Raw genomic sequence first — 56,508 nt, forward strand, 5'->3', positions numbered from 1 at the left:
CAAATCCGTTACTGGCTTTGGCTATGTCGAACTGGTCGGAAACTGGTCATAACAGTTCCCATATCAAAAGCCTTTGCAGCGCAGTTCCAAATTGCGCTGCAATCCTTTGCTTGTTTGAAGACCGCTTCGCACATGCAGCACCTGCATCTGTGCCGATTTCTGCCTCTCACGTGATCTGTACCCCAACTCCCCTCGTTCAGGAAGGCACTCGTGCTCGGAAAGGGGCAGGAGAAAGATCTACAGGAGAGGATAGATTGGTGATTGGCTTTTCGGTTGTTATCACAGATATGAACCGGTCAAGTCAGGCTCCGCTTTTTCAGCAACAACAAACGCCCAACTCTCTTATTCTCGAATGCTCAAGTTAAGGTTAGGTACTTAGCTGATAGGTTCTTCAGCCCTTGGAGACAGGAGATCTGCTCCTTCACTTTTTTCTGCTGTGGGCGAGAACCACTGAACGGTCAACATGCCAGATATAACAAGACATACTCCCACCAGACGACCAAAGCTGATTTCTTTGACCGGCAGGTTCAAAAGACCGAACTTATCCATGAGCAATGAGACACATATCTGACCGGCAATGACCGCAACAATGAAGCTCGTGGCTCCTATACGAGGAACCAAAAGCAGGGCTGAGGTTACAAAAATTGTTCCGGCGACCCCACCAAGCCAAGCCCAGAATGGGACTTCTCCAAGATGCGGAATTGTTGGAGCTGGAGCGTGCGCTAGAATAAGAACTGGGATAGCTACTATCAAGCTTACAACAAGTGAAACAAAGGTTGCCCAAAGTGGGTGGCCCAGTGCACGACCAAGTTCTGCATTGGCCCCTGCTTGCAAAGACACCAAAGCGCCTGCGACCAGAGCGACCAACGCAAGCAAGAAGGATGGAAATTGAAACGGCATATATAACTCCGATTGGCGATCCAGAAACTGGATATCTATGTCATGAGGTTGATTTTTATAAACGTGCTAGCTGGTTTTCTGCCTCGCCCTGACCAATGCCTTTTCCAAAACGGCAAGCAGGCGATCAACATCTTCTTCTGTCGTGGCCCAATTCGACACGCTAATTCTGAAGCCCGAGCGTCCCTGCCACGCTGCGGCACCAAACCAGGCTTCGCCAGAATTCTGTACTTCATGGATGATAGCAGAACAAAGCGCCTCATCCTCAGGAAGTGTCACAAAAACCTGATTGAAATGAACATCATGCGGCACTTGAAAACCAATGCGCTCAACGCCGAATTTCACTTTCTTGGCTAGAGCGTGAAATCGATCAATCATGTCAACAAGGCCATTCTGACCAAGGGAGAGAAGAGCGGCATATGTTTCAGCTCCACGCGCCGAACGGCTAAATTCCATAGCCAAGTCGGACGGCCCCGGCTCTGAAGGAGGCAGATAGGAAGCTCCGATGGCCATGGACTCTCTCATGGTGTCCGGGTGGCGACATAGTGCAATCCCGGAATCATAGGGAGCATTCAGTGTCTTGTGTGCATCAACGACCCAACTGTCAGCGCGCTCCAGCCCATCCAGGTTATGGCCCATTTGCTTGGAAACGCGCGTCCAGAGACCGAAAGCGCCGTCGATGTGAAGCCAAGCTCCAGCAGGCTCAAACAAATCGGCAATTTCAGCGACCGGATCCATGGCGCCCGAACAGACATTGCCTGCTTGTGCCAAAACCATCGTGCGGTCATCCAATATGGGTATTGCCGATGGGATCATTCGCCCCTGATCATCAACAGGGACAAATTCAATCTTGTCGGAGCCTAGACCGATCATCCGCAGCGACTTGAGGACCGTTGCATGGATCTCTGCACTGGCCACGATTCGAATATCGGGGGCACCGATCAGTCCTCGTTCCCGCCTGTGTCCCAAACGTTCCAGCAGAACGTCCCGTGCCGTTATGAGCAAAGAAGCATTCGCAATCGTCGCCCCAGTTGTAAAGGCACCCTGTGTTTCTTTAGGCAGGCGCAAAAGCTCCTTAACCCAGCGGACAGCAACCGTTTCCATTTGGACAACGGACGGGCCGGTTGGCTTGTCTGCAATCTGATCCCACCCAGTCAGCATAGCTCTCGCGGCGCTGGGAGCAGGCAGGGCCCCTCCCACAACATAACCAAAATACCGTCCCGCAGCGCTCGCCATTGTCCCCTCAGACCCGATGATCTCCATCAGGTCAAGTATGCTTTTAACGGGCTGGCCAGTAGTAGGCAGATCGAAGTCAAGCGCGTGAAGGCCTGTTGTTTTGGCCTGAACATGTCTGCTGGATAGCTGACGAAGATATTTCGCGCCTCGGCTTGCTCCTTCTTGCAAAGCAAGGGCCTGACGTTCTAATGATGTTAAAGATACGGTCATACGTCACCAACCTATATAGAAAGTTATCTATATTGATAATCGACAATATTAATGACGAGTCAAGTGCCAAAATGTTTGCGGCTCTTTCCAGCCCGGTCAGACTTCGCATTCTCCTGTGGCTTCTTGAGCCGAGAGCTCATTTTCCAGAGCAGCAGGACGGAGACCTGGTTGACGATGGGGTTTGCGTTGGCTTTATCACCGAAAAAATCGGACTGACCCAGCCAACCGTCAGTGCGCATATGAAAAAACTGGCGGAAGCGGAGCTTGTTACGAGCAAGCGCATTGGTAACTGGATTTTCTATCGCCCTCAGCGGAAAAAGCTGAAGATACTTGGCAACTGGCTGCTTTGTGCTGCGGATAACAGCTCAGTCGAAAACTCTACCAAGTAAGCGGCGCCTGAGATTTAAAACCATTTGGCAATGCCATTTTTAGCTTTGACTAGCGCAAGTTAGAAACGGTTTCCCAACAATTGCAAAAGGTTAGATTGACTTACTGGCGCACCGACGCTCTAGCGTGTGATATCCTCAATGTGGATGCTGTTCGGCAGCGCGTTGTTGAGAGTGAAATGAGGTCAAGAGATGAAGTCGATTGCCGAGATCACAGATATTGCCGCCGACCGTCATGGAGGCTTGCAGACGGTCCAGAGCCGACTGTTCCACCCCAAAGAGCCCAGCGACCTGGCCTTGATATCAAATGACCGATGGCTTGCTGGCATGACACGCTGCATATTTCGCGCAGGGCTGGACTGGTCCTTGATCGATGGCAAGTGGCAGGCCTATGAAGCCGCATTCCACGACTTCGATCTCAGTTTTTGCCGCTCGCTGACAGATAAGCCCCTCACAACAATTGGCAATAGAACTGATATTGTCGGCAACAAAGTCAAGCTCCACTCTATTCCCCAAAATGCGGCTTTCCTGACCGGATTGGAGCAAGAGTACCCATCGTTGGGGGCTTATTTTTCGGCTTTCGGATCTGAAAACTTCTCAAAACTCCTGATGCTCTTGAAAAAGAACGGCAGTCGTTTGGGCTATCCAACCGCCTGTTATTTTCTGCGCTTCATGGGCGTTGACGGCTTCGTGCTTGGCAAGGATGTTATCGCGAGGCTCATCGCGGAACATGTGATTGAGACATCCCCCACTTCACCAAAGGCGCTGCAAAAAGTGCAAGATGCCTTCTCGGCATGGCGAGATGAGCGCGGCTATGCGTTTAGCGAAATCAGCGGCATCCTTGCTCTGTCGATTGATGCGTGACCCCACGGCCCTATCGCAATAGACTGCATGAAGAGGGTTCGGGTTCGGGTTCTGGTTAGGTTGCACGCACAACAGGCGAACGGCTTGACATTACCGAACCTGTACAATATTTTCAAAATTGAACATATCGTACAGATCGTATCTCTTGATGCTTCAGCTTAGCCTTCTTGCCCCCATTTGCCGCTCGTTCGTGCGCCTTCTCCCCGGACAGGTAGAGGTCGTGCTACATGACCTTACAGCCAACCGCATCGCTCTTATCGAGAACAGTTTTTCCCCTCGACAAGCAGGAGATGAGAGCCTCAGCGACATCGCAGACTTCCAGTCTGAATTACGGGACGATGATACGATTGGGCCTTATACGAAATCCAACTCCGACGGGACCCGCTTGCGGTCGGTCTCTGCGCTTTTGCGCAATGATGAGGGCCATCCAGTCGCCCTTCTCTGCATAAATATGCGGGTGGACGCCTTGGAAATGGCGCGCGATGTGTTGGCCGCCTTCACCCAAACCGAACCCGCCCCAACCTCGGATTTACTGCGCAATGACTGGCGCGAAGTTGCCAATGCCATTATCTCGGCGACGCTCACGGAGCTGAAACTCTCATTCAATCAGCTCAAGAAGCAAGATCGGGACCTCATTGTCGAGCGCTTGATCGGCGCTGACATATTCTCGGCCCGCGGTGCCGTCGATTATGTCGCCGAAGCCCTTGGCGTCTCCCGCACCACCCTCTACTCCCACATTAAAAAGAACAAGCTGCCTCTCGATTAACCAGAGCAGCACTAGGAGCCAGCCATGACATTGTCCCGTTCCATGCGTGATTTCAGTTTGGAAGTTTTTTTCTCTGAATGGGAATTCAAGGCGAAGTACCACATGACAGCATCAGACATGGAGAGCCTGTCTGTTGCAGATCTGCTGGCGATGGCCAGCCCGGAAGACCGTGAGGCCTACCAGTCTCTCTGGTTGGGCTATACCCAGACATGGGGCGCGCCGGAGCTGCGAGACGAGATCGCCAACACCTACGAGCGCATGACTGCAGAGAATATCCTTTGTCTGGCCGGTGCCGGTGAAGGCCTCTATATGGTGGCCAAGACATTATTGGGGAAAGACGATCACGCCATTGTCCCGACACCCAATTATCAAAGCGCCGAGACCGTGCCGCTTTCCATTTGCAAGGTTACTGGTCTGCCTTTGCAGCAAGGGACTATGAAAGGCGGATGGGCCCTCGATCTGGATGCTTTGCGTGACGCGATCCGGCCGAACACCAAGCTGCTCTCGCTCAATTTTCCTCACAACCCGACAGGCCTCATTATCCCCCGTGCCGACCTTGAGGCGATCATTGCAATCTGCCGAGAACATGATATCTGGATTCTGAGCGACGAGGTTTATCGTGGTGTGGAACTGGATCCGGAAGATCGTTTGCCACAAGTTTGCGATCTCTATGAAAAAGGTATTTCACTCAATGTGATGTCAAAAGCCTACGGCCTGCCGGGTTTGCGGATTGGCTGGATCGCTTGCCAGGACAAGGCGCAATTGGAAAAAGTCGAGCGCTATAAGCATTATCTTTCCATCTGCAATTCGGCTCCCTCAGAACAACTGGCGCTGATTGCCCTCAAGGCAAGAGACCAGATCCTGACGCGCAATCGTCAGCTTGTTGCAAGAAACGTCACCGATCTGGAACAGCTCTTTGCCGACTATCCGGGCCTCATCGAGTGGACCCGCCCTCTGGGGGGCTGTGTGGCATTCCCACGCTTCACAGGGCCAGAGGGAGGGGAAGCCTTCTGCCGCATATTGCTGGATGAGAGTGGCGTCCTGCTATTGCCCAGCTCTATCTACGCTTCAGATCTGGGCGAGACGCCAGCAGACCACTTCCGCATCGGATTTGGCCGGGATCAGGTTGTCAAAGATGGCATCATCGCCATGCGCGGCTTCTTTGAAACCCATTATGCTGATTTCCGGGCTTAGCTCCCGATACGGTCAGAGAAGAGCCGCAGGTACATTCCTTGCGGACTTCGCGGTCTATCACGCTTGATGCTGAGTATCTTCGACATCAAGATCGTGCCAGCGCTTGAGTGCTGCGGCATATCTTGGCATGACGTCAGGCATGATTGTCTCACCCTCTTGGGGGCGTTTCACTCCGAAGACGTAATTGGGAAAGTTGAGCGGCTTCTGTATTTCCCAGATTGTGTCGTGCTCCTCGGGTGGCAAAATACGAGCCGGATTACCTACCGCGATCCAGCCAAGAGGAACCACCGTCCCTCTTTCAAGTTTCGTTCTGAGATGAACAATAGCATTGACACGCACTTCGCATTGCGCCTCAATTTTTGCCCCGTTGAACACCGTACAACCGGTCGCCAGAAAGACGTCATCGGAAATCGAGCAGCCAGTCAGATAGGCGCGCGGACCGACCAGACCATTCCGCCCGATCCGGACCGGGTTGTCGCGTACACCCCTGATCACGGCTGTGTCCATAATGACGGTATTTTCCTCAATAATGACCGCACCACTTTCAGCGGTGATGACCGCCCCGAACCCTACTGAGCAGTTGGCGCCTAGCGTGACATCGCCGCAAATCGTGGCATTGGGCGCAATCCGACAGGAAGGATCAATCACGGGTGATTTGCCGTTATGCTTCAGAATCATGCGACTTCTCCATTTTTTCTTTCCGGCGAATTTCTGACCCAACGGGACAGGCCTCTCCCCGGCAAATTCCATGGTCACAATGGCGGCACATGTGGCGCGCATGTGTTTCGTCCTCGACGAGATTGATCAAGAGGGAAGAAACAATCCGATCGAGTGCCTGACGATCATCATCGGACAGAGGACTAAGGATTTTGGCAATCCGGTCGAGGCGAAATTTGCCGAGTGCAGCAGCAATCTGCTCTCCCTCTTTTGACAGCGAAAGCAAGCGTTCTCGCCCTGACATGTCCTGCTGTTGAATCAGCTTTTCACTTTTCAATCTCTGGACGAGGCGTGTCGTTGCCGACTGCGTCAGCCCAAGAATCTGAGCAAGGGACGTGACCGAGATCGGCTGACGATGGAACAAGGTAACCAAAGCAGCGTCGCTCGAAGATGAATATTGCGGCGATGTTAGGACATCTGACAAGGCCGTAACAAGTGCACCGACTTTATTCGCGACAAGATTTATATGCATGCAGAATACATATATCATCTCACCAATCATAGCAAGCTCTTTATGCAATTAGACCAGATACTGAACCAGATCAGAATTCATGATGAAGAGCGGAGAGTATCAGAGGTTAGCCAATACTGTAACTACCGAGCTTGAACCTGCAGGCCACAAGTCCGACGAAGAAACGCCAATCAGAGGCGGCGGTACCCACACATCGACATTGCGAGCACCAAAACAATTCCCCGCACATAGTTGGATGTAGAAATTTATCCACACAAAATCGACCACACGTAGATGAGGCTTTTTTGCACGAAATATTTCTGGTGAGTTTTTGGTGAGTTTTTTGTTTTTCACCCGAAGGGGAAAGACCTAACCTATTGAAAAGGTTGGTCGGAGTGAGAGGATTCGAACCTCCGGCCCCTGCCTCCCGAAGGCAGTGCTCTACCAGGCTGAGCTACACTCCGTTGGTGGCGGTAGAAGTATGACATAGAAATGAAATAATCAAGGTCGACACCGGCTGTTGATGCGGTTTTTAGCAAGATCTTCACCGACTTTTGTGTCAGGTGCGCATTGTCCACATTCACGAACGGGCATAGACCGTGATCTATGCGGTTTTGTTGCAATCAGCTTGCAACAAAACGCACTTCTCTCCCTCTCCCAGCCCTTGGTAACAACAGGATTGGTTTGCAGGGAACATCAAGGTTGGACAGACAGACTCAATGAACGAACAAGCTTAAGCCATGCTGTTCGGACAAGAAGGGTGGAAAGATATAGGATGCCCCTGTCGGCCTTTGGCAGGACTGGCAGCAGCATAGCAAAAATAAGGGCGCGACCAACCGGTCGAAGGACGCTTACTTTTTCATTTTCTCCATCACTTTATAAACTGCGTTTGCCATCAAGAATGTGATGAGAACCACAATAAGCCCGTACACGACAGTCATAATGCTCCTCCTTGCATATCACTGATTTCGGTTATGAGTGTCTCACTTAAGGGGCTCCCCAACAAGTCGACTTGTGTCGACCCCATAAAAATACCCGGCAGGGTTTCCTCCTGCCGGGCGGCGTAATTCACGCAAAAGCGTACCGTATTGGCTTACTCGACTTCGGTGATACGACCGGGAAGTTCAACTTCGAAGTCTGGATGGTCGGCAATATAGTTTGCAACCACATCTTCAAGGTTCGGCCCATAGTCGTAGGCGTTTTTACCGTTGGTTTTGAAGACTTTATAGCCATCGCCGCCAGCACGCATATAGTTGTTGGAGACAACACCATAAACGGCATCATCTTCGATTGGTGTCCAGGCACCGTCTTTCATGACTTCAACCGATACCAGACGTTCGCCAGCAGGCTTGCTGCGAGACCAGCTATATTTAAGACCGGCGACCTGTGGGAAGCGTCCGGCTGTTTCTTCAACCTGAGAAAGACCGTTTTCCAGAGCGGCTTTTACGTCAGCTCCGGTGAGTTCAAAGGTTGCCAGCGTGTTCTGGAAGGGCAGAACGGTCAGCACATCACCCATGGTGACTTCGCCGCCCTTGATGGATGCACGCAGACCACCACCATTCTGAATGGCAATGGAAACGCCCTGATCCTTCACGCGCTCGAGCATGGCATCAGCCACGAGCACGCCCATGGCGCATTCCTTTTGACGGCAGCTCTCGCGCGCCCCGTCAATGTCAGCGCCCAGAGAGCCAATGACTTTTGCCTTCAGATCAGCGATCGGAGCGGCCAGTTCCTTGACGCGCGCCAGAACAGCTTCATCCGGCGTGACTGATGCATCCAGAAGGATCGGTTCGCCTTCTGCAGAAACAACATTGCCATCATCGTCGAAGGTTACAGTCAGATCGCCCAGATATTTGGTGTAGGCATAGGCGGTAACGACCGGAATATCCTTGCCGTCCGGGTTCTTCACCATGACAGGATAAGGCCCTTCGGCTCTATCATTGGTGTTGGATAGCAGAGAATGGGAATGACCACCGACGATCACGTCGACACCGGCCACTTTGGAGGCCAGATCCATGTCTTTGACGAGACCTTCGTGAGTGAGCGCGATGATCTTGTTGACGCCCTGATCGGTCAGTTCCTGAACGGCCTGCTTGAGATAGTCTTCAGAGGAAGAGAAGATAACCTTATCGCCTGGAGAAGAGGTTTCTGCCGTGTCTTCAGCCAGAACGGATACGATACCAATTTTTTCGCCGCCGATTTCCTTGACGACATAGCCCTTGATCTTGCCCTGAAGCAGAGGTTCGCTGGACACATCAATGTTGCCGGAAATGATCGGGAAATCCACTTTGGCGAGGAAATCTGCGAGACCTTTCGGGCCATCATCAAACTCATGGTTGCCCACGGCCATCACGTCATAGCCGATGGCGTTGGCAAATTCAGCAGCTGCTTCCCCTTTATAGGTGGAGTAGAAAAGCGAGCCCTGGAACTCGTCACCAGCATGCAACAGAAGGGAATTGGCCCCCTCTTTGGCAAATTCGCCGCGAAGTTTTTCCACTTCGCTTTTAACACGCGCAACACCACCAAAGCACTTGCCTTCTTCTTCGCCCTTGGCATCGCAAGTGTTGTCATATTTGGTGATGGATTCGATGCGGGAATGCACATCGTTGAGATGAAGAATGTTCAGCGTGTAGTCTGCATGGGCAGCGCCAGCAAAGCCGGCGGAAAGTGCCAGAGCAGCAACACCGGTGAGTAGACTTTTCATATGAGAGAAACCTCCAAAATATGATTGATCTCCCCGATTCCACTTCGCCCGTTTCAAAGAGTCGAAATGTCCGCCCTGTTGCGATTTTCATGTGAGCCAAAACAGGAGCGGCTGCTTGCATTCGGGGAGCTTTCGTCAGGGCCTTCACTCCGGCAAACCGGAACCCTTAAAAGCGCGGGCAACATTAACCAGCCTTGGCAACTGTTTCATGACAAATTTGACCTGACTAGAGCGGAAAGAGTGATCCCCACAAATATGTCGAAAAATGCGGACAAGCCTTGGATATCTGTCCCCGAATTTGCCGGAGAACTGAGCAACTGCGCATATTTCCCTCACACTTTAGGCCAATAGCAGGTCAATTTTCCGAGATCACAAAAAACCCGACGAGATTTTTCCCGTCGGGTTGCCATGGATCAATTAAGTGATTCACCTAGGATTGATCTCTATTTTCAGAGTGAGTGCTCACCAACCTTGATGACCATCTTGCCGAAGTTGCGGCCTTCCAATAGGTCGAGAAATGCAGTCGGCGCCTGTTCCAGCCCATCGACCAAATGTTCACGATATTTGATCTTGCCTTCCTTGATCCAACGGGTCATATCGGCGGCAAAGTCCGGATAGAGATGGCCGAAATCCTGAAACACAATAAAGCCACGCACGGTGACGCGGCGCGTGAGAAATTGCGCCATCAGGGCGCCTGACATATCCGGCCCTTCCGGAGTGCTCGTGCTGTTATATTGAGCGATAACGCCACAAAGAGGTATGCGCGCACCGGTGTTCAAGAGAGGCACCACAGCCTTGAACACATCACCACCGACATTCTCGAAATAGACATCAATACCGTCCCGACAAGCGGCGGCGAGCTGCTCGGCGAAGTCATCGGCGTTGCGGTCGATACAGGCATCAAAGCCCAGTTCTTTCACCGCGTAGTCGCATTTTTCCTTGCCACCAGCGATACCGACAGCGCGCGCACCCTTGATCTTGGCGATCTGGCCCACATTGGCCCCCACCCCACCGGTAGCAGCTGCGACCACAACGGTTTCGCCCGGCTTCGGATCACCAATCTGCAGCAGGCCGGTATAGGCGGTCATGCCCGGCATGCCCAATGCACCCAGAGCCCAAGAGGGCGCTTCCGGGTTCGTGCCCATGTTGGTGACCATGGTGCCATCAGAAAGGGCATAGTCCTGCCAACCGCTGTATGAGAGTACCCAATCGCCTTCGGCAAAGCCATCCAGATTGGATTTGACCACACGGGCAACCGTGCCACCAACCATGGGGTCTCCGACTTCAACGGGATCAGCATAGGATTTGGCAGCACTCATGCGTCCGCGCATATAGGGGTCTAGCGAAAGATAGACCGTGCGCAAGAGCATCTGGCCTTCTCCCGGCTCGGGAATGGCGTTTGATACCAGCTTCAGGGTATTTTCGTCCGGCGCTCCAACGGGACGTTCATTAAGGATGAATTGGCGGTTTGTTGTTGCTGTCTGTGTCATTTGTCTCTCTCCTGTGCGCACCACACCATTTAGTAATAGACCGGTCGTCTTGTTTTATATTTCCAGGTGTCGTGCGTGTCGTCTCTATATAGGTACGGATAAGTTTTGTTGCTTTTGGTTCAGGCGGCAGGCAGCAGGGTTTCACTGTTGGTTCTGGCCTGAACAAGCGGGCTCGCCGAATGCTGCAATTTCGCCATGAGGCTGGCGCCAAGCCACATTTGGTAGAGCATGGAGGCCGTAAGGTCTGGCTGAATGTTTGCCGACAGGGAACCATCTTTGATGCCCCCTTTTATCTGCTCTGCCAAACGGTTGACGATGGACGCAGCACCATCGGCCAGAATTATCCGCATGTCTTCTGACATATCAGATACTTCCGCCCCGAGCTTGACGATAAGACAGGTATTCTGGGCATTGACGGGGCACTGATTGACCACCCACTGGTCCCAATAGTCCATCAGCTTTTCCCTGCCGGATCGCTTCTCGTTGGACCAGAGCGCATCAAGGCGTTCATGGTAATAGGCGATATATTGCTCAAGCAGTTTGCAGCCGAAATCTTCCTTGCTGGCGAAATAATAGTAAAAAGACCCTTTGGGAACCTCGGCTTCCTTCAGCAGCAACCCAAGGCCGAGCGCGTTGAACCCCAGCTCAGATATGAGCTGCCGGCCAACGGTCAGAATATGCTCGCGTGTTTTTTCTGTTTTTTTCGTCATAGGCAGCATATAGGAATAATTAGACCGATCGTCTAGTACCTAATTGCAAAACTTGCAAAATAGTTTTAATCCCATGCTCTGCACCCATGTCTTGGACCGATGCGAAGTGCCTGGCATCACTCTTCAGGCAAGGCCTCGACATAGTACCAGCGACCAGCCTTTTTGCGGAAAAGGCTAAGCTCCCGATGGGTGTGCAGCTGACCGCCAGCCAGATAGCGCGCCTCGAACAGCACAGTGCCGCGTCTGTCCTTTGCGTCACCAGCTTCCGTTGCCAGGATCGTCAGACCGCTCCAGTGGTTCTCGGCGGCCCATTTGGCTGTAGCAAAGGGATCGAAGCCGGGCTGATATTTCGGCCAGAGCGTGTCTTTGAGATAGGGTATCTTTTCAAGCGCAAAGGCGGAATAGCGCGAACGCATCAAGGCTTCGGCCCGCTCGGGCAACGCCGTGCCATCATGGAAGGGTTGACAGCATTCTGCATAGTCCTTGCCACTACCACAGGGGCACAATGAGGACTTCCCATGAACATCATTATTGATCGGTGACATTGTCCATTCCTTGCTGATGAAGCCTTTCGCTCAGGCCTCCCCGTGATGGGCTTAGTCGTTTTTATGACGTCCCATATCGCTTCAGCAATAGCCTTATGGCTTCAAACTTGTTAAAGCAAGGCGATCTGATTGATTGATGCGCCAGCTTAAGACGATGAGGAGCCCCCATGTCCATGCCAAGCCTGTTCTACATCGGCAGCTATGAGATGATTGTCGTACAGGTTTTACTGTTGGCTGGCGTCATCGGTGCCATCACAGCCAAAGCCAAGGGCCGTTCGGGTCTCATCTGGTTTGTGCTAAGCGTGGTTAGCTGCGGCGCGGGCATATTGGTCGTGCTGTTCATGCCCGTCAAGAAGCCACAGCAAAACAAAGCGCCCGGCACCAAGCATGATGCGGACGCTTCCAGATAGGCAGCTAAAGCAGATCCTGTGATGAAACGAAATCGCTCAGTCTACGTCGAGCGGTTCGGTCCCTGCAGCCTGCCCTTCTGCTGACAGACGGATTTTCTCCACCTTTTCCTCGGCCTTTTTGAGCAAAGCATCGCAATGGCGCTTCAGCGCTTCGCCGCGCTCATATTCCTCAATGGATTTTTCCAAAGGCACATCGCCCCGTTCCAGTCTCTGAACGATCTGTTCCAGTTCGGCAAGGGCTGCTTCAAAGGTGAGCTCGGACAGGTCTGACATGGCGAATTGATTTCCTCTGGCAAGGCTAGAAATTGGTCAGGTGAAGGCGACCATTGAGTCGCTCATTCCCTTTTACATGGAAATGTCTCAATGCAAAAGCCTTCAGACATTCAGGAGATTAAAGTCGAACGGGCTTGTCACATGATTGTCCCGTGATCGCCCTTTGCGCTTTTGCAATGGAGCAAAAGGAAAGGGTCCAATGCCTGGCACCATTGGACCCTCCCTTCGAGTGGACCGGAAGCTCCGGGATCGGGCGCGGAGTCACCCGTGCATAAGCCGGTCCACATGAACGGCGACCGAACGGGCAAGCGCCGTCAGGTCGTATCCCCCTTCCAGCAAAGACACCAGACGGTTGTCGCAACATTTATCTGCAACATCCATCAATTTGCCGGTCATCCACGAAAAGTCCGCCTCTGTACAGGTCAGATCGCCCAATGGATCACGGATATGGGCGTCGAACCCCGCGGAGACAATCACCAGATCGGGGTTAAAATCATAAAGCGCGGGCAAAAGGCGCGACTCAAAGGCGTCCCGCATCTGCTCTGCCCCCTGCCCTGCACCAAGGGGCGCATTGACGATATTGCCAAGATCATCCTTGCCGGTTTCCGTCCAAGCTCCGGTGCCCGGATAGAGCGGCATCTGGTGGGTCGAGCAATACATCACACTGGGGTCATCCCAGAAAATATCCTGTGTGCCGTTGCCATGATGCAAGTCGAAATCGACAATGGCGACATGCTCGGCTCCATAATGCTCCTGGGCGTAGCGCGCCGCGATGGCTGCATTGTTGAAAAAGCAAAAGCCCATGGAGCGGTTCTGCTCGGCATGATGGCCCGGAGGGCGAATGCCGCAGAAGGCATTATTCACCTTGCCTTGCATGACCTCGTCGATGGCCTGAGTGGAAGCGCCAACAGCATAGAGCGCCGCAGTCATGGTTTCAGGCGATACCGTCGTGTCTCCATCGAGTGAAATCAGTCCCTCTTTGGGGGAATTTTCCTCAAGATGATCAATGACGCTTTGCGGATGGCACCGAAGAATATCCTCGAGGCGCCCGAGCTGGGCCTCTTCACGCGGCATATAGATGAATTTCTCATGCTCCAGAGCAATATTGACCGCACGCATCCGATCCGGACGTTCCGGATGGCCCTCAGGCGTCTTGTGCTTCATGAAGGTAGGGTGCGTGATGTAAATGGTCGACACTCTCTGGTTTGCTCCCGAGCAAAATACGGATATCCGTACAATCCGCTATATTCATCTCTATGCATCCAACGTTTGCGCCCCTCCCGTCAATGCAACAATGGAGGCAGAAGGGGCGGTTATCCGCTGCACACTTCGTTGAGTTTTCAAAGAAATCGGATGAATCGATGCCGCTGGCCGCTTGCGATTGCAGTGAGCCGGTAGATTTGCTAATGGGCAATCACTCGGTCTTGCGGCATGGTGAGCAGTCTCTCATGTTGGAAACCAGATTGGATCTTTCAAAGGTTGGTGCCATGTCTGCCGTGAAGCTTGTTGAACATAGTCTTGTCCATTGCCTTGACTTCAAGGGACGCGCCGGACGGGCCGAATTCTGGCTCTGGATCGGGTTTTCCCTGCTCATGACGGCGGGATTCTATTTCATCGGCCTTAATGCGCCACTGCTCTCGGAAATCTGGAAGGCGTGGTTTGCCCTGACCTTTATTTTCGGAATTTCTCTCACGGTGCGTCGCCTGCATGATATGGACCTGTCGGGCAAGTGGTTCCTTATTGTGCCAGCAGGCATTCTGCTGACCTTCGCGATAGCCACATTTGCTCCCGCGCTCATGGCGCAAATGCTGTGGATTCCCGTGGCGCTGGTGATGGTGCTCTATTTTGTGGTCGGCTTTGTTCCCGGCCCGGCTGGCGAGAATCGCTTCGGCCATGCCTTCCCACCCCGAGAGCTGCATTTCGATTGAGACGAAACGCCTTTCTTTTACCAAGCCTTACAAGGCTGTATCCCTTTTCAACCGGCGGATTCCGCTATCCGTGCGGGCGTTAACCATGTGTTGCAAAATGCGAAATTTACGATTGATTAACCATACCCTCTCTCGTAGGCTCTCCTAACGCAATCGGGCCGATGCTGGGCACGATGCCGAAGAAGGAGCAGGCAATGTTTTCACTCTATGGCAAGCTATTCTCAATTCTTCGGGCGTCATTTTCCTATTCCGGCCGAACTGCGCGGATGGAATTCTGGTTTTTCTTCACCTTTTTCACATTGATGTTTTTCGCCGCACTAGGGGCCGATGTAACCTATATCCGGCAGCAGGAGCCAAGCGGTCTTGCGCTGTTTCTTTATCAGCTGATGGGCAACAGAGAGCCATTCGTGCCGCTCTATCTGTTGCTCTTTTCTCCAGCAATGGTAGCCATCACCGTCCGGCGCTTGCATGACAGGGGCCACAGATGGTGGTGGACTCTGGTTTATCTTATCCCCTTTTTTGGTCTCTTCCCGATGGTGGCTATGCTGGCGCGCAAAAGTCAGGAAGGCTTCAACCGCTTTGGTGCCAATCCACTGGATATGGCTGCGCTTGCCAAACGAGACGCACAAGCCACGCGCTCCTCTTATGATAGCGCACCGGCTCATTCGCCCTCTCCGGCAGAGTGAGCAGATCGTCACTTAATCCTCTTTTAACGCTGTAAAATGAGAGATTTGGTCTGGCTATCAAATTCACATGCGGCTTAACTGCCAGTTAAGGCCCGCAATCAATAGTGGTGACATTGCCATCATAGATTGTGGATTTTGACATGGGCTACTTTGCAGCAATTTCATCCTGTTTCAGACACTATTTCAGTTTCAATGGACGCGCACCACGCTCCGAATATTGGTATTGGAATCTAACCACAATCCTGATCAATATTCTGCTTGGCGCAGGCCCTCTTTTAGCCGGAAGAGCGACATTTTCCGAAACTGTGACACGCCTTCCTCTGTTAGCTCTGTTTTGGCTCGTAACATTGCTTCCGAATTTTTCGGTCTTGGTACGCAGGTTGCACGATGTGAACAAAAGCGGCTTCTGGTGGTTCGGCACGTTCATACCCTTCATCAATTTTTACGTGCTCTTCTTATTGTTCTTCAAACGAGGGAGCCGTGGGCCGAATAAATTTGGCGATGACCCGAATGGGGGCGACGCAAGCCCTGACCTGATCGTCCAGATGGGGTCGAGCAAGAGCCCGCCGAGGAAACGCTTTTTCAATGAAGAGTTTGCTTACGCGCACCCCGAGGGCAGGACCACACCAAAAGCTGCCAATGAACGCCCCAGAGCGCGCGTTCCGATCATCGCAGGAAAGCAGGCCAATGGCTTTGGTCGACGCGGTGCGGGTAATCATACAGGCTTCAGGAGCAACTAGGCGAAACAGCGCCCCTATCTCGCAGAGAATGAAAGAAAGCTGCTTGCAAGTGGCATGGGCATTTGAGTGACCATCACGAAAAACCCCGCGATACCGAGTAGGTCGCGGGGTTTTTAGTCTTCAAGTTTGGCAGCTGTCGATTAGCTGACGGAAATATCCAGCCCCAGATCGAAGTTTGGCGCTGAATGGGTGATGTAGCCAGCAGAAATATAATCCACGCCGGTTTTGGCAATCGCCGCAATCGTTGCAGGGCTGACACCGCCGGAGGCTTCGGAGATGATGCCGGTGCCCTCAAGCAGGGCCAGCGCTTCGGCCAGCTTCTCCGGGCCCATATTGTCCAGCATGATGACGTCCGGCTTGCAGGCGATGGCTTCCTTGAGCTGCTCGATGGTGTCCACCTCCACTTCGACACGCACCAAATGGCCAGCAAAATCACGCGACCGGCGAATGGCTTCGGTGATCGAGCCTGCCACTGCAATATGGTTGTCCTTGATCAGAATTGCATCATCAAGCCCGAAGCGGTGGTTGGAGCCGCCACCGCACTTGACTGCATATTTTTCAAAAGCCCGCAGGCCCGGCAGCGTCTTGCGGGTGCCCGTCACTTTTGCCTTGGTGCCCTTGATCAGCTTGACCATCTTGTGGGTCGCCGTGGCGACACCGGACATGTGGCACATAAAGTTGAGAGCGATCCGTTCGGCAGACAGCACCAGGCGTGCTGGGCCGTAGATTTCCGCGACCACATCCCCTGCCTTCACTTCTGTACCGTCGGCGATCATGGGTGTGAAAGAAACCGCCTCTCCATGCCATACGCCAATCTGACGGAAAGCGCTTTCCGCCATTGGAATGCCTGAGATGACCCCCTCGTCGCGCGCAGCGATCACGGCCTTGGCGTGCGCATCGGCAGGAATGGTCGCAAGCGTGGTGATGTCACCAGCACGGCCCAGATCTTCCTTCAGGGCAGCAAGCACAGCATCATCAATGATGGGTTGGGGCAGAAACAGTTTGTCTGCGGGCAAGATGTTTGTGTCGCTCATCAATGCGGTTTCCTTCGAATGTCTTGCGAATTCTCGTCTTGTCTGTTGGTGGTGACGCCTGGCTGCGAACTTGACGCCTTCAGTTAGCAAAAAGCGATGCCATGCGCCCTGTCTTAAATCAATCGGGCTCGGCTGCGCTCAGAATCCTTGCCATTTCGGCTTCAGCTTGCTTGAGGGTAATGAAGGTCCTGTGACGCCAGTCTTCTTGCTGATGCGGATAATCCTTGCGGAAATGGCCGCCCCGGCTTTCCTTGCGCAAATAGGCCGCCACGGTGATCAGCTTGCTTGTGGTCAGTTGATTGCGGAAGCTGTCCGTCACGCTCTTCTGTTCCAGTTCTGCGATGATCTGCAAGGCCGTTTTGAGGCCCGCGCCATCACGTTCCACGCCAACATAGCGGCTCATGGTAGCGCGCAGTCTTGCGATATCCTCTTGGGGCTGATGCAGCGCAGGCAGGGTTCGCTCGTTGCGGATGGGCTGCCAAAGCTCATGTTTGGGCGAACTGAGCTGCTGGTTGATATCCTGCGCGACGAGGGAGGCAAAAACCACGGCTTCGAGCAGTGAGTTGGAGGCCAGACGATTGGCTCCGTGGGCTCCGGTGGCCGTCACCTCGCCTGCGGCCCAAAGCCCATCAAGGGTCGTGCGTCCTTGTGCGTCCGTCAGGATGCCCCCCATGTGATAATGGGCTGCCGGTGCGACCGGCAGTGGTTCGGTTGCGGGATCAATCCCAGCCTCTTGCGCATGACCATAAACGGTGGGGAACTCCTCAGAAAAGCTGTCTCCGATTGCCTCACGGCAGTCAAGGAAGGCCCCCTTTCCCTCTTCGACCTGCCGATGGATGGCACGGGCTACGATGTCACGCGGGGCCAATTCGGCCAGCTCATGTTCGCCCAGCATGAAGCGTTCACCGGCCTTGTTGATCAGCTTGGCGCCATGGCCGCGCAAAGCTTCGGTCGCAAGAGGCGCAGGGTCCTTGCCGACATCAAGTGCCGTGGGGTGGAACTGCACAAATTCAGGGTCAGAGATCGTCGCGCCCGCCGCCGCCGCCATGGCGATGCCATCGCCATTGGATTCGGTCGGGTTGGTGGTCACCCGGTAGAGGTTGCCCGAGCCTCCGGACGCCAGCACCACGGCGCGTGCAGGAAAAAAGAGCGTATGGGTGTCGGTGTCTGCGCCTTGCCCGCATCTTCGGGCGATGATGCCTTTTACATAGCGCCCCTCCATATGCAGTTTTTCAGCCTGATAACCGGAAACGATGCGGATGGACGGCATGTCGATGACGCGCCGGATCAAGGCTTCCATGATGGCAAACCCTGCCTTGTCGCCAGAAACCCGCACAACGCGGCTGGCGGAATGGGCTGCCTCGCGGCTCAGGCGCAGCTTGCCTTCCAGATCCTTGTCGAAAGGCACGCCCACTTCCAGCAAGTCAAGAATACGCTGTGGCCCCTGATTGGTCATCAGGCGGGCGATCTTTTCATCAACGATGCCTGCACCCGCCTTGATCGTGTCTCTTAAATGCGAGGTGGTGCTGTCGCCCTCCGAGACCGCCGCCGCTATGCCGCCTTGCGCCCAAACAGAGGACGCGCCCTCGCCAATGGGGGCAGCAGAAATAAGCGTTACAGGGCGTGGTGCCAGCTTGTAAGCACAAAACAACCCTGCCAGCCCTCCGCCAACGATGATGATTTCATCATGGCGTTGCCAGCTTTCGGGGCGAAAATCGTCGGATGCGGAAATGTTCATGGATTTGACTTTGATCTGGTTCCGCCATTTCTAGCGCAACCCTTGAGGCCTGCCTTTGCCGGAGCGTAGGCTGGGGGGAATAAAGAAAAGTCCGGGCCAATCGCAACAGATCGACCCGGACCTTCAAGACATCAGGACTTCAGATTGATCATCCGTTCGACGGCCCTTCGGGCTTTGTCGGCAACGAGGGGATCAACCGTGACCTCTTCCTGCATATAGAGCAGACTGTCGAGGATTTTTGGCAGCGTAATCTTCTTCATGTGTGGGCAGAGATTGCAGGGCCGCACGAAATTCACGTCAGGTGTTTCGCTGGCCACATTGTCGGCCATTGAGCATTCGGTGATCATCATCACCTTCTCCGGACTATTGGTCTTGACCCAATCGATCATACCCTTGGTCGAGCCGGAGAAATCAGCCTCGGCCACCACTTCAGGCGGGCATTCAGGGTGAGCGATCACCTGCACATCCGGCATGGAGCGGCGATAGGAGCGGATCTCGTCGGCGGTGAAGCGCTCATGCACTTCGCAGGAGCCGGCAAAGGTCAGCACCTCCACATCAGTCTGGGCGGCGACATTCTTGGCCAGATACTGGTCTGGCACCAACAACACCCGATCAACACCGAGGCTTTCGACAATCTCGACCGCATTGGACGAGGTGCAGCAGATATCGCACTCGGCCTTCACGTCCGCCGAGGTGTTCACATAGGTGATGATCGGCACTCCGGGATATTGATCCCTCAGGGCGCGCACATCGGCGGCAGTAATGGACGAAGCGAGCGAGCATCCGGCCGAACTATCGGGAATGAGTACCGTCTTGTCAGGACATAGAATCTTGGAGGTCTCCGCCATGAAATGCACGCCGCACTGGATGATCAGATCGGCATCCGAGCGGGCTGCTTCGATGGCGAGCTGAAGGCTATCGCCCCGGATATCAGCCACGCCATGAAAAATTTCCGGCGTTTGATAGTTATGCGCCAGAATAACCGCGCCGCGCTCTTTCTTCAATTTGTTGATCGCCGAGATATAGGGCGCGTGGAATGGCCACTCGATGGAAGGAATGACATGCTTGACCAGCTCATAGAGTGGCGCGGTCTCTGCCGCCACCTCATCGCTATAGACAAGCGGCGGCATGGGCAGGATTCCCCGCTCCTGTGCAGCCTTGCTCGGGGCACGTTTTGCAAAATCGGTTGCAGTCTGAGCTGTCATCATCATCCGAGTCTGGCCTCCTTCAAATTGCGCGGTGCTGTCTGGCCTTCCTACTGGCATCTTGGCGTAGGACAAAGCCAACCTTGCGATCCGGACCTTTGGTCTTGAGGCCCGACATCGTTTCTTCTGACCAAACTTATGCTCACATTGAGCATAATAAGAGCCATAAATAAACCAGCGCACCGCTGGTCCCCTGCCCTGAGGCAGCATTTTCTTGCCGATCACTATAGGAGGAACCTGTCGATTTTTCCAGACCCTCAGCGTCTACAGGGGATAAGTTTTGCTCCTATGGAGTAAAAGCAATTCATTTTCGAAAGGTTCTTCGGATGAGGAATGCAATAGAAGGGCTTCTTGAAACGAATAGCGGCACGGGAAATTGAGCAAGGATTACAATGTGTAACTGCCTACTTTATGGAACCGCTCCAAAAAGAAGATCCGGGCTCGTGCGGAACCCGGATCTGCTTTAGAAAAAGGAAAGTGAACATCAACTGGTGATGGCAAAATTTGTAAGAAACCAGTGAATAGAAACGAAAAAGAACCCGGTTCTGAAAGCTTTGAAACATGAACTTGCAGGGCCTTACTGGCGCTACAAGACACACGTTAGCGGACTTATGTGACAGTTCATTGACACATATGCAAAAGATTGAACATGAGGAAAGACGCCCAAGAAAGACATAATTACGCTATCAGAAAGCGAGCTTGGCGAGATTATACAGAGACGCCCGTAGAGAAGCCGACGATTTGCCAGCTGCCATCCGGCACCTTGCAAGCCTGACCTTCGATATTCTCGACGCCCGTTACCCGATGCATGGAACTTTTGAAGGAGCGGCATTCCTCGTTCATCATGTCAGGCAGTTTCTTGACCTGAGTAATCCGCCCTTTGGAGCCGGTTTCAGGATTGATCCAGTCTGCGTTGACCTGTTCGGCCTGCATGGCGACTTTGTCGAAGGAGGACATACGGTTCAGCATGACTTGCCAGTCTGAAGGGTCGATGCCAGCGAGCAAGCGGTCTGTCACGCCAATCGAGCCGGTTTTGATGTCGTCGACCTGATCGGAGGAGCCCATAAAACTGACAGAAGCGCAAGCACCGAGGGAACAACAGGCAGCCAGCACGCAAAGCTTTACGGCACCGCGGGCGGCGCTGTAAATTGATGCAGAGACTCTATGGCCAAACATGTCGGGTTCCTTTACACTCTAGACCGAGCCCGCATCGTCATGCAGGACCCGCCTTTGAAGTCATAGTTTATTTTCAGCCAGGAAGGTTAATGAGTGGTAACTTTACTGAGGCAAACAAGCCTCTGGACCTCTTTTCTCGTTGGTTAGCGGAAGCTGAAGCCAGTGAGCCGAACGATCCCAACGCCATGGCCGTAGCCACGGTGGATGAAAGTGGCATGCCAAACGTGCGCATGGTGCTGTTAAAGGACTATTCGGAAAAGGGATTCGTTTTTTATACAAACTTCGAAAGTGCCAAAGGACGTGAGCTGCTGGCCAGCCAGAAAGTGGCCCTTCTTTTCCATTGGAAGAGCCTACGTCGTCAGGTGCGCATTCGGGGGGCGGTTGAAGTGGTCAGCAAGGAAGAAGCGGACGCCTATTACGATTCCCGCGCACGCGGCAGCCGCATAGGGGCTTGGGCATCCAAACAATCCCGGCCTCTGGAAAGTCGCTTTGCGCTTGAAAAGGCCGTTGCTGAATATACCGCAAAGTTCAATATCGGACGCATTCCGCGCCCTGACTATTGGTCCGGTTTTCGGGTCGTGCCCGAAGAAATCGAATTCTGGCATGACCGGAATTTCAGACTGCACGATCGCGTCGTGTTCAAACCAAGCGGCGATGGTTGGGAGAAAACACGGCTTTACCCATAAGCCAGGCACTCCCGAAGAATGAAAGAAACAATGTAGCCGGGCGTTCCACGTCCGGCTTCTTCTTGCCTTGAGATTTTTCTTAAAAAAGACAATCCATGACGCTATCTTCCATCTACGCGCCTATGCTGCAGGGCTTTTTGCTGGGTGCTTCTCTCATCATCGCCATCGGGGCTCAGAATGCCTTTGTCTTGAGGCTAGGGCTGCAGCGATTGCATGTTTTACCCATTGTTCTGATATGCTCTTTTTCCGATGCCATGCTCATAGCCGCAGGCGTGGCGGGCATGGGCACGTTGGTGCGGCAATCCCACATCTTGCTGACACTGATCACATGGGGTGGTTTTGCGTTCCTGCTTTTTTATGGCCTGCAAGCTTTTATACGGGCCTTCAAGAGCAGCGGCATGCATGTGTCCAAGGGCGAAAGCATAAGCCTCAAGAGCGCCATACTTACTGTTCTGGCCTTCACCTATCTCAACCCGCATGTCTATCTGGATACGGTGATGTTGGTGGGCAGCCTTTCTGCGCGCTGGCTGGGCCTTCAGCAGATGCTGTTTGCGGTGGGCGCTATTGCGGCTTCTTTTGTCTGGTTCTTTGCGTTGGGCTATGGTGCGCGCGTGCTCACGCCTCTGTTTGAGCGGGCAATCGCGTGGAGAATTCTAGATTTTATTATCGGCATCATCATGTGGCTTCTGGCCTGGTCGCTCATTCACAGCTCGCGATGAGGCATCCGGGAGGAAAGCCAAACCACAGGCCCGGAATAATCGGGCAAAGATTGCCCTTCCATGAAAAAAGCGTTCCTCTTGCGAAGGAACGCTTTTAAAGGTGTAGTCTTTACGTCGCTGCGCCGCGGGGAAGGCACACCGTCAGCTTTGTCTCTGCGTCATGCACGCTCTCATATAGAAAGCCGAGACAAAGGGTTGAAGCAGATTCACACATACTGGGCATTTGTGCGACGAAAACCAGCGCTTCCGAAACAGGAAATCGAAACACTGTTTTACAGGCCCTCAGCTAGGGCCAACCGGCACTCTACCCGAGCACACACATGATGTGCTTATTTCTTGGCTTGCACTGGATCATAGTCCGTGTGCTTGGTTTCTACGTGTTTCTTCACGCAGCAAGCAGCAGCAACGGAAGGGATACCGATCTCATGATATTCTTTTTGCAGGAGATCGTTAGAAGAAGATTTCTTTGCTTGTTCAGGCATGGTCATGTCTCGTCTTTTTGCCATTTCACTCCGGTAATATGACTTTAGCCCAATGCTAAACGCAGATATTTGACTCAGTCCAATGCTGAGTGCCTTTCCCCGGATTTTTGGACAGGGCCGAAAACAGCCACTCGAATGGCGCATCTTAGCAATGCTTCAGACACATTGCTCGAGCAAAAAACCCAATGCCGCATTTTATTCTTGCCAAAACCCGCTATGAAAAATTTTATGATTCCAACCAGCAGATATTCAAACGAAACATTGGAATTAATCCCAATGTCTGCTCAACTATAAGGCAGAAAACCGCTCATACCGCCCTCTAAATTGTGCCTAAACTTTTCTCATGCATTTTTGCATAAGCGGTATGACACAAACAAATACCCCTCCTTCAACACCCCATAGCGGGGCCATGTCGCAGGAGATTTGTGAGTCTCTTTGGCAGATAAAGCGGCGATGGCTGATCAGCGCACAGAAATGAAGTGAGCCAAAAGGAAGTTGGACTCGCGCTTGATTGAATGGATGATCTCCTGATCAGTAACCATGTCTCCCCCGTTTCTGTCAAGGCGCATGAACAGTGGAAACAGGGTCAAACCGAGGCGGAAAGACAGAAATAGCTCGGCGGAAATATCCCGCACGGTATTTTGTGCTACGCCTCTCTGGATGGTTTCTTCGATCAGATTCAAGATCTCTATGATCTTGTCCTCACTGTTCACCATCAGGGAATTCTTGTTGGGAGCTGGGAAATCATAAAGCAGCAGGCGCGCATACCCCCTCTTGGACAAATAGAGGTCAATGGTACGGTCAGCGCTCGCCAGCAGAGCTTCGCGCGGCGGCAGAGCTGAGAGCTCTTTATAGAGCGCGTAGAGAGTGCCTAAAAACTCATTGGTCAATGCTTCCAGCAACTCTTTACGGCCAGCAAAATGCGCATAGAGAGACGGAAGCTGAATGCCGACCTGTTCGGCTACATCCTTCAACCGGAACCCCTCAACACCGTTTACAGCAATTTCTCGCTCGGCTACTTCAAGGATCAGTTCTCGGGTGTTTCTCTTACCTTCGCCAGACTTTCTACTTTTCGATGTCATAACTTTCACCGTGTCAATGGTCATCGACGCCACGGCGCGTCACGGGCGGTCGGTCCCCTCCCCCCGTGCGATTGACCAAGTTTTGCCGTCTTTATCATGGCTCTCTCTCCCCACAAGAATCGAGCCATATGACAGCCAATTTACAATCGATGATTGAACCTCGCTTGTCAACGTCCGGTCCGTGCGAGCGGTCCGGAAGCGCTGCTTGTATCATGCTAGTGCTAATTTATTGACAATAAGTGCATTTTTCCAACCATCCAACGAGATGACCTGAAGCTTGGGCGGAAAGCGAAGGCGTCACTGCGCGCCTGACCTCTCTCACTTCACCAACGGTTTCAACACCCGCCCCTCCCTTCGACAGAGGTGCCAGCAATGCCTTTGTCGTCAAATCGATAAGATTCTGCAGCATTCTGTTGGAACATCCTTTCATTTTCCAGCTCGAGTCGTATGACAATTTTCTCTAGGCGACAAAATATTGCGCACGCACACCCAAGTATTGAACCAGAATAGATCGGTCATCGAGAATACGGTTCTTGAAAAAAGTTGATTTTCCCGCAAAAATTTGGCTCAATATTTTGGAAAGTGGATATAATCAAACGATTCTTGGAAGCAAGTCGCATGATTTATGAAAGTCCATCTGACCCAGATTTAACCGACTGGCTGAATATTTGCGAGTTCGAAGAATTATTCTGGGAAGAGAGCATACGAATACAGAATTTCGATCGTGCTTTAGCTAACGAACAACCCTATTTCGTTCAGCAGCATCCATCGACGTCACATATCGGACCGGGAGCCAAGCATGTCGATGAGTGGCTCCCGTTGTTGCTTTTCGGCAAACATGTCAGCGGCGACATTCGCAATTGGGATTCAACGATGGAGGTATGCGCAACACGGACCGGAAGTGGTGATCCTAAAACAGACAATGGATGCAGTTTCGACGCCATCTACCGGATCGTTTCCAACCAACCCCACATTTCGCCAGATCGCGAAGGCTATCTGGAGATCACCCGCGCAATGAACCCTCGACAAGGGGCGGATCTTGTGCGCCATGATCGTGAAATGTCTCGGGTTGGCGTTGTGATTGATAAATTCCGCCCTTTCGGGATCAGCGTTCAGGAGGTGGAGCGAGAAATCAAGCGCGCAGTGTTGCGCAAGGCGGCTAAACATTACGAACCCAACACCAGCCTTCTGATTTGGCTACGCGATGAGCCTCCATCGCTTGAGAAACAACTATTAGACGCCCCCCTACACAGAGACGTCGCCAAGCTCTCCAATGGCGTGTTTGCCAATATCTGTACAGTGGGTCTCAAAACCGGCGTCAGATGGCTCTATGGCAATGTCCTGTAGGTTCTAAGAGTAGAAGCAAGCTTGCTTGAGATAGATTGATTGCCTTCGGTCCTCTTCCCTGAGCCCTGAGCCCAGTCCCTGCGGCTCAGTCCGCCTACGGCCAATAAAATAGCCGCGGCATCATGATGCCACGGCTTTTGAAATTCTTTGCCCTTGCAAGGCAGACAGTCGGCTACAAAATCAGTGGAGCTTGGAGCCTACCTCAGCGATAGAAGCCTTCAGCAGATCTTTGCCTGCTTTGCCTTCCATCTTCTTAGCCAGAATCTGTTCGGCGGCCTTGACGGCCAGATCCGTTGCGGCGCCCTTGACTTCGCTGATCGCACTGGCTTCAGCCTGCGCAATCTTGTCCTCGGCAAGCTTGGTGCGTCGAGCGACGAAATCGGTAATTTTGGCTTGCGCTTCTTTTTCCATCGCTTCCGCTTCGCGCTTGGCAAGCATCACGATTTCTTCAGCTTCGCTTTCCGCTTCACGCGCCTTGCGCTGATATTCGGCAAGCAAACCCTGTGCTTCTTCACGAAGGCGGCGAGCCTGATCGAGTTCGTCTTCAATCAGTTTGGCACGCTTGTCCAAAGCACTGGCAATCATGCCCGGCACACCCATCTTGATGATGATACCGACAAAGATGAGGAGACCGATAAAGGCCCATAGCGTATTTGTACCCATCAGGCTCTCCCTTTAGTTTGCCTTGGCAGTCGAGACTGCTTTGGAAACTTCTTTTTCAGCGACACTGGAGCCGAGAATCTGTTCCAGAATGGCTGATGTGGTGCTCGTTGCGATTGCGTCGACTTCACCCATGGCAGCATCCTTCACAGCGGCGATCTTCTTGTCCGCTTCGGAAATCTGGCTGGCGACGTCGGCCTCAACCTTGGCAAATTCAGCTTCGATATGAGATTTTGCTTCGTCGCGAGCGGTATTGGCAATACCGTGCGCTTTCTGGCGTGCTTCAGCCAGAGACTCTTCATAGGAAGCAATCGCTTCGTCTGTCTCTCGCTTCAAACGCTCGGCTTCGCCAAGGTCGCTGGCGATGCGATCACGCCGCACTTCAAGAATGTTGGCAATTCGTGGCAAAGCCACCTTGGACATAATGTAGTAAAGCAGCCCGAAGGTGATGGCCAACCACAGAAGCTGAGACCCAAACGTATTTGGATCAAAAGGAGGGAACGATGCATGCCCGCCTTCTCCTCCGCCGTGTCCGGCTACTTCTGTATGCGCATCGATCTGCTGTTGCGCCATCGTCATCTCCAAATCATAACGTCAATTTCGCGGCTCGATCACCCTCTCGACCTCAACAAATTAACAGGCCATGGCCTGCACTCTGCCAAAAAGGCCGTCAAATCCTGCCGTTGAATCTCGCAAACATACTACCGATAAAATCGGTCGCCAGCTTGCGTTCCAGAGGCAAAGACTCGAGAGATCGCGTCTCTTCAATGGCAGAAGGGACAGACAATACGCCGGTCCGCTTCAAACCATTTGACTGAAGAAATCAAGGCGAAACTGAATCCTTGAATCTTTTCCGTTGTCTAATCCTGTCCATCAGGACAGAAAATCAGTCTTAAACAACGAACATCAGCAGGAAGGCAACGACGAGAGAGAAGATGCCGAGACCTTCTGCAAGCGCTGCGCCAACCAGAGCGTTGGTGAACTGAGAGGCTGCTGCGGACGGGTTGCGCAGTGCACCTGTCAGATAGTTGCCAAAGATAGTACCAACACCGATACCAGCGCCAGCCATACCAATACAAGCGATACCAGCACCAATCAGCTTTGCTGCTTCTGCATCCATTGTAAATTCTCCTGTTTCATTCAATCAGAATTTGAGTTGGGTTAATGTTGGTTCGAACTCATTCAAACGAGCCTTGCATGTCCTATCAGTGTGACGGATGGATCGCGTCGTTAAGATAAACACATGTGAGGATCGTGAATACATAGGCCTGCAAAACTGCGACCAGAGTTTCCAGTGCGGTCAGGGCCACGGTCATGCCGAGCGGCAAAATGCCGGCAAACCAGCCTCCGACACCTGCCGCCGTCAAGGTGACGATGAATCCGGCGAACACTTTCAACACGATATGACCGGCAAGCATATTGCCGAAGAGACGCAAGGAAAGAGAAACCGGACGCGACAGGAAGGAAAGTACTTCAATAATGGCGATAAAGGGCGCGATTGCCACAGGCAACCCGGATGGCAAAAACAGCTTGAAGAAGCCAAGGCCGTTGCGCATCAGGCCATAAACAATGACGGTGAAAATAACCAAAAGCGCCAGAGCCGCAGTAATGACCAAATGGCTCGTTACCGTCATGAAGTAAGGCACGAGGCCGATCACGTTTGCCGCCAGCACGAAGGCAAAGATCGAGAAAACAAACGGGAAGAAGCGCATGCCTTCGGTACCGGCAGAGTTGCGCAGCGTGCTTGCGACCAGCTCATACATCAGCTCGGCAGCAGACTGCCAGCGCGTCGGCACCAGGCCGCGGCCAGATGTCGAAAGGATTAGAAACCCGGAAATCAGAACGACAATTGCGATCATGAATACGGAGGAGTTCGTCATTGCGAACTGCACACCACCGACTTCGCCCAGAGTGAAAATATCATGGATCTGGAACTGATGAATCGGATCAACAGCGGGATCTGTCACTCGTTTGCCCTCTCACTTAATCTGGTCAACCTGACCTGACGTCCGGTGCGCCCATTGCGCAGAGCCGTAGTCGTCAGACTGGCCTTTTATTCCTAAATGCGTCCTTACCTGCGATTTAAGCGCATGGCAAGTCACAGTTCGTTTAAATCAAGCTCCCGGAGGGGGCAACTTGCCCGCCGAGCGCAACAAATTCAGCATTCCGGCCAGGAAACCGAGTAAAAGGAAGATTATCATCCCCCAAGGTCGTATCCCAAGCCACTCATCTATCAGCCAGCCAATGGCAGTTCCAACCAGAACCCCTGCGACAAACTCTGAGCCAAGACGCCAGGCCATCGCAAGTCCATTGCTCTGTTCGCTGTCCATTTTTGCCCGGTTTTTTGTCGCTTGGGACTCGCGCATTTTTGCGAGTTCCGCGTCCAAATTCCCCAGACGGTCATCCAGCTTGTGGTCTTCATTCCCCGGCATGAGGCCCCCCTTGAATTTCCGTAAGCTTTTTACCGGACATCCCTTTGAGCCCCTGCAACTGTCGAAGACGGGCGCACCTTAATCGGGCGGTCTTGGGGTGTCAAGACAGCATAGCCCTAAGTCATATGCCTGTAATCTCTAGCGAAATTGCCAATTCGGGCAAAATATCCTCTATTCATTCGTCCAATTGGTCAGTAGAGATGCTCTTCGCGGGTGCAAAACGCGCTTGAAAACTTGCACAATTCGGTCATTTGCTGATTTTTGCGCAGGATTTTTCCTATCAGTATCACTACGAAAGTCTCAAAAACCTGTGTGTTTCTTTGATTTTCGAGCCCCTAATTCTCGGCTCCGGATGTGGTACAGAATCTTTTTACACCCAGAATCCGTTCCAAAGCTTCTTCGCAACAGCATCATAAAGGCTGATGACTTTTTGTGTCGCAGCATAAAATCTATAATGGATGCCCTATGAATCTTGTTCGTTTGCGTTACGAACTTTTCATTTGGGGTTAGAGCCTATCGCCCTTACCTTATGAGGCAGGATAAGACACGACAAGACTGAAAGATCCGCAGGCATATGTGCATCGCTATAAGAGGACGAAAGCATATCGAAGCGATTGATGGTCTTCCTGCCACAGCTTTGCCGCAACTGTGATTTAGGCCCTAGGCAAAAGGTTTGCGACAGGTCTGCTTCTGGTAAGGCTTACAGTTTAAAGCTGATGATTAAAGCGCCTTTCGCGATTGAGTGCAGTGCTCGGCCAGAGATGAATAACAGGCTCCCGCAAGTGGACGCGTAAAATAAAGACTGGAGATTTGAATGCGAAGACAGGTTTTCTCATTGAATCGCTCGATCCACCGTTCCATGGTGATCATGCTGATGACTGGCAGCCTTCTTGGCAGTGGCCCGGCAGCTCTGGCAAGCCAGTCCGCGCTTACGCCCTCCCAAAACCCAGCGCAAGCCACAGCCGCACCATCGGCGACGCTTGGTCAGGCAATGGGAGCCAATCTGGCGGAGTTGCCGCAGTTCGGGCAGAATTTCTCCACCTTCCGGCTGGAAAACGGCATGCAGGTGGTGGTGATTCCCGATCATCGCGCCCCGGTGGTCACCCACATGGTCTGGTACAAGGCAGGTGCAGCAGATGAGAAGCCCGGCATTTCAGGGATCGCGCATTTCCTTGAACATCTGATGTTCAAGGGCACCAAAGCCCATCCGGACGGCGAATTCTCCAAAATTGTCGCGTCTCTTGGCGGTGAAGAGAATGCTTTTACCACTCAGGATTATACCGCCTATTATCAGCGGGTCGCCAAGCAACATCTGGGTTTGATGATGGAGCTGGAAGCCGACCGCATGGCCAATCTGCAGCTCACTGACGAACAGGTAAAGCCGGAATTGAAGGTCATTCTGGAAGAGCGCGCCATGCGCATAGACAGCAATCCCAGCGCTCTGTTGAGTGAATCTCTTGATGCTGCGCTTTATCGCAACCACCCCTATGGCATTCCGGTCATAGGCTGGGAGCATGAAATGGAACAGCTCGACCGGCAGGATGCGATTGACTGGTATAATGAATATTACACGCCCAATAACGCAATTTTGATCGTCGCGGGTGACATTTCTGAGGATGAAGTGCGCGATTTGGCGCAAAAGACCTATGGCAAGGTCGAGCGGCGTGCCGAACCGGAAGCACGGATTCGCCCGCACGAACCGCCCCAGCGCACGGCACGCAGCCTCACCTTCACTGATGAACGGGTCAATCAGGCCAGCGTGCGTCAGGCCTATGGCACCCCATCTGACAGCACAGCTGAGAATGGAGAGGCCCAGGCCCTCGACCTGCTCGGCTATATCCTTGGCTCAGGCACCAATTCTCGCCTCTATAAGACATTGGTTATCGACAACAAAATCGCCACCTCCGCTGGCGCCTATTATCAGGGCACCGGTCTCGATGACACGCGCATGTTGTTTTACGGCACCCCGGCAGCAGACCATACGGTGGGCGATGTGCTGGCGGGCATCCGCACGGAGATCGACAAGATCATCAAGGATGGGGTGAGCGAAGAAGAAGTGGCGCGCGCCAAACGCTCTCTGCTGGCCCAGACCTTCTATGCACAGGACAATCAGGCCGCATTGGCCCGAATCGTCGGTACCGCCCTTTCTACCGGTCAATCTCTTGATGAGTTGAGAAAATGGCCAGAGCATCTGGCTGAAGTCACTCCCGAGCAGATCAAGGCCGTGGCCGATAAGTATCTTCAGGCACATCGGTCCGTGACAGGTTATCTGTTGCCGCCGGGGGCCAGCATCACGCCTTCCAGCGCGCAAGGCGACAAAAAATGCAGCGATGTGGATCAGGCCATCCCCAAAGCCAGAGAGATGAGCTATCCGAAGGATCCGCCACGCGCTTCCCAGAAGGTGCCGAATCCGCAGGCCCGACCGCAGGGCCAGCCAAAGCCGAAACCGCAAGCTGAGGGCACACCATCAGCTGCCAATGACAAAGCGGCGCCTTCCAGCGCTACTGCAGAATAGGAGGATCAAGATGACCAGACGACAGGCCACCCTCTTGCGCCAGGCACAGATCCAGAATGCTATCGCTCAGTCGCGCCGCAAAAAGGCTCGCGCAATTGCTTTGGCTCCAAGCAACAAGCTTTCAGCTCCGCGTCTCTTGATGCTGACCCTTTTGACCAGCCTTTTGATCATGCTCAGTTGGGGCTATGCGCGCGCGACTGAAATCCAGCGCGTCGTAAGTGACAAGGGCATCGAGGCATGGCTGGTTGAAGACAGCACGGTGCCCATCATCGCGATCGATTTTTCCTTCACCGGTGGTAGTGCGCAGGATGCGGACGGCAAGGCCGGCACAGCAGCCATGCTCTCCAGCCTGCTTGATGAAGGAGCAGCCGATATGGACAGTCAGGCCTTTCAGACTGCCCTTGAAGACAATGCCATCAAGCTCAGCTTCGATGCAGGTCGTGACCGCTTCTATGGTTCGCTGCGCACCCTGACGCCGAACAAGGACATCGCCTTCGATCTATTGGCCAAGTCCCTGCAAGCTCCGCATTTCGACGCAAACCCGATTGAGCGCATGCGTGCGCAATGGATCGTTTCGGCCAAGCGCAAGCTGACCGACCCTGATGCCATCGCATCACGAGCCATGCGGGATGCGCTCTTTGAGGGCCATCCCTATGGTCGCGACACAAACGGCACAGAGGCCTCTCTGGCCCGTATCACCCGCGACGATCTGGTTGCCATGCACAAGAATGTGATGACCCGAGACGGTCTCACCATCGGCGTTGTCGGCGCCATTGATGCAGAAAGCCTCAAGGCAATGCTCGACAAGGTGTTCGCGCCGCTGCCGGAAAGTGGCACACTTCAGCCGGTGGACGATGTCGAGATTTCCAAAACGGGTGAATTCCACGTTGATTTTGCTACGCCGCAAACCAAAATCAGCTTCGCCATGCCGGGCATCAAGCGCCATGACGACGACTTTTTCGCAGCCTATCTGGTCAATCATATTCTGGGCGGCGGCTCCTTCTCCTCGCGTCTTTATGAAGAGATTCGCGAGAAGCGCGGCCTTGCCTATGGGGTCTATAGCTATCTGACTGATTATGACCATGCGCAGATGCTGGCCGGAGGCATGGGCACTCGCACGGAAAATGCCGATCAGGCGCTGATGCTGGTCAAGCAGGAAATCCAACGCCTTGGCAATGAAGGCCCAACCGAGGAAGAACTGGCTTCAGCCAAGAAATTCCTCATTGGCAACTATCCCTTGCGCTTTGACAGCTCGTCGAAGATTTCCCGCCAGCTGGTTGGTATCCAGAATGAAAAACTGGGCATCGACTATTTCGACAAGCGCAACAGCTATATCGAAGGGGTTACGCTGGATGATGCCAAACGCGCAGCCAAACGCCTGCTTGATCCCTCCAAGATGCTGATCGTTACCGTCGGCCAGCAGATCAAGCATGCTGATGCGACACCTGACAAACCGGCAGTTTCCGCCTCGGCATCAGTTGCAGCTCCAACTGCAGCCAATGACAATGAGCGTAAAGCCAAAGTCGGGGTCAACTGATCTCGTCTTGGCCATGGGCCAATAGGACAGAGTTCCCTGAAGGCCGCCCAATCCTATCCCGATGGGCGGCATAAGTCAGGCCATCGGCAGCTTCCTCCTTAGTTTGGTTGCCGGTGGCCTTTCTTTATTCCTCGACGCCTTAACCAATGAGCAGGGATCAAAATGGGTCCCTTGCAAGGAAGCTCTGGACGTTGCCGCCTCAGTCCTCTAAAAGAGGCGCACTTCTTTTCCAACCCTTTGATAGCCCAGCCGCATTGATAGCAATGACCAGACCAGCAGCCCAGTGGCAGCCCCTTCACTTCGACATCAACCCGCAAACCGGCGCTCCGGGAGCTACCCTTGCCAAGGATCCGGGCTTCTTGCGCGCCAGCAAGATCCTAGCTGAAGGCGGGCTGGTCGCAGTACCGACGGAAACGGTTTATGGGCTGGCGGCAGATGCCACCAATGCCGAAGCGGTCGCAAGCATCTATCAGGCCAAAAACCGACCAAGCTTCAACCCGCTCATCTCGCATTTGCCAAGCCTTGAAGCTGCCCAGCGGCACGGGCTGTTCAATGAGGATGCTTTAAAATTGGCGAACGCCTTCTGGCCCGGCCCGATGACCCTTGTCGTTAAAAAGCGCGAGGAGAGCCCGATTGCGGATCTCACCTCAGCAGGGCTTGATACGGTGGCCTTGCGGGTTCCGGATTCGGCATTGATGCGTTCTCTCGCCTTTGCAACAGGCAAGCCGCTGGCCGCCCCATCCGCTAACCGCTCAGGACGCGTGAGCCCGACTACGGCAGCCCATGTGGCCGAAGAACTGGCCGACCGCATCGACATGATCGCTGATACAGGCGCCTGTCGGGTCGGCGTGGAATCCAGCGTCATTCTCTGTGTTGACGGCGTACCGGCCACGCTGTTGCGTCCGGGCGGCATTTCCGCTGAACAGTTGGAAGCTGTGCTGGGGCGCCCTCTCGCCCGTGCGGGCACCGACGACACGGCCCCAAGCTCTCCGGGCATGATGACCAGCCATTATGCGCCCTCAGTTGCCGTACGCCTCAATGCAAAAGAGATTCAGCAAGGGGAAGCCCTTTTGGCATTCGGGCCGAATTTGCCAACCAATGCGGACCTCGCTGTAGAGGTGGTCAATCTTTCGGAAACAGGTGACAGTTTTGAAGCGGCGCAGAAGCTCTTTGCTTCTCTGCGTGCGCTCGATCGGCCTGGCGTGACCTGCATTGCGGTTGCCCCCATCAGCAACGAAGGGCTGGGCGAAGCCATCAATGATAGACTGAAGCGCGCGGCAGCCTGACGTCGAACGGTCAGCGAGCAATCTGGCTCAAGCTGCCTGGCTTTGTCTGCCGGTCCACAGATTCCTGTCCCTATCCAAGCCATGGTTTCAGCCGCTTACGAGCGGTGTCACCAAACTGCCACGCAGCCGTCACGACGCTGAAACACATCTGCACAAATCTTGCGATCTCTTATCCGCTTTTTCAAAATTCAATTGCTAGAGATCGACAATGTCCAACAAAGACGTCAATGCTCACACGAGCATGTCACGCCGCTCCCTTCTGCTCGGCAGTGCCGCCATTGCCACGAGCGCCGCTTTTTCCCCCATGCTGACGTTCCGCGCCAATGCCGCCCCCATGGCTGGCGAGTTGCAGCTGGTCCCCGCCACGCCCAACCCGAACGGCATCATCGACAAGCTGTTCCTTTTGAAGGGCGATCCGCTCAGCGGTCCGATCAAAACCATCGTGGCCGAAGATGGCAGCCCCGTTCCGGCGCCCGTCCTTCAAGAAGGCGAACGCCGCGTTCTGCGCGTGTTGCATTTCAACGACATGCATAACCATATCACCGACCTGCACGGCAAGAAGGGCGACACCCACCGCCTTGCGCAGATGGTCAAGCTGGTCAAGGAAGCCCGCACCAATGCAGCCGAGAATGAAGCTGTGCTGTTTGTTTCCGCTGGCGATGACCACACCGGCTCGATCTTTGACGAGTTGATGGGCTGGAGCCCTGAGGAATTCGTCGCTGACGCCAGCTATCGCGCCTATAGTGCAGCCGGTGTCGAAATTGCCGCACTGGGCAACCATGAATTCGACCGTGGCGCCGAGTTGCTCAAAAAGGGCAAGGATACGGATGCGACCTTCCCGCTGCTTTCCGCCAACGTGTATTCGTCGGGCTATATGAAGCGTGATGAAGACTACACCGCCGCAGCTGTCGCTGACATCAATGGATTGCGCGTCGGGCTCATTGGCCTCACCACCAACATCGACACCCGCGTCGGCCAGCCAAACGATCCGACCCTCGCGGTTGATCGTCCGGTGACAGCGCTTTCCAACCTGCTGCCAGCCGTCTCCGAAATCTCCGATGTGGTCGTCATTCTTTCCCACTGCGGCTATGGCATCGGGCAGCATAAATCCGGCAAGGCAGCCACAGCGCGTGACATTGGCGACGGAGACTTTGCCATTGCCAAGATTGCAGGCGAGTTGAGCGAAAAGCCGATTGTTGTGGTTGGCGGCCATACGCACACCAAACTCAATGAGTCCGGCATTGACGAGAACAACCTCAAGGACGGCGTGCTCATCACTCAGGCTCTAGCCCACGGCAAGTTCCTTGGTGATATAGCCATTTCCATCGCCGCCCATCAGGGCCGTAAGGATTGGTACAATTCGGTTTCCCTGCATCCGATCAAGGCCAGCGACAAGCGTGTTGCCAGCGACGATCCGAAATATCCTTCCCTGCAGCAGGAAGGCGACTGGGATGCCTCATTCGAAGACACCGTGGTCGGCCCGCTGCTCAAGCAGCTCGACAGCAAGCTGGCCGAGACCATCGGCATGGTGGAAGCGGATACCCTAGGTCGTGAGGTCACCATCGCCAGCCGCTATATCGGCGAGAGTGCTCTTGGCAACTTCATGAATGATGCCGTGGTGGCGCGCTCGGAGACCTTCCCCGGCGGCAAGGTGGATTTTGCTCTCTTCAATGCGACGGGCCTATCGGCCGGCGTGGAAAAGGGGCCTTTGTCCTTCAAGGCCTGGTATGACGTGATGCCTTATGCCGACGCCATTCATGTGGCCACCATGACCGGTGCTCAGTTGCGCGACATGCTCAACAACAATGCGGTGCGCCTGCTCCGCCCCGAAGAAGCGAAGGATGTAGACCTGAATGGCTTCGTCTCGCGCGGCTTCCTACATTTCTCTTCGGGCATTCGCTATGAAATCGCTCTGGGCGCAGATGCCAAATCCGCAAAGGCCGTCAATATCACGCTCAATGGCCAGCCGATCGAAGAGGTTCTGGACAAAAAATTCACCCTCGCGATCAACAGCTACATTGCCTTTGGTGCCTATGGTGAAACCTGGAACGGCAAGCCGATTTCCGGTGGCGTCGCAGGTGACATCCCGAGCTTTGATCTGCGCAAGCTGGACTATGACCATACCGGTCTTGTCTATCGCAACGAGGTGATCGCCTTCATCCGCGAGCAGAAGGTCATAACAGAGGCTAATGGTGCCAAGCTTGATGGCCGACTGGCCGTGAAGGCCTGATCTTTTCTGCTGCCAGCAGATGATCCATTGTCTATGCCAAACCAGAGCCGGAGCCAGTCTCCGGCTTTTTCTGTATGAGTCGCTCTTCATCGCAGAATGCGTCACGGCCCTTGAGGACGGTCTGTTCAAAACCTGACTAAAATCAGCAATGCAAGATTGTCGGTGTTTCTTCTTACTCATTTTGTTGTAATGTGCAACTCCATGGGATGGTGTCCAGCACCATAAACCCTTCCAGATCAGGCAGCGTCGGTTCGATCCACCCCGCCTCGGCCCCTGCCCTCAATACCAATAAAAGGAACCTTTCATGGATCAGAGCAACGATTTTGCTTCCCTTTCTGATTTTGAAGACAAAAAAGAAGAGATGGCTGCCAACCGGCAGCATATTCACCAGCATCCCGAACTGTCGCATCAGGAATCCGAAACCGCAGCCTTTGTGGCTGGCAAACTCAAGGACTGGGGCTATGAGGTTGCCGAAAATGTTGGCGGACACGGTATCGTGGCGCGACTCAAAGTAGGGGAAGGTACCAAGAGCATTGCCATTCGCGCCGATATGGATGCCCTGCCGATCACCGAGGAAACCGGCCTAGCCTATGCCAGCAAGAATGCAGGCGTCATGCATGCCTGCGGCCATGATGGCCATACGGCTGTGCTGATGGGTACAGCGGAATATCTCGCTCGCACCAAGAAATTCGACGGCACCGTCAATCTCATTTTCCAGCCAGCCGAGGAAAGCCCGGTCAAAAGTGGCGCAGAAAAGATGATCGAAGACGGGCTTCTGGAACGCTTCCCGTTTGACTGCATCTATGGCCTGCATAACCATCCCGGTGCTCCGGTTGGGCAGATCATGCTGCGCGATGGACCGGCCATGGCCGGCGCCGACATGATAGACATCACCGTGCGCGGCAAAGGTGGCCATGGGGCTCGCCCGCAGGAAACCGTAGATCCGGTGGTAACCGCCTGCCATATCGCCATTGGCCTGCAGACCATCGTGTCGCGCAACATCGATCCGTTCCAGCCTGCCGTCATCACCATCGGTGCGATCCATGGCGGCAATGCTCCGAACGTCATTCCCGAAGAGGTCCTGATGCGCGTCACTTTGCGAACCTTTGACCAGACCGTGCGCGATCATGCCAAAAAGCGCATCATCGAGATGTCCCAATCCATCGCAGAAGGGTTTGGAGCAACGGCCAAGGTGGATATTCCGCACGGGCTGCCGGTAGTGGTCAACTCCACCAAGGAAATGGCGTTTGCCAAGGAAGTGGCGCTGGAGCTGGTGGGCGAAGAGAATATCGCCGAGTTCCCGATCAGTTCTGGCAGTGAAGACTTCGCCCATTATCTGGCGCATAAGCCGGGCTGCTTCATTCGCGTGGGCAATGGGGAAGAGTCAGCGGCTCTGCATAACCCGAAATTCAATTTCTCTGACGAGATGTTGCCGGTCGGAGCAGCGCTCTGGGCACGTCTGGTTGAGCGCTATCTGCACGCCTGACGGTGAGTTTCGGGCACTTGCCCTTAAAAAATTTAGGACAGGGGAGCCCTCTCCTGTCCTTTTGCCCGCTCCATGGGGGCGAGGAACAGGCATGTTTGTTCATGCTTGGCGATCAGCACGCCGACCTGTTCGGCAGGAACCGGCGCTGACCAGAGGTAGCCCTGCACAAGCCGCCCTCCGAGCCGTTTGATCATATCCAGCTCGGCAGTCGTTTCCACGCCTTCAACAATACATTCCACGCCCATGTCGCGGCTGAGCGAGAGTAGGGATTTGACAATTTTGTAGCCCGATTCATTCTTGTCTAGGTCGCTCACAAAACTCCGATCTATCTTGATGGTCGTCAGTGGCAGGGCGTGCAACTGGCTCAGGCTCGAAAAACCGGTACCAAAATCATCCAGTGAAATGCCGCAGCCGAGCGCCCGGAGATCCGCGATAGAGGCTTGTACTTCGCTCTCCCGGCCCATGGCGGCGGTTTCGGTGATTTCAAAATCAATCCGGCGCGGATCAACATCACTACGCATGACAATGGAGGCCAGCTTCAGGGTGCGCTCCGCTGCGCTCACATCAAGCGCGGACAGGTTGAAGGAAAGCTTGATATCGTGCGGCCAGTTGGCGGCTTCGGACAAGGCCTTGGCCAGCAGGGTGTGGGTGATTTCACAAATCCGGCCACTTTGTTCTGCGATGGGGATGAAGACCGAAGGGGCGACTTGACCAACCTGCGGACTGTGCCAACGAGCCAGAGCCTCAAAGGCGGCAATGCGACCGGAAGACACTTCGACGATGGGCTGAAAATAGACGCTGAGTTCCTTGTCTAGATTTGCCGAGCGAATGGCTTGCTCGATCAGGCCGCGCTGTTCGAGCTCTGTGGCCTGCTCTTTGGCGAACAGGCTGGGACAGCCCCTGTTGTTTCTCTTGTTCTGATAGAGAGCATAGTCGGCGCATTCATATAAATCATGCGCTGTTTTGGCGACATCGGGATAGACCGCGTAACCAACCGAAGCGGAAATGCTGATGCGCCCCTCTTCGATGAGAAAAGGCGCGCGGAGCACAGCACAGATCTGCTCTCCCAGCAGCAGCAATTCAGCGTCGGAATTGCGTGTCTTGATGAGCAGCGCAAATTCGTCTCCGCCGAGGCGTGACACCAAGATATCCCCTCCGACCAGCCTTTTGAGCCGTTCAGCCACATTCTGTAGCAACAAATCGCCAATAGTGTGCCCGTGCAGATCATTCACGGCCTTGAAGCCATCCAGATCCAGAATGCCGACAGCCAGCCGCCGCCTATTCTCTTGTGCAAGGGCGATTTCCCTATTGAGATTATCAAAAAACAGACGCCGGTTTGGCAGGCTGGTGAGACTATCGAGATTGGCCAGCGTCCGGTTATGCTCGCTGGCCCGTTGCAGGGCGACTTCTGACTTCACTGCATTGCGGAAATGGCTGGACTGAACATAGACCACCACCACCAGCAAAGCTGCAGCAATCAACAGGTTCACCCCCATGGTCATCAGGGCGCTGTCTCCGGTCAGTAACAGGCGGATGACCAGCGGAATGTAGACGAACATTGCCACCTGATAGGCGGCAATCCGCAGATGCATCATGAAAACGACAATACAGATTCCCGAAATAGCCATGAAATAGGAGATGTTGACCCGAATGACATGGTCCCCATATTCAAACAGAGACAAGGCCCAAGCAGTAAAGAAAATGGGGAGCGCCGCGCCAAGAAGCTTGATCTGCGCCATGGCTCGTCTGCAGCGTTCCACGGTCTCAAATTCGGATCGGGCGTTGAACCAGTGATGAATGCGCGCAGTAAAGACAAAGGTGAAAACGACCGGCGAGCCATAAACCAGCCAGGCCGGAGCCACAGCCCTGCTTGTCAGAGCTACGCCCCAAATGCTGCTCAGCAATATCGTATAAACCAGCGGCAGCTGGCGGGTACAGATCTGGTATTGCGCCCTTATGAGTTCGGCGCTGTTTCTCTTTGCTCTGGCCCCATAGAAATCCAGAGCCTTTTCAAAAAGGATGCCTATCAATGGTCAACCCTCTGGCCTCATTTTTCTTCACCCAGAGGTTATGGGGCAAGGGTAAATCAATCATTGCGCAAGTAAAAATTTCATACAAGACTAAACTAAATGCTGGTGTACCACCTGTCCAAAACTGCCATTTATCCTTTTTTCTCAGGTAATTAGGTATTTTTTACAAGGTATTTTTCTCTATCTATGGCGTTACCCATCATGGCCAGGTAATAAAAAAGCGCGGGCTGATGCCGCGCTTTTCTTCTCAATTGCACAAGGCCGGGTCTTCTTTTCGACTCAGCCTCGAGAGCTTTCCACCTGCCCTTTGGACACGCGAATGGAAAAGGCTGTTGCCTGACCGGACGCCAGAAGCTTGGCTTGGGCAATCCAATTTTCCCTGTCGATGCGCCCCTTGAAGCTGAGGAAGGTCGAAACATAGTGGGCTTCTTCGCGAGACCAGTCTGCTATCTGGTCAAAATGATAGATGCCCAGATCATTGAGCTTGGTTTCGATCACCCGGCCAATACCCCTGATCTGCTTGAGATCGTCGGGCTTTCCATCGCGCGGGCCAGAAAGCAGAGCGGGTTTGGACCCAACAGCTTCGGCTTTTTCCTTTGCCGACGCCCCTTCTGGCAAGGTGGCCAGAACCTGCTCGATCTTTTCCTCTTCAGCGTCCACATCCACAGGCTCTGCCTCTGCTTCGACAACCTCTACCGGCACGGCACCGGCTGCAGCCACTGCATCTTCATCAGCTTCGTCAATGTCGACAGGTATTGCATCTGGCCCGATGATTTCGCGCGCCTGAGCGATCCAGTTTTCGCGTTCTATGCGTCCCTTGAAGTCGAGGATGGACGATACCCATGTCGCTTCAGCATCGGTCCAGCGGGCGATCTGGTCAAAATGGTAGATTCCCAGATTGTTGAGCTTGCCTTCGATGACCTTGCCAACCCCCTTGATCTTTTTAAGATCGTCGGCTTTGCCATCTCTGGGGGATTCAAGCGCTTTGGGCTTGACGCCCTCTGGCTGGTCCGTATCTGAAGGGGCATCCACAAGTCCTTCGCCGGCCATGCCTTCGGCGACTAAAGTGGGGTCGACGCTCGTGTCGACGGGCCCGCCTTTCTTCGGCTTGGCGCCCTTGGGTTTTTCCTCGTCAATGACAGTGGCAACCACTTCAACCGGAATAACGCTCTGCTCCTGAGGCAGCGGCTCTTCGCGCCCATCAGGCACGGGAGCGCCAGTAAGGGAGACAGAAGAAAGGGAAGCGGCATCGGCATCAGTCGCCCGATTGCCTTCTTCGGCTGCGGAAAGCGGAAACTCTTCTGATGCTCTACGCGCAGCCGCCGCGGCCGGGTCATAGAGAGCTTCAGCCCGATTGGCCAGATCCTGTCCCGGTTGGCTGGCCAGAAAGGCCCTCAGGGCACAGCCCAGCAAGGCACCAAAGATCACGGCGAGAATGATGAGCAGCAATTCCTGCCCGATAAGAACGGTCATGGCCCTCTCCCTCAGTCTTTCGCTTTATCTTGATCTTGCGGTTCACAAGCAAACCAGCCAATGGCCGCGCCCAGAACAACTCCCAACAGGAGCAATGGATAGAGATTTGCAATAAGATATCCCATTTTCAAACTCCTTATGGACTATTGCTGAAGCGTGTCAGGTTCGATCGAGCCGGGCTTAGCATCGCTGCTGTCCGGCAGCTCTTCGGCGTCCGGTTGACTTTCAGATAGGGGCTCCGATATCTGGACATTGACAGCGATTGAGCCAAGATCCGCATTATCGATGGTCTGTTGGAGCCGGTTATAGCGGCCCTCTCCATCGACCTCATTTAGAAGCGAACCGGAAATGGTCAGCTTGTCATCGATCAGCATGACCTTGCCTTCAGGCAGGTCGGCCAGAAGCGCAGTGGCGAGCTTGACTGCAGCGGCAATTTCTTCTGGTGCGCCGCGCGCCGCTTCCACACTGCTCATTTCAAGCTCGGCATCAGAGATGGTGGCCTTGATAGTGGATGGCGCCTTTTTCAACTCGTAATAAGGCAAATAGCCGATCATTGTCAGCTCACTCCCCTGCCGGGATAGGCCCCATGTATAGGGGCTTTGCGCAGCCAGAAGATCGGTCTTGTCCTTGACGACACGCACGCCCCATTCGGTCAGCAACAACGCGCTCGCTTCTTCAGCGGCCCCCACTTCAGGAGCAATGCCGGTCAAGGTGGCGTCACGACCGTGGAATGTGATTTTCGCCCAGTCCATATCCCTTTGTTCCAGAACCGCAAGGGCACGTCCGGTCAGGTCTGCTTCGATCTTCTCGGTTTCGCCATACAGGGACAGCCCGGCAACAGCTGCGACTGCCAGGGCACCGGGGATCAACCAGCTTTTCAGCAATGACATTGTGGTAATTCCTTCCTATGATCCACTGGGCATCCGTCGGATGTCGTTTGAGACGGAGGTGGAACCCATTCTTTGGGAGAGTATCTCAGCAATCTATCAGGACCAAGACCATCCGCTGGAGTACGGGACGAATTATGCGATTTATTCAACTTTTTGACTGAACGCAATGCTTTTTGCCTGTGGGTGCAACCTGCAGCTTTCCCGTTGCGCATTACGTTTCTTACCCCAGAGTGGCAAATATCCGAATCTTCAATTAATCCAAACAGTTCGCGGCGGTCATATGACAGAGCAAAGCCTTTCGAAAGCCCAGGCAAGACGTATAGCCCTCAAAGCTCAGGGCTTTCTGCCCCAACGGCGGGGGCTCAAGCGCATCGACCGGCGCCATCTGGCTTCCCTGTTCGATCAGCTCACTTTATTGCAAATCGACTCTGTGAATGTGTTGGATCGGGCACACTATCTGACGCTGTTCGCGCGCTTTGGCGCCTATGACAAGGCAGCCGTTGACCGGCTTCTGCATGATGTCTCTGGCCCAAAGAGTGCAGAAAAGAAGGCCTATTTCGAATATTGGGGGCATGAAGCCTCGGTAATGCCGGTCAGCCTCTATCCGGCGCTCAAATGGCGCATGGAACGGGCCTGTCAGCATCAAGGCGTCTGGGGCAAGCTTTCCCGCTATGCCAAAGAAAACCCGCAAGTGCTTGAAACGATCCTCAAGGATATCGCGGATCGCGGACCATTATGTGTCTCGGATCTGGAAAAACGGGGTGGACGCTCCGGGGCATGGTGGGGCTGGAATGACAGCAAGATCGCGCTGGAATTCCTGTTCTGGTGCGGCCATATCGTGGCTGCCGGACGGCAGGGCTTCACCCGCTATTATGATTTGCCAGAGCGTGTCATTCCCTCAGATTATCTTGAAGCCCCTGCGCTCGACGAAGCTACGGCCCATCGCCAGCTCATGGCACTGGCGGCGAAATCACACGGCATCGGAACGGAGAAATGCTTGCGAGACTATTTCCGCTTGCCCACTGCGGAAGCCCGCAAGGCGCTTGATACTCTCCTGGAAGAAGGCATCATCGAGCCAGTGTCCGTGCAAGGCTGGGACGCACCAACCTATATCTATAAAGACGCACAGCTTCCTGCCCGCGCCACCTGTCGAGCCCTGCTGGCGCCTTTTGATTCCCTAATCTGGTATAGAGATCGCGCCGAGGCCCTGTTTGATTTCCGCTATCGCATTGAAATCTATGTACCAAAGGAGAAAAGGCAGTTCGGCTACTATGTGCTGCCCTTCCTGATGGGAGACAGTATTGTAGCCCGGCTGGACCTCAAGGCCAATCGACAGGAGTCGGTCCTTGAAGTGTTTGCCGCCCATGGAGAAGCGCGCATCGACCAAGGCAAAGTGGCCGAAGCTCTGGCACAAGAGCTTGCGTTGATGGCGCAATGGATGGGATTGGACTCGATTCGCGTTGGCGAGAGGGGAGACCTGGCCGGCTCCTTGTCAGTGTCGGTCAGACAACTTATATAAGCAGCAGGCGCCCGGGCAGCGCCTTACGTCTTACTTGTTACAAGGGCAGCCACAGGCTGTCGGCGCAAACAGGAAGCATACGAGGGCCAGATAAACTTCACGAAACAGTCTGAGCCGGGAGACTCCTGCGCTAGCAATAGTGTTCGAAGACATGAAACAGCTCCTTAGCGGATAATTTTTGTTATTCTTACTTTAAAGGAACTCTAAACGAGTTCGTCCGCATCCACAAGCGCCGGACCATGATCCAAATCGCATGTTTGGTATGACAAATATCTATGATAAAGCTCATCACAATCATGCTACCCCCCGCATTCCCCGCCTCATAAGAAAGACAAAACCCCATGAAACAGCTGGACCTTAACCGCATTCAATGCGTGATTTTCGATCTGGATGGCACTCTGGTTGACAGTGAAATCCTGTCCCTGCAAGGCTATTGCGATACCGTGCCGGACCTTGACTGGGATGTGAACTATATGGTTGCGAATCTGCGCGGCTTCCAGTTCCACAAGATTGTCGAAGCGATGGAAGGCCGGGTTGGTCACAAGCTGGCTGAGGACTACGAGACCACCTATCGCGCCCATGTGGCAGAGCTGTTTGAAGCCGGTTTGCAAGCGTTTCCCGATGTTCTCGACGTGGTTCCAGCGCTTAAAACACCCAAATGCATTGCCTCGGCCGGTCCGATCAAGAAGATGCGCCACTCGCTCGGCCTTACCGGCCTGTTGCCGCATTTTGAGGACCGGATTTTCAGCTCCTATGTCGTGAAAAGTTGGAAGCCGGAGCCGGGCCTGTTTCTTCATGCTGCCAAGACCATGGGGTATGCGCCGGAAAACTGCCTCGTGGTAGAAGATAGCGAAGTGGGCATCGAAGCGGCCAAGCGTGCCGGTATGCAACATCTGCTGCATGTGCCCGAAGGTCATCATGTGTTTGACGGCTATGATGGGGCCGTGCTCAATCGCTATCGCGACTTGCCGCTAAGCTAGAGCCGATGCCGTAAAGGACCGAAGCCATGCCCGAAACGCCTCCAGATCTGGATCTCGCTCCCCACACCGCGGAGCTCTCGGACGCCTATCGTAAGGGCAAGGCTTCCTATCATAGGGCTTCGCGCCAAGATGCGATAAACCAGCGCGCAGCCCGATTTGACAGGGATACCAGAGACAAAGCCCTTGCCCTTCTCATCTGCCTGATCTTGATTGGCGGGATGTTCCTGTATATTCAAAGCTGATCCATCACAAAAACAAGAAAAGCACCAACCATGAAGTGTCTTATTGTCCAGCCTGTCCATGAGGAAGGCCTAGAGCTCCTGCGCCAGAATGGCATAGAGCCCGTCATTTGCCCTGATCCGTCCATGGATACTGTCGCCGCGCTGGCGCCGGGATGCGAATCCTGCATCACCCGCAATGCCGGCTTTACCGAACAAGCCTTTGCCGCCGCCGACAAACTGAAGGTTGTCGTCGTGCATGGGGCCGGCCATGATGCGGTCGACAAAGAGTCTGCCACCCGTCACGGCGTTCTGGTGTGCAACACCCCCGGCGCCAATGCGCAATCGGTCTCGGAGCTGGCGTTGGGCCTTGCCCTTTCTGCCGCCCGTCTGCTTCCCGCCGCCGACAGGGAAGAACGCGCTGGACGCTTCGGCTTCCGCGATCGCAACCAGACCCTTGAGTTACAGGGCAAGACAGCTCTCGTCGTCGGCTGGGGTCATACGGGTTCCCGCCTTGGCAAGATGCTGCGTGGCGCACTCGACATGCGCGTGCTGGTGCATTCCCCAAGGGTCAAGGATCTGGGAGACTTCGAGCGGGCCAGCTCACTGGAAGCCGGGTTGGCGGAGGCAGACCTCATTTCGCTGCACACGCCCCTGCGCCCCGAAACAAGGCATATGATCAACAAGGACAGCCTTGCGCTCGTCAAGCCGGGTGCCATTCTGGTCAACACGGCCCGCGCCGGTCTGGTGGATGAAGCTGCCCTGCTTGATGCGCTTGACAAGCGACACCTCTTTGCGGCCGGTCTGGATGTCTATGAAGAAGACGCGCCTCTGGGCGCCCTTGGCCGGTCAGATCGTGTCATCCTTGCGCCTCATCTGGGCGGGGCGACCGAAGAAGCCATGCGGCGTATTGCCGTTGCCTCGGTGGAGAATGTGCTGACGGCGCTTTCAGGCAAACGACCGGCGACCGCCCTCAATCTGGACTGATACGGCGCACATCATCTCATCTGATAGATAAAGGCGCGCAATGGCCTCCCTTTGCGCGCCTTTGCATTGGTCATGCTCAAAGCAGACTACAGACGGATCAGGCCATAGTTGATTGCCCGTTCCAACTGGCCCACCACATGGGCGAGCTTCTCATCGACAACATGCAAATATTCGGTCCAGTCATTGACGTGGGTCAGCTCTTTCTTGCCATCGGAAATGCCGCGCAGGCCGATCATGGGCACATCATGATACATACAGGCGCGGAGCACAGCGAAGCTCTCCATATCCACCATATCCGCATCGATACCATCATAGGCAGCGCCGGAGACGATGTTGCCGCCCGTTGAAAGCGTTGCTTCCTTGACGTCGGGAATGGTGAAGGGCATCGGCACCTTGACCGGCAAATCGACAAACGGGGTCTTGCCCTTTTCAAAGCCGAGGGGCGACGTGTCCATATCGCGATAGCTGATGGCAGTTGCCTGATAGACCTCGGTCTGCTCCAGCGATGCGGACCCTGCCGAACCAAGAGACACCACAAGATCGGGCTTCTGGTCTGTGGCGACCAGACGGGACAGGAAAGACGATACGTTGATCGCTGCTTCCACCGGCCCCACGCCGATCATCAGAGGCACGATTTTCGCCTTCAGGTGATCCCCATATTCAGCGTCCACCGCCATGACATAGAGAATGCGTTTGCCTGCCACGGTCTTTAATTCATGATCCATTGTCTTGCTCTTGCCTCTGTTGCAGCCCATCGGGCAATCTGTCTGCCTTTTTGCAAAACCCGCTGCGCTTGCGGCTCAGGGCCACGCGGGCTTGGCAAAAAACACCTCTTATGGTGCTACATCGAAAGGCTGCGCAAGCCAAGGGTGCGAAGCGCACAAAATGTCGCCACACATGCGGCAGGGCGCCGCGCACCGTCTCAAGGCTCTGTTCTTCAAAGTGGTCAACAGGGAGGAAAACTTGCGGAAGGAGGTTTGCAGGCCACAGCCTCTTTCGCTAAACTCGCCACACATGGCCTTTAAGGCTAAAGCCAATCGATTTTATCTGTCTTTTGTCACCCTTTATCTCCCTCTCCTCGCCTTATTGATGGCAGCTCGCCTTTTTCGCGAAAATGATAAAGATGTGTCGGCCCAACCGATCAAGGATCTCGCGCCCATGAAACCGGACGTTCTTGTAATTGTTCCCCTTCGCCCAGACCAACAGAAACAGCTCGAAGCGACCTACACTCTTCATCGATATGATCTGGCCGAAGACAAGAATGCGTTTCTGGCCGAAGTGGGCGAAAAGATTGTTGCTGTGGTGACCAATGGTGGACGCGGCATCACCCGCGCGCAGCTGGCCTTCCTGCCCAATCTCAAAGTCGTGTCTTCTTCCGGCGTCGGATATGATGCCATAGACGTGGAGGCCTGCACCGAACAGGGCGTCAAGGCAACCAACACGCCAGACGTGCTGACCGATGATGTCGCAGATATGGCGCTGGGTCTGTTTCTCGCTGTCAGACGTGATCTGGTCAGAGGCGACGCCTATGTGCGCACAGGCGCATGGGGCCGCGATGGGGCCTTTCCGCTCACACGCGCCATCAAGGCCAAAAAGGTCGGTATTGTCGGCCTTGGTCGCATCGGCAAGGCCATTGCCGCCCGCCTTGAGCCGATGGGCGTTGAGATTGCCTATCATGGCCGAAATGAACAGGCCGGTGTTGCTTATCGCTATATGGCAGATGTGGTTGCCATGGCCGAGTGGGCCGATGTGCTGATCGCCGCCATGCCCGGGGGCGCAGCAACCGAAGGCATGATCAGTGAGGCCGTTCTGGAAGCTTTGGGACCGGAAGGCAGCTTCATCAATATTGCCCGTGGTAGCGTGGTGGATGAAGCCGCACTCATCGCTTGCCTGAAAGACGGCCGTCTTGGCAGCGCCGGGCTGGATGTGTTCCTCAACGAGCCCACTCCGGACACGGCCTTTGCCGCCATTCCCAATGTTGTGCTGCATCCCCACAATGCCAGCGGCACCGTGGAAACACGCGGAGCCATGTCGCAACTGGTGCTCGACAACCTTGCCGCCTATTTTGCCGGCAAGCCCTTGGTAACTCCGGTCAACTGACCCGAGCGCAGATGATCCGAAGGTCGGTGCGCGGCACTTTTTAAATCGGTGTATGATAGAGAGGGAGGCGAGACATTTCCTTCAGCCTTCCCTCTTTCTTCTTGTGCGCGCTCTGTTTCATAGCGCGCAGAACGCCTGAGGCATGCGCATGGATCTGCATCTGCTGTTTCTTTCTCTTGGCGGCATTCTGCTTGTCGGACTGATGACCGACGAGTTGGGGCGGCGCACTCGTCTGCCGCGGGTCACCCTGCTCATTCTGTTCGGCGTGATCATTGGTCCATCGGGACTGGATCTTTTGCCCGATCAGTTTGCCGAATGGTATGAGTTTCTGGCCGCAACAGCACTCACCATGGTGGCCTTTTTGCTGGGAGGGCATCTTTCCCTAGCCGGACTGCGCAAGCGAGGCAAAACCATTCTCATCGTTTCTGCCGTTGTTGTTGTGCTCACAGCGCTGGCCATATGCGGCGGCCTCATGGCGCTGGGCGCGTCCTTCCTCCTCGCTCTCCTGCTGGCGGGTATTGGGACGGCGACAGATCCGGCAGCATCGCAGGATGTCATCAAGCAGACCGGAGCCAAAGGGCCTTTCACCCGCATCCTGCTTGGCATTGTCGCCATTGATGATGCGTGGGGGCTGATCATTTTCAGCCTGTTGCTGGTGATCGCCAAAGCGGTGACCGGCGGTGGCTTTGATGACATTCTCTGGAATGCAGGGCGGGAACTGGGGGGTGCGGTTGGTATCGGCCTACTGATCGGCCTACCGGGCTCTTACCTTTCAGGGCGTATAAGACCCGGCGAACCCATGCAGCTGGAGGCTCTGGGGCTTGTCTTTTTATGCGCGGGCCTTGCTATCTGGCTTGATGTCTCATTCCTGCTTTCAGGCATGATTGCGGGCTTCACCATCGTCAATTTCGCAAAGCATCACAATCGGGCCTTCCATGAGATAGAACATATCGAATGGCCCTTCATGGTGTTTTTCTTTGTGCTGGCTGGTGCCTCGCTGCAAATCGCCGGTATCGTGAATATCGGCATGGTGGGGCTCGGCTATATCATTTTACGCACTGTGGGGCGCCTCGTCGGCGGCTGGCTCGGCTGCCAATGGGCTGGCACAGCACCCAGACACAAGCTCTGGCTTGGCCTTTCCCTTATGCCGCAAGCAGGCGTGGCGCTGGGCATGGCGCTGGTAGCCTCAGATCATTTCCCCGCAATTGGTGACCAACTACTGGCTATCACCATCGGCACGACGGTGATCTTTGAAATTGTCGGCCCGATCCTCACCCTCATCGCCCTCAAGAAGGAGGGTGAGGCGAAGTAGCTGAAAAGGTCAATCCAACAGATCGATGCTTGCAGAACCGTCGCGGTTCCAGGCAAAGAGCACCAGATGCCAAAGGCCGGGTTCCTTGCGGGATGGATCGATCAGGCCCTTGGCACCGATTGCTTCAAGCTGGGCCCGGACCTTCCACGAGCGCGGAGTTCCGCCTTCGGCGACGACGTCCTGCCAGGAGGCCGTCGCATCTTCAAGTGCAATCCCGGCGGCGGTTCTGGCAGCTTCATCACGCAGATCCACAATCCTGTTGGCCGAGACATGCACCGAAACCAGCGACAGATTTTCGCTCCGCTCTTTCTTGTGCGCGATCATGGCCGCAGCAACCCCTGCAGGAGATGAACTCAGATAGAGCGTTGGCTGATCGGAGCGGGAATATCGTCCGGCGGTTCTGGAGCCTGCAACGGCAAACTCCCTGAAAGCCGGGTCGATGGCACGATAAAGGACCCCATCGACCTCAACAAAAGGCGTTCCGTCTGTGGCCGTTACCACGGGCGCTTCAAAAGCCATAGCAAGTCCTCCCCTGTCAGGAACCGGCGGGGTGGCCATCCCCTCAAAAACAAACAGAGCCTCTTGCAACAAAAGGCTCTGTTCATCACATTGCAACCAACAATCGGCGCCGAAGTGGATTTAGCCGAATTCCGGTCCACGCGGGCGGTAAGGTCGGGTGTCCTGCCAGTCTTCCATCAAGGCTCTGAGGCCCGGATCGGAGCCTTCGGGCAGGATGATCTTGGCGGTAACCAGCAGGTCACCCCGATTGCCGTCCCTGTCGGGCAGCCCTTTGCCTTTGAGACGCAGGCTTTTGCCCGAGCTCATGCCCGCAGGGATCTTTACCTCTGCCTTGCCTTCAAGGGTCGGAATGCGCACCTTCGCGCCAAGCACCGCTTCATAGAGGGTCAGCGGCAATTCAAGGCGGATATTGGTTTCCTCGACCGTGAACAGCTTGTGCGGCAGAATCTGGATCGTGACCAGCGCATCGCCTGCCGGACCAGTGCGGCTTTCAAAGCCCTGCCCTTTCATGCGGATGGTCTGGCCATCTTTCACGCCCTTGGGCACGGCCATGTCCAGCGTCTTGCCGGTTGGCAGATGCACACGCCGTTTGTCGCCGGAAACCAGGTCTTCAAGGCTTACGCTCAGCTTGGCTTCGGCGTCCTGGCCTTTTTGAGGCTGGGCGCGATGCTGGCCACCATGATGGCCTCCGCCGCCGAAGGGATCAGCCCCTGCGCCAAACGGATTGCCGCCTGCGCGCCTTCCGCCGCCGCCAGCCATGTTACCGAAGATTTCGCTGAAAATATCTTCCGTTGCGCTGCCGCCACCGAACGGGTTGCCACCGCGTCCGCCAGCACCAAAGGGATTGCCGCCGCCACCGCCGAACGGGTTGCCTCCACCGGCGAAGCCATGGAATTTTTCCTTGCCTTCAGCGTCTATCTCGCCACGGTCATATTTTCCGCGCTTTTCCTTGTCACCAATAATCTCATAGGCCTGATTGACCTCGGAGAATTTTTCTTGCGCTTTGGGATCGCTCTTGTTCTGATCGGGGTGATACTTCTTCGCAAGCTTACGGAACGCGCTCTTTATCTCGCGCTCATCCGCCGACTTGGACACCCCAAGCACGCTATATGGATCTCTCATCAGTCTTGTCCTTCACCCCCGTCGATGCGCCCGTCAGGCACGCGCCGACAGTGTTCAATTGGATTCGCTTGACAGCACCTAGGGGAAAGCCCTTAAACAAGCGACTACGAATCATTGCCTGATGCTGTCATTTCACGTTACCTCTGATATAGAGTGTCTCATTCGAAATTTCCATAGAGAGAACATAATGAACATTGATCTTCTCCGTCGCCTTTGCGAAACCCCCGGTGTTCCGGGCCGCGAACATCGCATCCGCGCCCTGATTGAAAAAGAAGCCGAAGGCCTCTTTGATGAAATCTATACTGACGCCATGGGGTCGCTCGTCTGCACCCGCTTCCCGACGACCGAGCAGGAAGAAGGGGCTGTTCCCGAGCGCATCCTGCTGCTCTGCCACATGGACGAGATCGGCTTTCTCGTCAGCCATGTTTCCGATAAGGGCTTCATCAATATCGACCCGGTGGGCGGGTTCGATCCACGCACCCTGTTTGCGCGCCGTGTGCTCGTCTGCACCAACGATGGCGACTATAAGGGCGTGATGAATCCGGGCGGCAAGGGCCTGCATATCTCCACTCCGGAAGAGCGCAAGAAGTTGCCTGAAGTGACCGACTTCATCGTCGATCTGGGCATGGGTGAAACCACCAAGGAAAAAGTCAAGGTCGGCGACTATATCGTCATGGACGAGCCCCTGCTCGACATGGGCGAGAAAGTGGTCTCCAAGGCTCTGGACAACCGCATCGCCTGCTGGCTCGGCATCGAAGTGATCCGCGAGATGGTCGAAGCCAAGGTAGCCCATGATTGCGAAATCACCGTAGCCTTCACCGCGCAGGAAGAAGTCGGCCTCAGAGGCGCCCGCACGGCAAGCTTCGGGGTTGCTCCAGACGTGGTTATCGGGGTCGACACTACCCTGTCCTGCGACACGCCGGGCACTCCGGAAAAAGACACCATCACCACACAGGGCAAAGGCGTTGGTCTCGACATCAAGGACGGTTCCTTCATCGCCGATATCGATCTGGTGGAAGAGCTTGAAGCTGTGGCCGCAGAAAAAGACATTCCGGTTCAACGCTTCATCCTCGCCCGCGGTGGACAGGATGGGGCTGCCGGTCAACAGGCAGGTTCCGGCACCAAGGCAGCTGCCATCGGCGTCGGTACCCGCTACATCCACACCGTTTGCGAAATGATCGACAAGACTGATATCCAGTCTGCCAAGGACCTTCTGGTCACCTATCTGGGCAAGCACTGATCCCTCATCCGGATCATTTAGAGACGTTGAAAGGGGAGCCGAGTGCTCCCCTTTTTGCTGCCCGGCTTTAAGAACTTCATGTTCTCTTTCAACATGAGCAAAAGCACTTTTAAAGCGATTTATTGCGAGTCTTTTGAATCACTTAAGTCACTTTGCTGAGACGCTTCTTTTGCGACTTAAAGTTTTTATTAACTATAAAGTCGGCGCTTTCAGAAGGTTTGGTCCAGCTCTGTGCAACACTGCCTTGCACGAATTGGGCACGGCACCCACGTTTTTGCGCTCCCTTCGATACGCGAAACATGGTATGCGTCATTTTGCCATCTCCTGACGCATCCGGCGGCACGGCCCGCACCGGGCACCGGTCTCTCTCCGGTCGCTTTTGCCGAGGGCATTCGTGCGCCTGTCAGAGGGCAATCCGATACTATTTGAAGGCCCAAGCGGTCCAGCAAGAAGGAAGAGAGGAACGCAATTGCTCTTCTATTTAACAGTCATATTACTCTGCCAGCTGATTGGGGAAGCGCTGGTCACGCTTTTTGATTTTCCCGTTCCGGGCCCCGTTATCGGAATGGCGATCATGTTTTTCGGCCTGCTGATCAAGGGCTCTGTGCCCGATGGTCTTTCAAGCGTTGGCGATACTCTGCTCTCTCACATGTCCCTTCTGTTCATTCCCGCTGGCGTCGGCATCATGGTCAACGCGGAGCTGATCCAGCGCGAGATCGTGCCCATCACCGTTTCACTGGTCATCAGCACCTTTCTATGCATCGCGGTCACGGGCCTGTTGATGAGCTGGCTCACCCGCAACAAGTCCATCGGCGGGCATAAGGAGTAGAGAAAATGCAATCCCTTACCACGCTCTGGGAGCATTTGAGCGAAAGCCCCCTGCTCTATCTCACGCTCACCCTGATCGCCTATCAGATCGGCCTGTATCTTTATCAGAAGTCCGGCAAAAAGCCGCTTGTCAATCCGGTGCTGATTGCCATCATCCTGCTGGTCATATTGTTGCTGGTAACGGGTACCCCTTATGAGCGCTATTTCGAGGGTGCCTCATTCCTGCATTTCCTGTTAGGTCCGGCAACGGTGGCGCTGGCCATTCCGCTTTATCGGCAGTTTGAAAAGGTGCGCAAATCGGCGCTGGCCATTTCCATCAGTCTGCTCACCGGCTCTGCCGTCTCGGCAGTATCTTCGGTGTTGATCGCCTGGGCGCTGGGAGGCTCTGAACAATCCTTCCTGTCGCTGGCGCCAAAGTCGGTTACGACGCCTGTTTCCATGGGCATCACCGAAGCGCTTGGCGGTGTCCCTTCTCTCACCGCCGTTCTGGTCATTATCACCGGCATTCTGGGTGCGTCTCTCGGCCCAACCGTGCTCAATATCGTGCGGGTCAAAAGCTGGGCGGCCCGTGGCCTTGCCATTGGCACGGCGGCACATGGTTTGGGCACAGCGCGCAAGCTGCAGGTGAATGAAGAGGCGGGCGCCTTTTCCGGCCTCGCTATGGGGCTCAACGCACTGGCAACAGCCATTTTGCTGCCCCTTGTCTGGTACTGGATTTTCTAGGACCCGCGCGCACAAGACGTGCAACAGAAAACCCCGGTGGATCGCCCTGATCCGCCGGGGTTTCGTTTCTCAACGCTATTGAACGCGAAGATCAGCGCAACCAGTTGGTCTTGGTCAGTTCCACCAGCTCTTCGCCACGGCCAGACAGAATGGCCCGCATCATATAGACGCTGAAGCCCTTGGCCTGTTCGACCTTGATCTTCGGCGGCATCGCCAGCTCTTGCTTGGCGACCATGACGTCCATCAGGCCTGGCCCCGGTTTGGCGAGGAATTCTTCCATCTTGGCGGGCAATTCCGCATCATCTTCAACGCGCATGCCGTCGATGCCGATTGCCTCGGCAATCTTGACGAAGTCAGGATCGTTCAAATCCGTATCATCGGAGATATAGCCGCCAGCCTTCATTTCCATGGCCACGAAGCCAAGCGAGCGATTATGGAAGACGATCATCTTGACCGGCAGATCAAGCTGCTTGATGGTGAAGATATCCCCCATCAACATGGAAAAGCCACCGTCGCCACAAAGGGCGATCACTTGCCGATCAGGGGCAGCAGCCTGTGCTCCGATGGCCTGCACCATGGCGTTGGCCATGGAGCCGTGGTTGAAGGAGCCGATCAGGTTGCGCTTGCCGTTCATTTCCAGATAGCGCGCAGCCCAGACGGTTGGCGTGCCTACGTCGGCGGTGAAGATGGCATCCTCGGAGGCTTTTTCACCAATGACCTTGGCCAGATATTGCGGATGGATATCCCGTTTGGATTTGCTTGGCTTGGCCAGCTCATCGAGCCCTTCGCGGGCTTTCTTGTAATGCTTGATCGCGGTTTTAAGGAAGCTATCGTCTTTCTTTTCTTCCAGCTTGGGCAGAAGCGCGGCAAGGGTTGGTTTCACCTGCCCCACAAGGCCCAGATCAATCTGGGTGTGAGCGCCCAAGGCGTCAGGGCTGATATCCAGCTGCACGATTTTGGCATCGGCCGGATAGAAGGCGCGATAGGGGAAGCCGGAACCGAGGATAACCAGCGTGTCAGCATTTTCCATGGCGTGATAGCCCGAGGAGAAACCGATAAGGCCGGTCATGCCCACATCATAGGGGTTGTCCCATTCCACATGTTCCTTGCCACGCAAAGCATGGACGATGGGAGACTTGATGGTTTCGGCCAGTTTGATGACTTCTGCATGGGCCCCAGCGCAGCCAGCACCGCAAAGAAGCGTTGGCCGTTTTGCGCTATTGAGGATGGCCGCCAGCTTGTCCAGCTCTTCTTCGGCGGGCAGAGCAACCGGCAGGGCCGGTTTGGACCAGCGCACGTCCACGTCTTCAGGCATGGCCTTAAGGGCGATATCACCGGGCAGCACCACGACAGCAACGCCCTTTTTCAAAATCGCATTGCGCATGGCCAATTCCAGAACATAAGGCATCTGCTCGGGCGTGCTGACCATTTCACAATAGACGCTGCATTCCTTGAATAGTTCCTGCGGATGGGTTTCCTGAAAGTACCCTGAGCCGATTTCGGATGACGGGATATGGGCGGCAATCGCCAGCACCGGCACATGGTTGCGTTGACAATCGAACAGGCCGTTGATCAGATGCAGGTTGCCCGGACCACAAGACCCCGCGCAAACGGACAACTCACCAGTCAGATGAGCCTCGGCGCCAGCTGCGAAAGCGGCGGCCTCTTCGTGACGGGTGCCCATCCAGCGGATTTTCTTCTGCCGGTGCAGGCTGTCACTGATGCCGTTCAGGGAGTCACCGGTCACGCCCCAGATGCGTTCTATACCGGCCTCAGCAAGCGTTCTTGCAACAAAATTGGCTATGGATTCGCTCATAATATAGTCCCTTGGTCATAAATGGGCACTCACTTGACCAGAGGCGATCATGAGACGAGAGGGAGAAAGCAAATGGACAGGTGCTTTCAGGTCCCGGACATCCGCCAATGTCCAAATGAGTGCATAAATGCGCCGCGCAAGCGAGATGCGTTCTGTCTCAGTCGGCAGGTACGCACTAGGTCAACGCATGAATGCAGCTTTTGTCCCAAAAACGGAGGTCACGAACGGGTGACCTGCTTTTGAGAAAGCAGGATCCGTCTCCTGTCGCGCGTCAGAGGCTGCGGTTTTGAAGTATGGCGGGCGGCGATCAGAGATTGGAAGGGATCCAATTTACAGCCATAGATATCGGCCCGAATAGGCCTTTTCACAAGAAGCAATCGGCGAATGCGGGCATGCGATGAATGCATAGCTTGATTCATGGAAGATGCATATTTGCATTCAAGTCACTCGCTGCTGAGGGAACAAGGAGGGGAAACCCTCTTTGTTCCAACGCTTTCATCCCCTTTTGGCAGCCAGTCAGGCCATTTCTCCCGCTTCGATTGCGGCGTTGAGATCCTTGCCTAGAGCTTCAAATACGGCGCGGATAATGCCATCGGCATCCAGACCATTTTCCTTATACATGACATCGGGTTTGCCATGGTTGGTATAGTGGTCTTCCATGGTCAGGGAGCGGATCTTCAGGGAACCATCCAACGCGCCCTCTGCGGCCAGAAGATGCAGCACCTGAGAGCCAAAGCCGCCCACGGCCCCTTCTTCGATGGTGATCAGCATATCGTGAGTACCAGCCAGCTCTAGAATCATATCCCGGTCCAGAGGCTTGGCGAAGCGTGCATCGGCTACCGTTGTGCTAAGGCCATAGCCTTCTAGCCGTTCAGCGGCATCAAGGCTTGCGGCAAGGCGTGTGCCCAGCGACAGGATGGCAACCTTGC

The 56,508-nt window shown here is 54.5% G+C and carries 56 protein-coding genes and 1 tRNA gene (2 of these 57 only partly in view); 27 read left to right on the forward strand and 30 right to left on the reverse strand.

What is annotated here, in order from left to right; all coding sequences use genetic code 11:
• On the forward strand, positions 1–52 hold the 3' portion of the coding sequence (locus ACKPCT_RS10715; protein ID WP_319569186.1) for a lipocalin family protein. It extends 944 nt beyond the left edge of the window; the window shows 52 of its 996 coding nt (coding positions 945–996); its start codon lies off the left edge, out of view; it ends in the stop codon at positions 50–52.
• Between the two features lie 323 nt (positions 53–375).
• On the opposite strand, the gene ACKPCT_RS10720 is transcribed toward ACKPCT_RS10715, so the two are convergent.
• Positions 376–900, reverse strand: a complete 525-nt coding sequence (locus ACKPCT_RS10720) for a DMT family transporter (protein WP_090067604.1) — start codon at positions 898–900, stop codon at positions 376–378.
• 66 nt (positions 901–966) lie between these two features.
• Positions 967–2,133 carry a pyridoxal phosphate-dependent decarboxylase family protein gene (locus ACKPCT_RS10725; protein WP_319569187.1) on the reverse strand — a complete coding sequence of 389 codons (1,167 nt, stop codon included), beginning with the start codon at positions 2,131–2,133 and terminating at the stop codon, positions 967–969.
• A 95-nt stretch (positions 2,134–2,228) separates the two neighbouring features.
• Here ACKPCT_RS10725 and ACKPCT_RS10730 point away from each other — a divergent pair, with 95 nt between their 5' ends.
• From ACKPCT_RS10730 to ACKPCT_RS10745, 4 genes are all read left to right on the forward strand, one after another.
• Positions 2,229–2,732: an ArsR/SmtB family transcription factor gene (locus tag ACKPCT_RS10730; RefSeq protein ID WP_319569188.1), complete on the forward strand. Its 504-nt coding sequence runs from the start codon at positions 2,229–2,231 to the stop codon at positions 2,730–2,732.
• A 363-nt stretch (positions 2,733–3,095) separates the two neighbouring features.
• The gene (locus ACKPCT_RS10735; RefSeq protein WP_407652467.1) at positions 3,096–3,593 is read left to right on the forward strand and encodes a DNA-3-methyladenine glycosylase I; all 498 of its coding nucleotides are present in this window, start codon (positions 3,096–3,098) and stop codon (positions 3,591–3,593) included.
• A 148-nt stretch (positions 3,594–3,741) separates the two neighbouring features.
• Positions 3,742–4,359 (forward strand): helix-turn-helix transcriptional regulator, encoded by a 618-nt coding sequence (locus ACKPCT_RS10740; protein ID WP_090067595.1) that lies wholly within the window; start codon positions 3,742–3,744, stop codon positions 4,357–4,359.
• Positions 4,360–4,383: 24 nt separating this feature from the next.
• Positions 4,384–5,553: an aminotransferase class I/II-fold pyridoxal phosphate-dependent enzyme gene (locus tag ACKPCT_RS10745; protein ID WP_319569189.1), complete on the forward strand. Its 1,170-nt coding sequence runs from the start codon at positions 4,384–4,386 to the stop codon at positions 5,551–5,553.
• A 57-nt stretch (positions 5,554–5,610) separates the two neighbouring features.
• Here ACKPCT_RS10745 and ACKPCT_RS10750 read toward each other — a convergent pair whose 3' ends face one another.
• From ACKPCT_RS10750 to ACKPCT_RS10780, 7 genes are all read right to left on the reverse strand, one after another.
• Positions 5,611–6,231 (reverse strand): gamma carbonic anhydrase family protein, encoded by a 621-nt coding sequence (locus ACKPCT_RS10750; protein WP_319569190.1) that lies wholly within the window; start codon positions 6,229–6,231, stop codon positions 5,611–5,613.
• Entirely contained in the window at positions 6,215–6,772 is a 558-nt protein-coding gene (locus ACKPCT_RS10755) for a MarR family winged helix-turn-helix transcriptional regulator (protein WP_090067591.1), read from the reverse strand. Before ACKPCT_RS10755 ends, ACKPCT_RS10750 begins: the two co-directional genes overlap by 17 nt.
• A 336-nt stretch (positions 6,773–7,108) precedes the next feature.
• Positions 7,109–7,185 (reverse strand) — tRNA-Pro (locus tag ACKPCT_RS10760).
• A gap of 629 nt (positions 7,186–7,814) precedes the next feature.
• Positions 7,815–9,425 (reverse strand): bifunctional metallophosphatase/5'-nucleotidase, encoded by a 1,611-nt coding sequence (locus ACKPCT_RS10765; protein WP_319569191.1) that lies wholly within the window; start codon positions 9,423–9,425, stop codon positions 7,815–7,817.
• A 449-nt stretch (positions 9,426–9,874) separates the two neighbouring features.
• Positions 9,875–10,915, reverse strand: a complete 1,041-nt coding sequence (locus ACKPCT_RS10770; protein ID WP_319569192.1) for an NADP-dependent oxidoreductase — start codon at positions 10,913–10,915, stop codon at positions 9,875–9,877.
• A 119-nt stretch (positions 10,916–11,034) separates the two neighbouring features.
• The gene (locus ACKPCT_RS10775) at positions 11,035–11,625 is read right to left on the reverse strand and encodes a TetR/AcrR family transcriptional regulator (RefSeq protein WP_319569193.1); all 591 of its coding nucleotides are present in this window, start codon (positions 11,623–11,625) and stop codon (positions 11,035–11,037) included.
• A 116-nt stretch (positions 11,626–11,741) separates the two neighbouring features.
• On the reverse strand, positions 11,742–12,170 hold the full coding sequence (locus ACKPCT_RS10780; protein ID WP_319569194.1) for a YchJ family protein: 429 nt from the start codon (positions 12,168–12,170) through the stop codon (positions 11,742–11,744).
• A 167-nt stretch (positions 12,171–12,337) separates the two neighbouring features.
• Between ACKPCT_RS10780 and ACKPCT_RS10785 the strand changes: the two genes are divergently transcribed.
• Positions 12,338–12,580: a hypothetical protein gene (locus tag ACKPCT_RS10785; RefSeq protein WP_090070533.1), complete on the forward strand. Its 243-nt coding sequence runs from the start codon at positions 12,338–12,340 to the stop codon at positions 12,578–12,580.
• Between the two features lie 36 nt (positions 12,581–12,616).
• On the opposite strand, the gene ACKPCT_RS10790 is transcribed toward ACKPCT_RS10785, so the two are convergent.
• On the reverse strand, positions 12,617–12,853 hold the full coding sequence (locus ACKPCT_RS10790; RefSeq protein ID WP_090070535.1) for an exodeoxyribonuclease VII small subunit: 237 nt from the start codon (positions 12,851–12,853) through the stop codon (positions 12,617–12,619).
• Between the two features lie 261 nt (positions 12,854–13,114).
• Entirely contained in the window at positions 13,115–14,050 is a 936-nt protein-coding gene (locus tag ACKPCT_RS10795; protein WP_090070537.1) for a histone deacetylase family protein, read from the reverse strand.
• On the opposite strand from ACKPCT_RS10795, the gene ACKPCT_RS10800 reads away from it, so the two are divergent.
• From ACKPCT_RS10800 to ACKPCT_RS10815, 4 genes are all read left to right on the forward strand, one after another.
• Positions 14,040–14,189 carry a hypothetical protein gene (locus tag ACKPCT_RS10800; protein WP_175527965.1) on the forward strand — a complete coding sequence of 50 codons (150 nt, stop codon included), beginning with the start codon at positions 14,040–14,042 and terminating at the stop codon, positions 14,187–14,189. The genes ACKPCT_RS10795 and ACKPCT_RS10800 overlap by 11 nt on opposite strands.
• 25 nt (positions 14,190–14,214) lie before the next feature.
• Positions 14,215–14,781: a DUF805 domain-containing protein gene (locus tag ACKPCT_RS10805; protein WP_319569195.1), complete on the forward strand. Its 567-nt coding sequence runs from the start codon at positions 14,215–14,217 to the stop codon at positions 14,779–14,781.
• A 194-nt stretch (positions 14,782–14,975) separates the two neighbouring features.
• Complete coding sequence (locus ACKPCT_RS10810; protein ID WP_319569196.1) at positions 14,976–15,467, forward strand: DUF805 domain-containing protein; 492 nt, start codon at positions 14,976–14,978, stop codon at positions 15,465–15,467.
• A gap of 140 nt (positions 15,468–15,607) precedes the next feature.
• Positions 15,608–16,207: a DUF805 domain-containing protein gene (locus ACKPCT_RS10815; RefSeq protein ID WP_139229224.1), complete on the forward strand. Its 600-nt coding sequence runs from the start codon at positions 15,608–15,610 to the stop codon at positions 16,205–16,207.
• 140 nt (positions 16,208–16,347) lie between these two features.
• On the opposite strand, the gene nadC is transcribed toward ACKPCT_RS10815, so the two are convergent.
• The 4 genes from nadC to ACKPCT_RS10835 all read right to left on the reverse strand — a co-directional run bounded on the left by nadC (position 16,348) and on the right by ACKPCT_RS10835 (position 21,360).
• Positions 16,348–17,241: a carboxylating nicotinate-nucleotide diphosphorylase gene (gene nadC / locus ACKPCT_RS10820; protein WP_319569197.1), complete on the reverse strand. Its 894-nt coding sequence runs from the start codon at positions 17,239–17,241 to the stop codon at positions 16,348–16,350.
• Positions 17,242–17,359: 118 nt separating this feature from the next.
• Complete coding sequence (locus ACKPCT_RS10825; RefSeq protein ID WP_319569198.1) at positions 17,360–18,979, reverse strand: L-aspartate oxidase; 1,620 nt, start codon at positions 18,977–18,979, stop codon at positions 17,360–17,362.
• Between the two features lie 131 nt (positions 18,980–19,110).
• Complete coding sequence (nadA, locus tag ACKPCT_RS10830) at positions 19,111–20,190, reverse strand: quinolinate synthase NadA (RefSeq protein WP_319569199.1); 1,080 nt, start codon at positions 20,188–20,190, stop codon at positions 19,111–19,113.
• 702 nt (positions 20,191–20,892) lie between these two features.
• Positions 20,893–21,360, reverse strand: a complete 468-nt coding sequence (locus ACKPCT_RS10835; protein WP_090070547.1) for an RT0821/Lpp0805 family surface protein — start codon at positions 21,358–21,360, stop codon at positions 20,893–20,895.
• Between the two features lie 89 nt (positions 21,361–21,449).
• On the opposite strand from ACKPCT_RS10835, the gene pdxH reads away from it, so the two are divergent.
• Both pdxH and ACKPCT_RS10845 read left to right on the forward strand, forming a co-directional pair.
• A complete protein-coding gene (gene pdxH, locus ACKPCT_RS10840) occupies positions 21,450–22,046 on the forward strand; it encodes a pyridoxamine 5'-phosphate oxidase (protein ID WP_319569200.1) in 597 nt (198 codons plus the stop codon).
• A gap of 110 nt (positions 22,047–22,156) precedes the next feature.
• A complete protein-coding gene (locus ACKPCT_RS10845) occupies positions 22,157–22,765 on the forward strand; it encodes a LysE/ArgO family amino acid transporter (protein WP_175528007.1) in 609 nt (202 codons plus the stop codon).
• A 329-nt stretch (positions 22,766–23,094) separates the two neighbouring features.
• Here ACKPCT_RS10845 and ACKPCT_RS10850 read toward each other — a convergent pair whose 3' ends face one another.
• Together ACKPCT_RS10850 and ACKPCT_RS10855 are read right to left on the reverse strand one after the other, a co-directional pair.
• Positions 23,095–23,247, reverse strand: coding sequence for a hypothetical protein (locus ACKPCT_RS10850; protein WP_210186684.1), 153 nt, complete (start codon positions 23,245–23,247; stop codon positions 23,095–23,097).
• A gap of 461 nt (positions 23,248–23,708) precedes the next feature.
• A complete protein-coding gene (locus ACKPCT_RS10855) occupies positions 23,709–24,329 on the reverse strand; it encodes a TetR/AcrR family transcriptional regulator (RefSeq protein ID WP_175527969.1) in 621 nt (206 codons plus the stop codon).
• Positions 24,330–24,947: 618 nt separating this feature from the next.
• Between ACKPCT_RS10855 and ACKPCT_RS10860 the strand changes: the two genes are divergently transcribed.
• Positions 24,948–25,676 (forward strand): hypothetical protein, encoded by a 729-nt coding sequence (locus ACKPCT_RS10860; RefSeq protein ID WP_090070555.1) that lies wholly within the window; start codon positions 24,948–24,950, stop codon positions 25,674–25,676.
• Between the two features lie 180 nt (positions 25,677–25,856).
• On the opposite strand, the gene ACKPCT_RS10865 is transcribed toward ACKPCT_RS10860, so the two are convergent.
• From ACKPCT_RS10865 to ACKPCT_RS10885, 5 genes are all read right to left on the reverse strand, one after another.
• The gene (locus ACKPCT_RS10865) at positions 25,857–26,339 is read right to left on the reverse strand and encodes a F0F1 ATP synthase subunit B (RefSeq protein ID WP_090070557.1); all 483 of its coding nucleotides are present in this window, start codon (positions 26,337–26,339) and stop codon (positions 25,857–25,859) included.
• A gap of 12 nt (positions 26,340–26,351) precedes the next feature.
• Positions 26,352–26,909, reverse strand: coding sequence for a F0F1 ATP synthase subunit B (locus ACKPCT_RS10870; protein WP_090070559.1), 558 nt, complete (start codon positions 26,907–26,909; stop codon positions 26,352–26,354).
• 319 nt (positions 26,910–27,228) lie between these two features.
• Positions 27,229–27,456, reverse strand: coding sequence for a F0F1 ATP synthase subunit C (locus ACKPCT_RS10875; RefSeq protein ID WP_090070561.1), 228 nt, complete (start codon positions 27,454–27,456; stop codon positions 27,229–27,231).
• Positions 27,457–27,541: 85 nt separating this feature from the next.
• Positions 27,542–28,303 carry a F0F1 ATP synthase subunit A gene (locus ACKPCT_RS10880; RefSeq protein WP_090070563.1) on the reverse strand — a complete coding sequence of 254 codons (762 nt, stop codon included), beginning with the start codon at positions 28,301–28,303 and terminating at the stop codon, positions 27,542–27,544.
• 147 nt (positions 28,304–28,450) lie between these two features.
• Positions 28,451–28,768: an AtpZ/AtpI family protein gene (locus ACKPCT_RS10885; RefSeq protein ID WP_090070565.1), complete on the reverse strand. Its 318-nt coding sequence runs from the start codon at positions 28,766–28,768 to the stop codon at positions 28,451–28,453.
• Between the two features lie 814 nt (positions 28,769–29,582).
• Between ACKPCT_RS10885 and ACKPCT_RS10890 the strand changes: the two genes are divergently transcribed.
• The 5 genes from ACKPCT_RS10890 (at position 29,583) to ACKPCT_RS10910 (ending at position 37,822) form a co-directional block, all read left to right on the forward strand.
• On the forward strand, positions 29,583–31,283 hold the full coding sequence (locus tag ACKPCT_RS10890; protein WP_319569201.1) for an insulinase family protein: 1,701 nt from the start codon (positions 29,583–29,585) through the stop codon (positions 31,281–31,283).
• Between the two features lie 10 nt (positions 31,284–31,293).
• On the forward strand, positions 31,294–32,820 hold the full coding sequence (locus tag ACKPCT_RS10895) for a M16 family metallopeptidase (RefSeq protein WP_319569202.1): 1,527 nt from the start codon (positions 31,294–31,296) through the stop codon (positions 32,818–32,820).
• Between the two features lie 263 nt (positions 32,821–33,083).
• Complete coding sequence (locus tag ACKPCT_RS10900; protein ID WP_319569203.1) at positions 33,084–34,106, forward strand: L-threonylcarbamoyladenylate synthase; 1,023 nt, start codon at positions 33,084–33,086, stop codon at positions 34,104–34,106.
• Between the two features lie 208 nt (positions 34,107–34,314).
• Entirely contained in the window at positions 34,315–36,336 is a 2,022-nt protein-coding gene (locus tag ACKPCT_RS10905) for a bifunctional metallophosphatase/5'-nucleotidase (RefSeq protein ID WP_319569204.1), read from the forward strand.
• Positions 36,337–36,640: 304 nt separating this feature from the next.
• Positions 36,641–37,822 carry a M20 metallopeptidase family protein gene (locus tag ACKPCT_RS10910; RefSeq protein ID WP_090070571.1) on the forward strand — a complete coding sequence of 394 codons (1,182 nt, stop codon included), beginning with the start codon at positions 36,641–36,643 and terminating at the stop codon, positions 37,820–37,822.
• 32 nt (positions 37,823–37,854) lie between these two features.
• Here the strand turns inward: ACKPCT_RS10910 and ACKPCT_RS10915 are convergent, their stop codons facing one another.
• From ACKPCT_RS10915 to ACKPCT_RS10925, 3 genes are all read right to left on the reverse strand, one after another.
• The gene (locus ACKPCT_RS10915) at positions 37,855–39,852 is read right to left on the reverse strand and encodes a putative bifunctional diguanylate cyclase/phosphodiesterase (protein WP_319569205.1); all 1,998 of its coding nucleotides are present in this window, start codon (positions 39,850–39,852) and stop codon (positions 37,855–37,857) included.
• A gap of 279 nt (positions 39,853–40,131) precedes the next feature.
• Complete coding sequence (locus tag ACKPCT_RS10920; RefSeq protein ID WP_090070574.1) at positions 40,132–41,325, reverse strand: hypothetical protein; 1,194 nt, start codon at positions 41,323–41,325, stop codon at positions 40,132–40,134.
• A gap of 143 nt (positions 41,326–41,468) precedes the next feature.
• Positions 41,469–42,215: a hypothetical protein gene (locus ACKPCT_RS10925; protein WP_319569206.1), complete on the reverse strand. Its 747-nt coding sequence runs from the start codon at positions 42,213–42,215 to the stop codon at positions 41,469–41,471.
• Positions 42,216–42,495: 280 nt separating this feature from the next.
• On the opposite strand from ACKPCT_RS10925, the gene ACKPCT_RS10930 reads away from it, so the two are divergent.
• The 4 genes from ACKPCT_RS10930 to ACKPCT_RS10945 all read left to right on the forward strand — a co-directional run bounded on the left by ACKPCT_RS10930 (position 42,496) and on the right by ACKPCT_RS10945 (position 45,919).
• Positions 42,496–43,734 (forward strand): winged helix-turn-helix domain-containing protein, encoded by a 1,239-nt coding sequence (locus ACKPCT_RS10930; protein WP_319569207.1) that lies wholly within the window; start codon positions 42,496–42,498, stop codon positions 43,732–43,734.
• 341 nt (positions 43,735–44,075) lie between these two features.
• Positions 44,076–44,714 (forward strand): HAD-IA family hydrolase, encoded by a 639-nt coding sequence (locus tag ACKPCT_RS10935; RefSeq protein ID WP_090070581.1) that lies wholly within the window; start codon positions 44,076–44,078, stop codon positions 44,712–44,714.
• Between the two features lie 26 nt (positions 44,715–44,740).
• Positions 44,741–44,956: a hypothetical protein gene (locus tag ACKPCT_RS10940; RefSeq protein ID WP_090070584.1), complete on the forward strand. Its 216-nt coding sequence runs from the start codon at positions 44,741–44,743 to the stop codon at positions 44,954–44,956.
• 30 nt (positions 44,957–44,986) lie between these two features.
• Complete coding sequence (locus tag ACKPCT_RS10945; protein ID WP_319569208.1) at positions 44,987–45,919, forward strand: NAD(P)-dependent oxidoreductase; 933 nt, start codon at positions 44,987–44,989, stop codon at positions 45,917–45,919.
• 86 nt (positions 45,920–46,005) lie between these two features.
• Here ACKPCT_RS10945 and ACKPCT_RS10950 read toward each other — a convergent pair whose 3' ends face one another.
• Positions 46,006–46,644, reverse strand: coding sequence for a 5'-methylthioadenosine/S-adenosylhomocysteine nucleosidase (locus ACKPCT_RS10950; RefSeq protein ID WP_090071260.1), 639 nt, complete (start codon positions 46,642–46,644; stop codon positions 46,006–46,008).
• A 433-nt stretch (positions 46,645–47,077) separates the two neighbouring features.
• Between ACKPCT_RS10950 and ACKPCT_RS10955 the strand changes: the two genes are divergently transcribed.
• Entirely contained in the window at positions 47,078–48,019 is a 942-nt protein-coding gene (locus tag ACKPCT_RS10955; protein WP_090071262.1) for a 2-hydroxyacid dehydrogenase, read from the forward strand.
• Between the two features lie 148 nt (positions 48,020–48,167).
• The gene (locus ACKPCT_RS10960) at positions 48,168–49,331 is read left to right on the forward strand and encodes a cation:proton antiporter (protein ID WP_319569209.1); all 1,164 of its coding nucleotides are present in this window, start codon (positions 48,168–48,170) and stop codon (positions 49,329–49,331) included.
• 9 nt (positions 49,332–49,340) lie between these two features.
• Here ACKPCT_RS10960 and ACKPCT_RS10965 read toward each other — a convergent pair whose 3' ends face one another.
• Positions 49,341–49,850 carry an RES family NAD+ phosphorylase gene (locus ACKPCT_RS10965; protein WP_319569210.1) on the reverse strand — a complete coding sequence of 170 codons (510 nt, stop codon included), beginning with the start codon at positions 49,848–49,850 and terminating at the stop codon, positions 49,341–49,343.
• A 120-nt stretch (positions 49,851–49,970) separates the two neighbouring features.
• The gene (locus ACKPCT_RS10970; RefSeq protein WP_090070590.1) at positions 49,971–50,972 is read right to left on the reverse strand and encodes a DnaJ C-terminal domain-containing protein; all 1,002 of its coding nucleotides are present in this window, start codon (positions 50,970–50,972) and stop codon (positions 49,971–49,973) included.
• A gap of 187 nt (positions 50,973–51,159) precedes the next feature.
• Between ACKPCT_RS10970 and ACKPCT_RS10975 the strand changes: the two genes are divergently transcribed.
• From ACKPCT_RS10975 to ACKPCT_RS10985, 3 genes are all read left to right on the forward strand, one after another.
• Positions 51,160–52,212, forward strand: coding sequence for a M42 family metallopeptidase (locus ACKPCT_RS10975; protein ID WP_090070591.1), 1,053 nt, complete (start codon positions 51,160–51,162; stop codon positions 52,210–52,212).
• A 469-nt stretch (positions 52,213–52,681) separates the two neighbouring features.
• Positions 52,682–53,041 (forward strand): CidA/LrgA family protein, encoded by a 360-nt coding sequence (locus tag ACKPCT_RS10980; protein WP_090070593.1) that lies wholly within the window; start codon positions 52,682–52,684, stop codon positions 53,039–53,041.
• A 5-nt stretch (positions 53,042–53,046) separates the two neighbouring features.
• Positions 53,047–53,763 carry an LrgB family protein gene (locus tag ACKPCT_RS10985; RefSeq protein ID WP_090070595.1) on the forward strand — a complete coding sequence of 239 codons (717 nt, stop codon included), beginning with the start codon at positions 53,047–53,049 and terminating at the stop codon, positions 53,761–53,763.
• 91 nt (positions 53,764–53,854) lie between these two features.
• Here ACKPCT_RS10985 and poxB read toward each other — a convergent pair whose 3' ends face one another.
• On the reverse strand, positions 53,855–55,579 hold the full coding sequence (gene poxB / locus ACKPCT_RS10990) for a ubiquinone-dependent pyruvate dehydrogenase (protein ID WP_319569211.1): 1,725 nt from the start codon (positions 55,577–55,579) through the stop codon (positions 53,855–53,857).
• Between the two features lie 516 nt (positions 55,580–56,095).
• On the reverse strand, positions 56,096–56,508 hold the final stretch of the coding sequence (dxs, locus tag ACKPCT_RS10995) for a 1-deoxy-D-xylulose-5-phosphate synthase (RefSeq protein ID WP_244544647.1). 1,453 nt of this gene lie beyond the right edge of the window; the window shows 413 of its 1,866 coding nt (coding positions 1,454–1,866); its start codon lies beyond the right edge, outside the window; it ends in the stop codon at positions 56,096–56,098.

Origin of the sequence: Cohaesibacter marisflavi (assembly GCF_963665895.2) — a bacterium.
Taxonomy (GTDB): domain Bacteria; phylum Pseudomonadota; class Alphaproteobacteria; order Rhizobiales; family Cohaesibacteraceae; genus Cohaesibacter; species Cohaesibacter marisflavi.

Bases quoted from the DNA above. Each gene is read 5' to 3' on its own strand.
- ACKPCT_RS10865 (WP_090070557.1), bottom strand. From the start codon at position 26,339: ATGGGTACAAATACGCTATGGGCCTTTATCGGTCTCCTCATCTTTGTC.
- ACKPCT_RS10900 (WP_319569203.1), top strand. From the start codon at position 33,084: ATGACCAGACCAGCAGCCCAGTGGCAGCCCCTTCACTTCGACATCAAC.
- ACKPCT_RS10805 (WP_319569195.1), top strand. From the start codon at position 14,215: ATGCCGCTGGCCGCTTGCGATTGCAGTGAGCCGGTAGATTTGCTAATG.
- ACKPCT_RS10885 (WP_090070565.1), bottom strand. From the start codon at position 28,768: ATGCCGGGGAATGAAGACCACAAGCTGGATGACCGTCTGGGGAATTTG.
- ACKPCT_RS10860 (WP_090070555.1), top strand. From the start codon at position 24,948: ATGATTTATGAAAGTCCATCTGACCCAGATTTAACCGACTGGCTGAAT.
- ACKPCT_RS10790 (WP_090070535.1), bottom strand. From the start codon at position 12,853: ATGTCAGACCTGTCCGAGCTCACCTTTGAAGCAGCCCTTGCCGAACTG.
- ACKPCT_RS10825 (WP_319569198.1), bottom strand. From the start codon at position 18,979: ATGAACATTTCCGCATCCGACGATTTTCGCCCCGAAAGCTGGCAACGC.
- ACKPCT_RS10925 (WP_319569206.1), bottom strand. From the start codon at position 42,215: ATGTCATTGCTGAAAAGCTGGTTGATCCCCGGTGCCCTGGCAGTCGCA.
- ACKPCT_RS10740 (WP_090067595.1), top strand. From the start codon at position 3,742: ATGCTTCAGCTTAGCCTTCTTGCCCCCATTTGCCGCTCGTTCGTGCGC.
- ACKPCT_RS10890 (WP_319569201.1), top strand. From the start codon at position 29,583: ATGCGAAGACAGGTTTTCTCATTGAATCGCTCGATCCACCGTTCCATG.
- ACKPCT_RS10750 (WP_319569190.1), bottom strand. From the start codon at position 6,231: ATGATTCTGAAGCATAACGGCAAATCACCCGTGATTGATCCTTCCTGT.
- ACKPCT_RS10850 (WP_210186684.1), bottom strand. From the start codon at position 23,247: ATGCCTGAACAAGCAAAGAAATCTTCTTCTAACGATCTCCTGCAAAAA.
- ACKPCT_RS10945 (WP_319569208.1), top strand. From the start codon at position 44,987: ATGAAGTGTCTTATTGTCCAGCCTGTCCATGAGGAAGGCCTAGAGCTC.
- ACKPCT_RS10960 (WP_319569209.1), top strand. From the start codon at position 48,168: ATGGATCTGCATCTGCTGTTTCTTTCTCTTGGCGGCATTCTGCTTGTC.
- pdxH (WP_319569200.1), top strand. From the start codon at position 21,450: ATGAGTGGTAACTTTACTGAGGCAAACAAGCCTCTGGACCTCTTTTCT.
- ACKPCT_RS10745 (WP_319569189.1), top strand. From the start codon at position 4,384: ATGACATTGTCCCGTTCCATGCGTGATTTCAGTTTGGAAGTTTTTTTC.
- ACKPCT_RS10985 (WP_090070595.1), top strand. From the start codon at position 53,047: ATGCAATCCCTTACCACGCTCTGGGAGCATTTGAGCGAAAGCCCCCTG.
- ACKPCT_RS10970 (WP_090070590.1), bottom strand. From the start codon at position 50,972: ATGAGAGATCCATATAGCGTGCTTGGGGTGTCCAAGTCGGCGGATGAG.
- ACKPCT_RS10855 (WP_175527969.1), bottom strand. From the start codon at position 24,329: ATGACATCGAAAAGTAGAAAGTCTGGCGAAGGTAAGAGAAACACCCGA.
- ACKPCT_RS10770 (WP_319569192.1), bottom strand. From the start codon at position 10,915: ATGACACAGACAGCAACAACAAACCGCCAATTCATCCTTAATGAACGT.
- ACKPCT_RS10800 (WP_175527965.1), top strand. From the start codon at position 14,040: ATGGTCGACACTCTCTGGTTTGCTCCCGAGCAAAATACGGATATCCGT.
- ACKPCT_RS10905 (WP_319569204.1), top strand. From the start codon at position 34,315: ATGTCCAACAAAGACGTCAATGCTCACACGAGCATGTCACGCCGCTCC.
- nadA (WP_319569199.1), bottom strand. From the start codon at position 20,190: ATGATGATGACAGCTCAGACTGCAACCGATTTTGCAAAACGTGCCCCG.
- ACKPCT_RS10920 (WP_090070574.1), bottom strand. From the start codon at position 41,325: ATGACCGTTCTTATCGGGCAGGAATTGCTGCTCATCATTCTCGCCGTG.
- poxB (WP_319569211.1), bottom strand. From the start codon at position 55,579: ATGAGCGAATCCATAGCCAATTTTGTTGCAAGAACGCTTGCTGAGGCC.
- nadC (WP_319569197.1), bottom strand. From the start codon at position 17,241: ATGAGCGACACAAACATCTTGCCCGCAGACAAACTGTTTCTGCCCCAA.
- ACKPCT_RS10965 (WP_319569210.1), bottom strand. From the start codon at position 49,850: ATGGCTTTTGAAGCGCCCGTGGTAACGGCCACAGACGGAACGCCTTTT.
- ACKPCT_RS10935 (WP_090070581.1), top strand. From the start codon at position 44,076: ATGAAACAGCTGGACCTTAACCGCATTCAATGCGTGATTTTCGATCTG.
- ACKPCT_RS10940 (WP_090070584.1), top strand. From the start codon at position 44,741: ATGCCCGAAACGCCTCCAGATCTGGATCTCGCTCCCCACACCGCGGAG.
- ACKPCT_RS10785 (WP_090070533.1), top strand. From the start codon at position 12,338: ATGTCCATGCCAAGCCTGTTCTACATCGGCAGCTATGAGATGATTGTC.
- ACKPCT_RS10725 (WP_319569187.1), bottom strand. From the start codon at position 2,133: ATGGCGAGCGCTGCGGGACGGTATTTTGGTTATGTTGTGGGAGGGGCC.
- ACKPCT_RS10815 (WP_139229224.1), top strand. From the start codon at position 15,608: ATGGGCTACTTTGCAGCAATTTCATCCTGTTTCAGACACTATTTCAGT.
- ACKPCT_RS10765 (WP_319569191.1), bottom strand. From the start codon at position 9,425: ATGAAAAGTCTACTCACCGGTGTTGCTGCTCTGGCACTTTCCGCCGGC.
- ACKPCT_RS10955 (WP_090071262.1), top strand. From the start codon at position 47,078: ATGAAACCGGACGTTCTTGTAATTGTTCCCCTTCGCCCAGACCAACAG.
- ACKPCT_RS10950 (WP_090071260.1), bottom strand. From the start codon at position 46,644: ATGGATCATGAATTAAAGACCGTGGCAGGCAAACGCATTCTCTATGTC.
- ACKPCT_RS10975 (WP_090070591.1), top strand. From the start codon at position 51,160: ATGAACATTGATCTTCTCCGTCGCCTTTGCGAAACCCCCGGTGTTCCG.
- ACKPCT_RS10810 (WP_319569196.1), top strand. From the start codon at position 14,976: ATGTTTTCACTCTATGGCAAGCTATTCTCAATTCTTCGGGCGTCATTT.
- ACKPCT_RS10755 (WP_090067591.1), bottom strand. From the start codon at position 6,772: ATGATTGGTGAGATGATATATGTATTCTGCATGCATATAAATCTTGTC.
- ACKPCT_RS10775 (WP_319569193.1), bottom strand. From the start codon at position 11,625: ATGACGAAAAAAACAGAAAAAACACGCGAGCATATTCTGACCGTTGGC.
- ACKPCT_RS10930 (WP_319569207.1), top strand. From the start codon at position 42,496: ATGACAGAGCAAAGCCTTTCGAAAGCCCAGGCAAGACGTATAGCCCTC.
- ACKPCT_RS10895 (WP_319569202.1), top strand. From the start codon at position 31,294: ATGACCAGACGACAGGCCACCCTCTTGCGCCAGGCACAGATCCAGAAT.
- ACKPCT_RS10870 (WP_090070559.1), bottom strand. From the start codon at position 26,909: ATGGCGCAACAGCAGATCGATGCGCATACAGAAGTAGCCGGACACGGC.
- ACKPCT_RS10875 (WP_090070561.1), bottom strand. From the start codon at position 27,456: ATGGATGCAGAAGCAGCAAAGCTGATTGGTGCTGGTATCGCTTGTATT.
- ACKPCT_RS10910 (WP_090070571.1), top strand. From the start codon at position 36,641: ATGGATCAGAGCAACGATTTTGCTTCCCTTTCTGATTTTGAAGACAAA.
- ACKPCT_RS10720 (WP_090067604.1), bottom strand. From the start codon at position 900: ATGCCGTTTCAATTTCCATCCTTCTTGCTTGCGTTGGTCGCTCTGGTC.
- ACKPCT_RS10780 (WP_319569194.1), bottom strand. From the start codon at position 12,170: ATGTCACCGATCAATAATGATGTTCATGGGAAGTCCTCATTGTGCCCC.
- ACKPCT_RS10835 (WP_090070547.1), bottom strand. From the start codon at position 21,360: ATGTTTGGCCATAGAGTCTCTGCATCAATTTACAGCGCCGCCCGCGGT.